Consider the following 57,671-nt stretch of genomic DNA (forward strand, 5'->3'; position numbering starts at 1 on the left):
TGTTACCCGGCTTTTACATGCGATTCCATCTGCTACGGTTTGGTATTTTCCAGAAACGAAGTCTCAACTGAAGGGAAGCTTTTTGAGTGGACTAAATAAGGCATAACATTAATTTCAAGAAGGAGTTCCTCACCTATTGTTTATATTGAAAAAGACTCTCGTTAAAGGCACGACGGAGCGCAGCTAACCTGGATCCAAATACTCCATTTTCAACCAAGGGTTTGCAGATACGCACACTTTCTATAAAATTTGAAAAAATGTGCTACATGATCAATAAAATTTTCCTGCGCAACATTTCTTATGTGTGGCAATACACGTACTTACTGATCTTCGAACGTATATTTAGTGTGTGTTTCAAGCAACCGCTTTGCATGTCGTAAGTAACTGATAAATAAAGTCCCATGAATGAACTGCTATCAGCCCGTACTGAAAAATTCTGGAGCAATTTTCTGCAGTTTTATAGAACTGTTATTGTTCAAAAGGGTATGGATGTTTCTGCTGGTTACCTTTGCTTAAGCAAGACAAACTAAAAAATTGAAACATATTGTCTACCATTGATAACGCGTTGGCATTAGTGGCAAAGCGGCTGTATTCTGTAACTCGTTTTCTGGTAACACACCCCTCTGGCTTTTCTACAAAGCGGAATTTTGCAAACGGATCTTTGCCCAAACAGCCATCAGGCAAATAGTGGGGGTCGTTTTTTCCGGACATTGCGGGGATATTTGATGACGATACTGCGATCATATTTTTGAATATAGGTTACCAAACACGAAGCAGTAAAATAATTGGTATGTTTTATTGACCGGTGTTAAGTAATACAATTTTATTGTTCTACATTTATCTCAACTATTTCTTGCTGCGGCTGCCTTTTCAACAATCACGAATTGTATGGTTTTTGATAAATTTCAACAATCGAATTACAACCTGTTTGATTTCAGCAAACGTAACGTTTGGCAAAAATCAGTTATTACTCTCTTGCTCGTATGTGTGGCAAATTTCATCAAATATTTGCTGCGGAATTATATTGGCCATGGCACTCCGTTTTTACTTTATTTTGGTTTCATCATGCTATGTGGCCGTTTTGTTGGTTTCTGGTATGCCATAGCCTGCACACTTATTTTCGGTATCATCGCTACAATATACTTTCTCATACCATTGGAAGGGTTTACCGCAGTAGCTTTTTTTAAAATGGCGGTCTATCTGATGGAGGGGTATTTCATCGCTGCCCTGGCAAGCGGTTTGCGGAAAAGAGTGGAAGCATTGGAGATCAGTGAATTAAATTTCAGCACACTCATCTCCAAAAGTAAAGATGGGCTGGCCAAATTTTCTGCCGATGGGAAAATCCTCTACATCAGCCCTTCCATTGAAGCTATTACCGGGCTCAACAGAGAAGCACTTGCCGCGAGTCTGTTTAATATTTTTCCTTCCGAAAATGACCGAAAAGCAGTTGCCGAACACTTCTTAAGTGTCGTCAGCCATCCTGGAAAAAGTGCTGTTATAATTCACCCCTATCTTAACCGGGAGAAAAAAAAACGTTGGATGGAAACCATATTTACCAACTGTCTCGAAGTGGATGGTGTAAATGCGGTTGTTGCCAATTTTCGGGATGTCACGGAAAGAGTAGAAGCTGATATAAAGAAAAATGATTTTATCGGCATTATCTCTCACGAGATAAAGAATCCGTTAACAGTAATACAGTTTGCTGCCGAAATGCAAAATGAGGCTTTGGAACAAAATGATATGGAACAATTGCGGCAATTGAATGCAATTCTGAAGAACAGCTCCCAAAGAATGGCTGTTTTATTAAATGATTTGCTGAACTACTCAGGATTCGAAGCTTCTTTACTTAATCTAAAAATTAGCCCGGTGGCAATTGGCGACGTTATCAGCCGGGTACTGGTAAATTTTTCAACCAGCTATAATAACCCAGTTCTTATATGCGGCGACGTCTCAGTTGTTGTGCACATGGATGCCGCAAGGGTCGAACAGGTCCTTCTTAACCTTCTTTTTAATGCAGCGAAATACTCTCCTCCCAATGCAGACATTCGCTTGCATTGTACCTTATCCGACGATATGCTGATAATTGAAGTTATAGATCAGGGCAACGGAATTCCTCCACACGAGCAGGCCAATTTATTCAACAAATTCTACCGCATACCTGGCGGAGATCCGGGTATTAAAGGTTTTGGATTGGGTTTGTATATCTGTACTGAAATTGTAAAAGCTCACCATGGAAAAATCGGCGTTCATAGTACACCGGGTAACGGATCAACATTTTGGTTTGCAATACCAGTTCATACCCCTTTAAATCACCAACAGTCAAAGTCGTGAAGGAGTGGTTGCCTGCCGGGTATTGTTTTCCCTACTGAGAAGATTATGGCCAAAGAGTACCTGATTTTCGTTGAAGCCCTTGGAGATGAGGATGACTGAATTACAACCAGGTATAATACTCAAAATAGTTGGTAAAATATGCTATACTGCTTTACAGGATTATTTAGATAAAAATTTGGTGAAACCGGTTACGCCAGGCTTTTGTTGTTTATGAAAAAGTAGTTTATCGGTAATATGCGGGGCCGGTTCCAAACCAAGCAGCGCTTCAGATGTAAAAACTTCGGAATTTTATTTCCGCACAATGACAGGGAGTACCTACTCAACAATAGATTTGTCTAAAGTGTAATTTTATCAACGTTAAATGGCCGACATTCGGGAGAAATTACAGCACAAGATGGTATTATCCTGGCCAAAGCCCGGCTAATCGTCATGCAACGTTAAGAAAGAAGCCTTCGGTGAAATAGAACCGGACATCCGTGTTATCTCGGTTCACAAAATATTTATCAGTCAATCAAGGCTTCGGCTTGTTATTAGCCCTTCATTATAAATTAGCCAGACTTGTCTATTTTCGGATAAGTCCACTCTCGCACGCAAAAGTTTTTTTAAATTCAACCAGCTGGTAGCGGATTTGTTTTTAAGATATTTTATCTGGTATGCCATTTGAAATAACTACGACGCTGGTTATTGTATTCTTAAAATGAAACTACTTTGGATAATAAAGATAAAAAACCTGTAAGTGTGCTTGAAATCATAGGTACGGCAACGATAGGTGGAATGGAAAATCAAATACTTAATTTCTTCCGCAATGTTTCACTTGTGGATTTTAAAATAACCTGTATTTGTCCTTGCGAAAGCTTGTTCACTAACGAACTCCGAAATTTAGGATTCGAGGTTTTTATTACAGCATTGGCAGACGATCCTGAATGGCGATCTGTACAAACTGCTATTGAAGTTTGCCGGCTTCACAATGTTGATGTGATACACGCACATATGCCAAAATCACATGTACTGGCGGCCATCACAGGCAGTTTCGTACGAAAACCTGTAGTGGCTACGGTTCACGGTATGCATCTTACGTCTTTTGAACTCGGAGTGGCCCTTATATCCAAATCCCACTTAATTACCAATTGCCAGGAAAGTTATATACAAGCACTGGCGTTAGGGATACCTAAGGAACGTGTCTCTGTTTTTTCAAATGCTGTGGATATTCAAATGTACCATCCTACGAAGTGCGGGAAGCAATTGCGGGATGATTTAAATGTGCCATTAGGAACACCGCTAATCGGCTTTGTGGGAAGATTAGAATTTGAAAAAGGTCCGGATCTTTTTCTGTTAGCAGCAGCTTACATACACGAACACAGACCGGATGCACACTTTGCAATAGCAGGAACCGGATCTATGATGCCTGAGTTGATGCAAAGCGCCGCTAAACAACAACTTGATCAACACATACATTTTTTGGAATGGTCAACAAATCTTTCAGAAATTTACCCTGCCTTTGACGTGGTGGCTCATACTTCAAGGAGTGATGGCACTTCTTTAGTGGTACTGGAAGCAATGAGCAGCGGCAAACCAGTCGTAGCTATGGCTGTTGGCGGGGTGAAGGACATGATTGAAAATGAGCATACAGGAATATTGGTTAAACCCGGGGATTGGCAGCAACTTGGAGCCGAAATAATAAAATTATTGAACCACCCGGGCCTTTTGGATGATATGGGCAAGGCAGCACGGATTAGAGTTGAAAATCATTTCAATGTAATTAACAATGCTTCTAAAATCGCTGGCGTTTTAAAATCGGTAGCAATGACGAGTACCCGGCAGAGCACTATTGAATAAAAAGGATAACCAAGACGCAAGCTGTTTTGAACATGCACCAAAATAAACAGAATGAAAACATCTGCAGAAACTGCTCTTTATATCATTGCACATTCGGATGATTGGCAGTTATTTATGATGCCCAACATTTTAAATGAGTTGCTTGATCCAGCTTGCAAAATAGTTTTAATAATTACAACGGCCGGAGATGCCGGCCTGTCTGATAGCTTTTGGAAGGCCCGGGAAGAAGGTTCAAATAGTTCCATTCGTTTCTGTCATGCGGCGTTTTCTATTATTGAAGAAAGCACCGGCTTTAAATTGTATAACGGTCGTACCATTAATTATTCAGTGATAAATAATACAACTTCCTATTTTTTACGATTGCCTGATGGCGGCCTGAATGGCGATGGGTTTGCTTATTCAAACTATAAAAGTATTTCTAAACTGGAACAAGGATCCATCCATGAGATTGAGGCGATAGACGGGTCTGCCATTTATTATGGTTGGACAGACCTGGTAAATACCATCGCAACTATAATCAATACTGAATCTGAAAAAAATGCTAACTGTACATTGAATTATTTGAACCCCTCTAATATTGAAAACCCCAATGATCATCCCGATCATGGGTCAACGGGGCGGGCTGTACAGGCTGGAAAAATCTCATCCTTTTTAAAACAGCGGCTCTACGTTGGCTACAGCTTAACCAATTCGGCTGAACTATTGACAAATGAAGACCTGTTTTGGAAGAGTGGTATGATGGCAGCATATGATAAAGCGATTTTTGACAAATGCGGTTACAGCACACTAAAAGAAAATGTCAGTTTGTATATCAACTGGTGTAAACGCCCGGCGAAATATGTAAACATCTTTCCATTCAATAAATGAAAGTATAACCCTGCCACCCCGTTGTTAGGTATTCACGCCTGGCCAGCGCTCGGCACAAAATTATGCAAAGCCAGTTTAGCAGGCGATGTAGCACAGTTTGTAATGGTTCATTTAATTAAAATTTATTGCGGTGTATTTAAAGGAAGTTTATAAGGTACGGATTGCTACAAGGATACTGGCTTCACAGGGGAGCCCTTTTTATTATAAGACAATTACTTCGACAGGTGCTATTGCTTATTAAAATGATAGTTAAAAAATTGGCCTTTTTTCAATCAATGGAATTATTGATGTCGTCAGGGTTCATCCAAATTGTGCGTGTTATATTTGATTTGGTTTTTCGCCGCATATAGGATCAAGACAGGGCTGCCGGGTTTTCAGTAAGCCCCTTTTTGGATAAAATTAGTTATCAATTTTGGGCACAGTTTTAGTTTATTTTTTAATGGTTTTCATAGGATATTGGACAAAAGTCGGGGCAACTGTTTTCACGGTAAGCCCCCTTTTTTATATCGCAAACGATTCTTAGGTGTAATACCCAAAGGAACTAATTTCAACTGATGATTATGTAGAGCCCTTCTGAAAATTGAAAAGAAAAGGTATAATTCCAGGGAATACATTCACCCTGTTTGCACTCAATTGATGCACTATTCACTTGCACACATAAAAAATAAAAAAGGTGACTATTAGTTAGCCACCTTCATCCTTCAGGTGGAGAATACCAGATTCGAACCGGTGACTTCCTGCATGTCATGCAAGAACAAAATTTTGGAAATGTTTTTGATTAGAATGGGCAGTACCTATAACTGCCTGTAAAAAATGTCTGTCCGGTAAATTAAGCAGCCGCCACTAACTATATGACGGCTGATTAATTTTAGTTCGCGTGACTTTTATTTCCTTTTGTACTTAAATAGTTCATCACGGCCTGCCGCGAAGGGCCTTTTTCTTTGATGGCCTGAATAATCTGTTCATGTGACAAATTGGGGAACTGTTGATGTACATATTCAGCCTCAGCTGCATCATTTACATCAATCCAGCTCCTGTCCCGACCATCCTGTATTTTTTTATTATCCATAGTTTTTTAATTTATGGTTCAATAATTACACAAAAAAAACCGTGCCTGATTTGAGGGATGTGTATTAGGTATGGGTGAAGAAAAGGTGTCGCCTCAGATGCAGATAGCCAGCAGTATGCATCAGCTTGAACGCTGTGCAGGAAGCTACTAGCAGTAATATAGTTATTGAGGGGTAATCCGCTCATTTGTAAGACTGGTATTAGTTCGGCTATTAGGAGCGCACAACTAAACCGTCAAATTTTCTGTTCAGTGACTTAGAATCCGTGATAACGTAACACCAGCGTCCAGACAAACAATTTTATTCGTTTTACAGCGGTAACTGTAAATTATTTATAGCTGCAGCCCTATTGTATACGTAAGTTTGAAAGTATCGAATTTACATAAGCTTCTTTCAAACATCATGGCATGCTTCACCTCGTATTACGGCTGCTCCCTTCCAAAGCTTGTACTTCACAAACCGGTCTTTGCATTTGCAAACACTTCGGTTCGATGACGGGAACGATGTGCGGGAAGTTGAATTTGAGCTCTCTCTTTTTGCTGTTTTGTTTTTATAAAGTAGAGAAGGGCGGCGATAATTCCAGTAGCTGAAGCAATAATTGCAAGTTTCTTATTCATATCCGTTTTTGTTGTTCAGAGTCATATAATGTGCCAATATATTGTCAGAGAGAGGATGGAACAATATCCTGTTTGCTGCGGCGTAAGGTCCTAACTTTGCGTATTTTTTTTATCGGTTAATAATTTCCACAGCAGTGTTTCTTTATCCACCAATCGCTTTCAACAATTTTATCTTATTGATAGATTTAAACCGGGCTAGTACACATCTTTTGCTCCAGTTTTGTTTTGAATCATGTGCAACGGGTAAATAAACCATTTTCGATAGAGGCCTCTCCGCGGTATAGTAAAGCCGGAGCGTTGCAAACTGATTGAATTACTCATTGCCCGGATTAAAGTTTTCTTTTCACAACAAAGGCCTCAAAACCGCTTTTTAATATTTTTCCCGGACTGTAAATCTATTCAATCAGGTCGGCTGCTACATTCCATTCACTCTGCTCTGGCCGTGTGAGAACAAGGTAACGGTAAGGAGCACTATAATGTTTTAAGTCACATAACGTCATTTACGATTTCCATGTCACCGTTGTTTAATAATTTAAATATTAGCATTGAGTTCCGGCAGGGTGCTGGCTTGGTAAACCGGGTTTAAAATTCTTTCGGCCTTAACGAGTGCGCTGGCGACAACCTGGTGCATGTCATAGTACCGGTACTCTGCAAGTCTTCCACCAAACAACATATTGTTTTCCTCCTTCGAAAGCTGCTGGTATTGTTTAAAACGCTTTTCATTGCAGGCGTCATTGACCGGGTAATATTGTTCCATCCCTCGTTTCCATTCTGCAGGATATTCCCTGGTAATTATGGTGGTTGGTTGTGTACCGAATTCAAAATGTTTATGCTCTATGATGCGGGTAAAAGGCACCCCAGCATCCGTGTAGTTGACTACTGCGTTTCCCTGGTAATTTGCCATGTCAAGATGTTCATGTTCGAAACGCAAACTCCTGTATTCCAGCGCTCCGAACCGGTAATCAAAATATTCGTCAATGGCCCCCGTGTAAACTACTTTGTCGGCGAGGGTTTGAAAATAATCTCTTTCTTTAAAGAAGTCCGTGTTCAGCTTAACTTCAATTCCATTCAGGAGACCGGCTGTTATAGCATTGTAGCCACCTATGGGAATGCCCTGGTAAGTGTCATTAAAGTAGTTGTTGTCATAGGTAAATCTTACGGGAAGTCGTTTAATGATAAAGGCAGGTAATTCAGTTGCTTTCCTCCCCCACTGTTTTTCAGTATACCCTTTTATCAATTTCTCATAAATATCCTTACCTACAAGCTTCAGTGCCTGCTCTTCAAGGTTGGCGGGCTCAGTGATGTGAAGGCTGCTTATTTGCTCATTGATTTTATCCTGGGCCTGTTTAGGCGTGGTCACGTTCCATAATTTATAAAACGTGTTCATGTTAAACGGTAAATTATACAACTCACCCCTGTAACTGGCCAAAGGCGAATTGGTATACCGGTTGAAAGTTGCGAATTTATTTACAAAATCCCAGACCTTTTTGTCGTTGGTGTGAAAAATATGTGCACCATAAAAATGGACATTAATTCCTTCTTTATTTAAGCAGTAAATATTTCCACCTGCATGACCGCGCCTGTCAATTACAAGGCATCGTTTACCCATTTTTTTTGCCTGGTGAGCAAAGGTAGCCCCAAACAAACCTGAACCTACTATTACGAAATCATATTCCTTCATATCCTTGTTTTTTAATGGTGGAAAAAATTTTTGTCTCCTTGTTAATTCGTAAATACTCATTCATTGCGTGCTCCAGAGGAGGCATCAGAAAATATTTTTCACTTTCAAGAACTGAATATCGTGGACGGTACCAGTTCTTTTTAGTTCCAGGGCCTGCGACAACCAACTGCTCATTGAGGCCGGCATTTACAGCAATTGATTTTGCCCATTCATACAAAGTGGTTGCTCCTTTATTGGAAAGATGCCATATTCCTTTTTCTTTATCAATCAACAAATCAAGTGTGGCGTTGACCAGGTGAGGAATATACGAGGGAGAAACAGTAATGTCATCTTCGGCCACAAACCTATTGCCAGCGGAGATGGTTGAAATGAGCCTGGTAATAAAATCTGAGGTGTGCCCTTCACCAAAAAAAGGGCCGGCACGCACTATCAGGGCAGAGGGATGAGCCCTGGTAACAGCATCTTCCATCAGTTCCTTACTGCATCCTAAAATATTCACCGCACAGGCTTCGTCAGATTCTTTGTAAGGCGTATCCTTAGTTCCGTCAAAAACCTGGTCACTGGAAAAACAAACCAATGGTATGTGTAACCGCTGACAGATAATCGCAAGCTTTTTAGGTCCCAGATAATTTTCGCGGAAACATAAATTTCTCTCTTCTTCTGCATTATCTATGTCGGTAAATCCAGCAGCATTAATAACAGCCCAGGGCTTATGGGCAGCAATCACGTTTCCCAGTTCCTGGGAATTGGTGATATCGGCTTCTTCCCTGCCAAGTAAAACGTTAGGTAAGTTTCTTTGCAGGCAAATCCTGGCAAACGCTTTACCCAGGTTACCATGCCTTCCGATAATAACAACGGGCCGGTTTAACATGCTTTGCCTGAAAGGCGTGGGCTCACACGGAGCAAAATACCTTTCATTCCTTTTCCACCAGCCCGGAAGACCAACTATATGATGCAAGCCCGGACTATTATTGATAAGGCAATGAATCATTTCTTTTAAAGCAGTCGGTCTTATCTTGCCACCGCTGGTGTCAAAAACACCTGTTTCATAAGTACCAGGCAAAGAGGTGAGCAGTCTATCCCATCCGTAAGATCCCAGCAATGCCCAAACCGTTATAGCCGCAATGTTGATCCCTTCGTTTTTAAGTGAAACGGCAGTATCATACACCTCTTTAAGCCACCTCAATTGTTCCTCCCTTGTACAATGCAAATGCACTTCTGTAATTGCTATGGGCAACTGATACCTAACCCAGGCCTCCCTTAATAAGACTGCCAGCCCTGCTGGTTCCTTTAGCTGCACCCTTACAGCTTCCACATCTGCATAATGGTGTAACGCATTTTCCCCAACTGCATCTGGTGAATAATGAGCTACATTCTCATCCAGGTATCTTTCTGAGGTTATATAGTGATTTAATCCCAATATATCCGGAATACATGGATTGTCAATAAAAAACTGCAATTGCGTTGCTTCAATTCCCAGTCTCATAAAGTAACCCCATAACGGATGGTCTGTGTTAAATTTACCACTGAGTATATCATAGGTAAGCCATCTCCGTTGGTTTTCAAAATCTGCCTGGTAAGATAAAAGCGGTGTGCTGTAAGTTTTTGCCAGGTCCTCTGTTTGAACAAGTTTTGCAGCAGGATTCACTTTTCGGATTTCAGCCATGGCGAGATTAACCCCTTTTAATTCATTTAACAGCATGCGGATAAAACTGACATCGTTACTTTTATGCGGGTACCAAATTCCGTACAGGCCGGAAAATCTTGCTGTTGTCAGCGGTTCATTAATTGGATTGTATAAAGTAAGCCACGGAAATTTTTTTGCCACCCTTGCAGCATATCCGGCAAATAATATTGGAAAATTGTCATCTAAAAGATTGGTGAAGGAAGGCCCGCTACCGTGATGCAGCAGCCCTACCAATGGTTCAATATTCTTATTTTTTAACTTTTTCAGTTGGTCTTCTGCCCATCGCCAGTCCGGCTCAGTATCTGCTAACCGCATATGTTTTTCCCATAAAATGGGAAAGCGAAGTGTTTTAAGACCTAAAGAGAGAATAGCCTCTGTTTTACTTTCACATCCATAATACTCCCCAAACTCAAGCTGGTCGTAAAACACATCCTTAATTCTGTTGACACTGCATTCAATGCCTCCCCATATTTCAACAGGTGAAAGTTTTTTCATATCAAGCAGTTAACTATCTTATGCCACAGATTTAAGTGTCCTATTGGTATGCCTTGCTTTATCCAGGGCCAGGTTAATATGTATCATCATTTCATCCACGCAGTTATCCCAGGAAACATGCTCAAGAAAACGGTCCACTTTCTGGAGCCAGGTTTTATATTGGGAGGGTGTTTTGGAAAACTCCTGCTCTGCACACTTAATGAACTCCGGTGCTGTATCTGCAATAGATACCAATTGCATGTCTGCGTAAGGTGTGACCACATCAGTTATGGAAGCAGAAATCACTGGTTTTCCTCCGGCGAGATATTCAGGTGTTTTAGTAGGACTTATAAATTTGGTAGATTCATTTTTTTCAAAAGGTATTATTGCGATATCCCAACCCGCAAGATAAGAAGGTAATTCAGCGTAAGATTTTCCGCCGAGGTAATGAATATTATTTCTGCGGGGCAGGTCGTCAGGATTAATTTTTACTATAGGACCGACTAAAACAAATTGCCAATCCGGCCGAAGGGAAGCAACTTCGTCAATAAGGGCAATGTTAAAACGTTCGTCTATCACGCCGTAAAATCCAAATCGCTTACCGGTAATGCCGGATTGGTCGGCCGGCTGCGGCAATCCCTGCCTTGCCTGCTGAAAATGATTTTTGTCGATACTGCTGGGAAAGGCGAAAATATTGTCGTGCAGCAGTTTTTTAGCCTTGTATAAGCTTTGGCCACCAGTAAATACTACCGCGGCTTTGCCCAACAATTCGGCTTCTATTAATTTTAATTCTGCCGGTGCAAATTTAAAAGCCGATAGCTCATCCATGCAGTCATAGACAATCAATTCCGGTTTTAGATGACTGCTGATTTTAAGCGCCATTGGAGTGTAATACCAGGCGATAAATTTTTCGATTCTCTTTTGAGCTAACAAATTGCTTACGACCAGCTTTTGCCTGAATACTACCGATGAAATTTCAGTGTCCTTATCATTTAGCAGAGGTGTCACCACTATTACTCCTTCCTCAGTATTTTTAACCACATAACTATCTTTCCCCGCATGAAATATCGGTTCTTCCACATAATATACCTGGAACGTTTTATTCAATCGGCTCATAAGATGCTGCGGACGCTGGTAAACAAAATCCCAGCGTAAATGAGAAAAACAAATTAAGGTGTTGGTGCGAACTTGAGTGATTTCCATATCTTTTTGATTCCTTTCCATGAGTGTCGTTTTTAATTTTATCAGGTTTCTATACCTTAAAAGGAATAAAAAATATGCCAAGGCCTTAACAGGTAGTATCTGCTTATTCTATTCTTTTTTGTTGCGAATTGTATTGCACAATTCTTTTCAAATGGGGAAATATTTTCAGTGCAGGCGCCTGATTATTTTTTTCCGGGTGAGATAATAAGGGCAACTGAACAGGCGTTTATTATAACATAAAGTCGATCCTATGCACACCAGTTATCCGCATCAACCCAACGATACCCATACGTTCCTTCCCTGGAGCAAAGAAAGAATCAATTCATGGTTTTTAAAAACTCCTTGGCCGGTGGGATGCAATTACATTCCCCAATACGCCATCAATCAATTGGAAATGTGGCAGGCAGACAGTTTTGACATCAACATTATAGATAAAGAATTGAGCTGGGCTGCTGGCGTGGGCTTTAATACAATAAGGGTATTCCTCCACCATTTAGTTTGGCAACAGGATAAAGCAAGTTTTTTACAACGGCTCGATCAGTTTCTTTCAACAGCAAATAAGTACGACATTAAAACGATGTTTGTTTTTTTTGATAGCGTGTGGAACCCATACCCGCGGGCCGGGGTGCAACCTGCACCCAGGCATCATGTACACAATTCCGGGTGGGTGCAGTGCCCGGGATATGAGGTGTTAAATGATGTTAATAAATACGACGATCTGCAGAATTATGTTAAAGGTGTTGTACAACATTTTAAGGATGATGAGCGTATTTTCGTATGGGATATTTTTAATGAGCCTGATAATATGAATTTGGGGAGCTACAGGGATGACAATTACGCTGTGCACAAGGCGGAGTTGTCTATGAATCTGTTACAAAAAGCAATCGGATGGGTTAGAAGCATTGACCCTGTTCAGCCCATTACTATGGCTCCCTGGCAATTTGACTGGAGTTGCCCTTCTTTAATGAATCCTTTGAACAATTACATGTTTACCAATTCCGATATCATTTCCTTTCACTGCTACGAGGACAAAACAGGCATCTTAAAAAGAATCAATGATCTTAAACGATATGGCCGTCCAATGCTGTGTACAGAATATATGGCCCGCCCCTTTAACAGTACCTTCAGCGAAATATTACCCGTATTAAAAGAAAATGGAGTTGGTGGTTACAACTGGGGGTTTGTCGCGGGAAAATCACAAACCCACTGTCCATGGGACTCCTGGGAAAAAGTTTACAAAGACGAACCTGAAGTTTGGTTTCATGATGTGTACCGGCAAAACGGAGAACCATATGACAAAAAGGAAGTTGAATATTTAATGCAATTCAATAATAAGATTTCTGCTTAATATTTTCATATCAACTTTTTTAAGAAAGCCGTAATAATAAGGAGGCATCTTTCTCTCAACGTATTGTCTGTTTTGTAAAAAATACACCGGCTTGTGATAGCGAATGATTAAAAGCATTTGCAATTAATAAGACGCACCTTAATCCGGCTTTGCCTTCAATAAAAATACCTTGCTTCACGAGAGACTTCGTAAAAGCATGGTTCGTGCGAAGCATAGATATTAGTGTGATGATCGCTTCATTCTTTGCTATCACCTAGCTCTGTTGATTAGTCACAAAATTTTCTTGTTCAGCATTTGCCCAGTTATTTAACTTCTTAATATTTGGTATAACTTATGAATAGTATAATTTGTACAGCCTGACTAATTTCATTCAATTTGTTTTATATTTTGTGTAACAGCTATTTTCTGGCAGTATACGTTCTGTGATATTTTTTAACACCCCCCAACCAGCGACATAACAATGACCCAGACTGAAATGCTGCTTAACGTCCATTCAAATTCCCCAAAAATACAATTGGGTTGCAATGATAACGATACACAGAACTCCAATAACACGGTTAATCCATTCAAGACTTTCTGGATGGCTGGGTTTGAATGTGCCGATCACCTGAATGCATTTGGCCACCGGGTGGATCTTATTAATGAAACAGGACATCTTAGGTTTGTTGGTGACGATTATAAACGGTTATCGCTCTTTGGAATAAAGACGGTAAGAGAAGGTATCCGATGGAGCTTTGCAGAACAGTCGCCTTACCGGTATAATTTTACTGAAGTTGAACAGCTGATCATCGCAGCAAAGGAAAATAACATTCAGCAAATATGGGACCTCTGCCATTTTGGTTTCCCGGATGATTTAACTCCGCTTCATCCTATGTTTGCACGGCGCTTTGCAGCATTGTGCAGCGCATTTGTCCTTTTTTTCCGGCGCATCAATCCAAGCGGTGTTTTAATTATTACCCCCATCAACGAAGTGAGCTTCTTATCCTGGCTGGGAGGAGATGTCAGAGGGACTGCTCCTTATTGCATCAGGCAGGGCTGGGAAGTGAAATACCACCTAATGAAAGCATACATTGAAGGCATCGAAGCTATCAGACAAATTGATTCCGCAGTTCGTATTTTAACCACCGAACCACTTGTAAATATTGTGCCTCCCCTGAATGCCGATCCTAATCAGTTTGCTGAAGCAGTTCGTTTAAACGAGGATCAGTTTCAGGTAACGGATATGCTTTCGGGGCGTATATGCCCTGAATTAAAAGGCAAGCCTGAATACCTGGATATTTTGGGCTATAATTATTATTACAATAACCAATGGATCATTGGAACCGGTGATGTGTTGCCCTGGCGGAATGAGACGAATGACGAAAGATTTTTGCCCCTCAGTAAACTTTTAAGCGTTGTTTATCAGAGGTACAAGCGTCCAATAGTACTCTCAGAGACGAGCCATCCCAGGGAGGACCGTCCATTATGGATAAAAATGCTTGCGGATGAATGCGCTGCAGTCCTTTCATCAGGTTTGCCTTTTTTCGGTGTTTGCTGGTATCCCATGATAGATCGCCCAGACTGGGACAATACGAATATATGGCATGAATCGGGTCTCTGGGATGGAGCATCGACACCAGATGAGATCCGGAGAATATTACACAAGCCCTCCGCTGCAGCATTTATGAATGCGCAGGCCAGGCTAAAGGCTGCATTCAGTTTGATTTGAGGTAGGTACGACCTTCGGATTGCAGTCGTTCGAATACCGTCCAAAGCGACGGGCCTAAAAAATAAAAACCAATACGGTGAAGCGATGAAATCCAACTGATTGGCTGGTGAATTTGGATGCAATTCAATTAATTCTACTTTTACCTATAATTGGATTTTTGAACTGATATAAGGAAAGAGATTTGGATTAATGCTCTTAACTGTAGCTGGGCACAACTGTATTGCTCTACCGGTGTGCAGGGCTTTTAGACGGTTATTAATCCAGCATCTGTCAGGTAGTCTGCTCTCCGTCATTATGCTCTTCACATAGTTCACTTTTCCCGGGGCCTTCTCCTGTTCGGTGTTGTACCTCCGGCAAGAAACTGTCATCATTCATGGCATCTCTCCAGTTGTTCAGCAGTTCATCTTTATCTTCTTCAGATGGTTCGATTGCATTGTCACCTGCTTCACTTTCGGGATGGGAATGCTTCTCGATCTCCGGCAGACCCCCATTGTTTTGAAGAGGTTTTCTATCAAAGTCCTGCATAAAAAAAATTTAGTGATAATTTTAGTTTGCTTTTACTAAAAAACTTTCATTCGAATCTTCAACAAAAAATAATCAGTTACTTGCCGGAGTACAATAAATTGCCTCAGGATTACTTAAAGACCCGGGCTAAAACTCCATATTCGCCGCCCCATTAGTTGCCAGGAGACAGTAATGATTGATATTTTTCCGTTTGTAGTCTTCGTTTAAAAGTGATACAAAGCATGTGCAAATTTTATAGTCAGTTAAATGGCTGTTCCTGCAATTCTTTCAGCAAAATAACTGTGTGTTTATTTCCTCATCCATCAAAAAATTGAGTATTTATCGACCAGTCCTGTATGTTTGGCTGCTACAGTATTGATGAAGAAACAAAACCAGATAAAAGCCTTGGCTTTAAGTTGTAACTTAAGACCGGTTAAGGCAATTTTTACACCTGTTCACTAACTCTTGAAGATAACATTGACAAGATCTGCTTTTGGTCTACCGATGTTATAAATGCTAAACGGGATGTATTTTAAGCTATAAAAGCAACTGCTGATGAATGGAGAAGCCGTGATTGCGACAAATTATTTAACCAAAACATTTCAGTGATGTAGGAAATTTTACCAGGAATGAGCTGCTGGACAGGCCAAAATTAAACCCTGAAAGCGTTATTGGTATGATTCCAAATTAACATTAAAAAGAGATGTGCTAAAAAAGACAAAATATTGTTTTCGATTTTGCAATGAAAAAAGCTTTGAATGTAAAAAACATTGAAAAGTACACCCCAAATAAATATGTGCAAAATGAAGCATCCAGTTAAAAAACACCTGGCCCAGGTATAAACAAAGGACATTTTCCTGCAACAGTCGCCAAAGATTTTTTGTGAAGAAGGTCAACACATGCCCAAAAGATAATGATAGTTGGTATGGCACAATTTTTATTTTGTTTACTTTAAAATTTTACCATGGAACGAGATGGCGCAAATAAAAGTTTATGGCAGGGCATTGAAAACTATAGACCTGTTGCGGGTCTTAATATTGAAAAGCTTTATGATATCGTAATCGTAGGTGGCGGAATCACTGGTATTACTTCCGCTTTGTTGCTACAATCGGCGGGAAAAAAATGTTTACTTCTCGAAGCTCAGACATTGGGCTTTGGTACTACTGGCGGCACTACGGCACATTTGAATACTTTTTTCGATACGCCCTATTATAAAGTCAGTAAAAATTTTGGAATTGAAAATGCACAGCTCCTTGCCCATGCGGCAGAAGAAGCAATGGCAACCATAAAAAAAAACATCAGTGATTATAATATCGACTGTGAATACGACACAAAGGATGGATATCTTTTTTCTATAAACGAGTCACAGGACAAAGAGCTGGACGATATAGTTGAATCCGCACAGTCTTTCGGTGTACAAGTAAATTTTACCAATCATTCTCCTTTCCCAATTCCTTACTTAAAACTTGCTGTTTTTAATAACCAGGCACAATTCAATCCAATACAATATATTTTTTCCATGGCAAGGGCTTTTGAAGAATTGGGTGGCGTGATACTTCAGCATCACAGGGTATCTGATATAGTACAAGAAGACGACGATCAGCTATCAATCAGCGCCAACAATAAAGTATTTACTGCTACAAAAGTCATCTACGCTACCCATATTCCGCCCGGCGTAAATCTTTTACATTTCCGCTGTGCACCGTACAGAAGTTATGCCATTGCGTTTAAATTACGCGGAGAATATCCCGATGCGCTCGGCTACGACATGAATGATCCGTACCACTATTACCGCACACAAAAAGTAGAAGACCAACTTTATTTAATAGCTGGCGGTGAAGATCATAAAACGGGCCATGAAGAAAATACTGATAATTGTTTCAGAAGACTGGAGAGTCATGTCCGCAGTTATTTTGACGTTGAAAGCATTGACTTCAAATGGTCTTCACAATATTATGAACCTGCTGACGGATTACCTTATATCGGCAAGCTGCCGGGAAGCGAGGGAAATATTTATGTAGCAACTGGCTTTGGCGGAAACGGAATGATATATGGAACACTTGCAGCCACAATTTTATCAGATATCATTAACAATGGTAAAAGTATTTACCAGGATCTGTTTGATCCCAACCGCATCAAACCAATTGCTGGTTTTGCAAATTTTGTAAAGGAAGGTGCAGATGCTGTGGCCAGTTTTGTAAAAGGAAAATTCAACACAGAAAAAATAAAAACACTGACGGAAATTGCTGCAGGCGAAGCTAAAATACTAAAGCAGGATGGGCACATATTAGCAATCTATAAAGACGATGCCCGGCAGCTTCATGTATTAAATGCTGCCTGTACGCATACCAAATGTACTGTCGGATGGAATAACAGTGAAAAAACCTGGGATTGCCCCTGCCATGGCGCAAGATATTCCCCCGAGGGAGAAGTTCTCAATGGCCCTGCCCAGGTGAATTTAGAAAATGTTGATTGGGAAGAAAAAACATCAAAAAGTTCTCCATCATAACCCGGCCATATTGACTTCGCATTCTATAATGCCACAAGGATTTTAAAGAATCTTCCCAGGTATACGGCGGTGAGCGGGGCGGTAATTATATCCGGTTTTTTAAACAAAAGCATAATGCTACGGACCTGCATTATTATTTCAAACTTGAGATGAAAAGCTGTGTAAATGTTGAATTTAGTTTTGTAATAACTAATTCCTGGCATCTTTATATATCTGCTATAATTGCTTGGATGAAACAGTGTGCAGCCTTAGTCGATATGCACGTTACCTTCCTTTACTCATTCGCAAACATAAACATGTTTATTGATTGCTGAAAAACGAAATCCCTGAAATAGGATGGTGTAGTAGCCTTTTCTACATGAGCGCAATTTACACTACCCGCTAATTTTTTCAATTCTCTGCCCACCCACGCTTTCAGAAAAGATTGCGCCAAGGGGGTTCACTCCTGCCCTGCTCAGCGGAATATTAATGTTGTCGTATAAAAAATATCCGGGCTAAGCCCGGATATTTTCGCAACAAAAAGCTATACAATATGTTAAACCTCTGTACTTGTGGACCAAGAGTATTCCGCCTCGGCTTCTGCCTCCATATTAATTGAGTTTTCGGCAATATCTGTCAGCAACTGATCCGTATCTTCTTCCTCCATCAAAGTTGTATCCAATATATCCGATACTTCGTCAAGATTCATTGTAAGCGCCAATTGCACAAGACCTCCGTAACTTGCTATTTCGTAGTGTTCAACTTTTTGGGCAGCAATAATTAAAGCGGCGTCTCTCGTAGCAGAACCCGCCTTGGTTTCACTGATAATGGTATTGGCCTCTTTAACCAGACCCTCAATCGCTTCACATTTTTTTCCTTCCGCTTCTTTCCCAAGTAGTTTAAATACTTTTTCAAGTCTTTTTACATGCTTTTGAGTCTGGTGTAAATGATCGTTGAATGCTTCTTTTAGCTCCTCTGAAGTAGAAGCCTCTTCCATTTTGGGAATCGCCTTAGTCAATTGCTGTTCGGCATAATACATATCCTTCAATTGATCTGTAAAAAATTTTTCGAGTAGGGGCGTCTCTTTTTGTGCCTCTTCCCGCCTGCCGGCGGATTTGGACGAATCACCCTTTGTACTTTTACCATTTCCATTGCTATGGCCGTTTTTACCATGCTGATCACCTGTTGTGGTAAGCGGTGACGGGGAACTGTCGTCACTGTTGCTTAAATTTGAGGCGCCTGTCGCCGTGTTTTTATCCTGATCCTTTTCCCCTGTTTCCATTGCTTCTTGATTTTCAGGGTTATCTTTTACTAACTCAGCTTGTTTCATATATGGTTTATTTTTAGGAATGAAATATTATTTTGCCCATGTCTTATAAGCCCATCCGGCATATCCTCACGCATGATTATCTTCTGCCACCACTCCTCTGTCCAGAACGTCTGCCGCCGGAACGGTCGCCACTGTTGCCCCCGTGTGAGGCCTTGCCTCCCATGGATGCGATTCTTCTTTGCTGTTCAGGATCCATGGATGCAAAGCCTCTTCCACTACCACCACTCCGTCCATTCGAGTCCGAACGGTTTCTCTGTGAAGTCCGGCCATCGCTCTGAGAGCCGCGTCTGGAAGAATTTCCATCACCTGAATGGGAAGCACGACCGCCCATGGCTGCAATTCTTCTTTGCTGTTCAGGGTCCATGGATGCAAACCCCCTGTTACCAGAACTGTTTCTTCTCTGCGCTCCTGAACTGTTTCCCCCTGAAGAACGCCTTCCATTCTGTGATCGGCTTCTTTCCTCATTTCGATTTTGGCTGCCCTCATTTCCCCGGTGTGATGCCCGCCCCCCCATAGAAGCTATTCTTCTTTGTTGTTGCGGATCCATGGATGCGAAACCCCTTCCTGTGCGTCGTCCCGCCTGATCATTGCTATTCTCGTAGCCTCCGCCACGCTGCCTGTTACCCGGATTTCCATTGCGGTTGTCCCCATTTCCCTGGCTCATGGAAGCCGGCCTGTTTTGACTGTTGCGGCTGCCACCGCCAAAGCCACGTCGTCCGCTTCTTGAAGATCTGCCGTAATCTTCCTGCCGGTTGTACTGCTCGTCATCATAGTCGTCTTCGTAATCATCATCGTCTTCGTATTCATCATAATCGTCATCATACTCAGCGCTTGTGTTATAATCATCATCTTCATCATCCTCATAATCGTAATTATCATCCAGGTCATAATCATCTTCATCGTAATCGTCTTCTTCAAAATTCTGGCGGTTGTATCCCTGTGACCCCCGATATTGTGTTCCCTGATCATACTGATTTCGGCCTTGTCCTGCAGATGCCTGCCTGCCACTATATCTATTAGTCATGATTTAAAAATTTAAGTGTAGTTAATAAAATAAGTGTATTTAAAAAGTTGTTCTGCTGCGCATCAGATACTTTTTAGAAAATAAAAAGTATGCCATCATCGCAAAGTTTTTGGATTATTAAGAAGCCCAAAATATACAACTGGTTTCGGTGCTTTTTTTCCACGAAAAATCTTACACATGTCCATTACAATAGACATCACGCGCAATTAAATTTTGTGCCGGTTTAACACATACAATGAACTTTTTTTTATTGTTAGTAAACGATTCCATCGATCAAATTTTATTGGCGGACATTCGCATTTTTATTCAACTTTTCTTAATTAAAAAGGATGTAGGGTCATACGCTATGCATGCCGGTCAATCTAAAACCATTCCTGTAGATACACTGAATTTTATTTAAGATCAATATGCAATTGCATTGTCTGGCCCGGACACCGCCTACAAGTTTTTGATTACATTCCGGGTTAGATCACTAAGATGCATGATGGTGACTGACCAGCAGTCTAAGGCAAACGAATCCGAATTGCAGCGGCACACTGTTTGATTTAATCGCCGTATGTTACGAAGATTTATGTTTGCAACGGGCATTGAAAACAGTGCCCCACTGATCAATAATGGACGCCGGCGGATAGATGAACTTGAAAAATGCGGGCATTATACCTGGTGGCAAAAAGATATTGACCTTGTAAAGGAAATGGACATCCAGGTATTACGCTATGGGCCGCCCTTACATACTACTTTTTGCGGCGCTGGTAAATTTGACTGGGAATTTGCAGACACTGTTCTTCGCTACATCAGGCAACAGCAAATTATACCTATCATAGACCTTTGTCATTTTGGAGTACCCGACTTTATCGGCGATTTTCAAAACCCGGATTTTCCAATGCTTTTCGCTCAATATGCAACCGCATTCGCCAAAAGATATCCATGGGTACAATTGTATACACCGGTGAACGAAATGTACATCTGTGCATTATTTTCCGCTTACTATGGATGGTGGAACGAGCAGCTTACAACCGACAAATCATTTGTTACCGCTTTAAAACACATTGTGAAGGCCAATGTGCTTGCCATGGAGGCTATACTTGCTATACGACCGGATGCTATTTTCATACAGAGTGAGTCATCTGAATATTTTCATGCAGAAAACCCCAGGGCTATTAAGCCCGCGGAGTTAATGAACGCAAGGCGATTTTTATCGCTCGATCTTAATTATGGCAAACGTCTTGAATCAGAAATGTATGAATACCTGATGGACAATGGTATGACAAAAGAGGAATATCATTTTTTTCTGGACAACCAGTTAAAGCGGCATTGTATTATGGGCAACGATTATTATGTAACCAACGAACACCGGGTTTCAGAAGACGGTGCCACCCGTGCTTCAGGTGAAATTTTTGGCTATCATGTGATCACTTCGCAATATTACGAACGATATAAACTGCCGGTGATGCATACGGAAACAAACTTAAGAGAAGGACCCTGTGGGGACGAAGCGGTAAAATGGCTATGGAAAGAATGGGCGAATGTAATGAGGGTAAGAAATGATGGTCTTCCCATTCTGGGCTTTACCTGGTATTCTCTTACTGACCAGGTGGATTGGGATACTGCCTTACGGGAAGAAAACAATCGCGTCAATCCGCTGGGTTTATATGATCTCAACAGGAATATCAGGGCCGTGGGTACAGCATACAAAGAACTGATAAAAGAATGGACAGAGGTATTGCCAACCCAAAGTGTTTGCCTGAATGTACCCGTGGTATCACCCGGTAATAACAGGATAACATGTGAATCTAACAAAAGAGCAAGAAAAGATGAAGACAATCAACAGGATACAAAGACGCTGCTACAGGCAGGAAAAAAAGACATATGAAATTCAATAACAAAACAGTCATTGTAACTGGCGCAGCAGGCGGCATCGGGCTGGCTATTGCGAAAAAATTTGCCGCGGAAGGCGCAAACCTGGTACTGGCCGACATTAACATGGATCAATTGCAAACAGCCGGCAGGCAAATAGCGTCTCCCAATGGTGTAATACCACTTTTGTCACAATGCGACGTAAGTGAAGAAGAACAGGCAGTGGCAACGGTCACCAATGCGATGCAGCATTTTGGTTCGCTGGATGTGATCATAAACAACGCTGGTTTAATGATTTTTAAAAAGCTTGAAGAGCATACTACGGAAGACTGGATGCGGATTTTAAGTGTTGATTTAATGGGTGCATTTTATTTCATAAAAGGCGCTTTTCTGCACATGAAAAACGGAGGCGCAATTATAAATATATCAAGTATTCATGCACTGGAAACAACCCCGATGGTGGCTACTTATGCCGCCGCTAAAGCCGCTTTGCTTTCGCTTACCAGGTCCGCCGCCATTGAAGGTAAAGAAAAAGGCATACGGGTAAACGCGATATTACCAGGGGCCATTGATACACCTATGCTGTGGCAAAATCCCAACATCAAGGCTGGCCTGGAACAGGTAAGCAAAGACAGTGTAGGTAAGCCGGAAGATATTGCAGACGTAGCCGCCTTTCTAGCTTCCGACGAAGCGGCATTTGTGCAGGGCGCCATGGCGGAAGTAGATGGCGGAAGACTGAACCGTTTATAAATGCTGCGAGCGTTGAAGTTTATTTCAGACGAGCAATCATTGATTCTATTGGAGCTATCTCTTTTTACTGAGATGCAATGATACTGTCAGCTGATTCCCGCTTCTCAGGTCTTTAATCGCTGGATGTTTACTAGTCATTACTGCTGAGAAATGATGTGGTATCATGGCCGGCATATATTAACAACCCCTGCCGGAGTTTATGTACGCAAAGCCGGTGTTGTAATAACGAATACAAATGAGACTGCAATAATCATTCGCTGATTTTTTTTTGTTGGGATCCATTCTTCCAATTATAATCGTCATAACAATTGCCATAGGTACCATCACGCTTATCATCAGATAAACCCCCTTTTATACTTGAGTGATAATCGAAATCATAGTCCATTTTTTTTGACAACAATGAAGGAGATGATCAGTTCCCGCCCCGCCACCTTTCGCCAGTTTCCGCAGTAGTGTGCAAGCTCTGTTGGCCATTGTTTAATATAACTGTATTAATTGCCATCATATATTTTAAAAGCAGCCTTTTAAAAATTACTACTGTTTTATTAGGGCATTTTTTTCGTTAAAGCAAGCTTTAAAATTCTGTGGGTAAAAGAACTTTTGGCACAGTTTACGTACTGGTAATTAAAACAAATTTTGAAAAAGATAACTAAATATACAACTACCAAACAAGGCAGTGCATATGCGGTAAAGACACTGGAACAGCCCCCAGCATATAGACAAATTGCAGCAGCAAGCAGACCAGGATCGGAAGAAAAACCAGGCAGTCAGTCTAACGGATCCGCGTCACACCGAAAGGGAAACAGAGGGCAACCGAAGTAAACCACTGTAGATTCAATTCTACTGTGCGGAATATTTTAAACGATACAACACTTAGTACCAGTTTAGCGGCAGCAACCCAAAACGCCAAAGGCGAAAATTGAAAAGAAAGATACGTAACCGAACAATTGAAAGCAGTACTCCTATAACCCGGTATATTTTTAAACGGAGCCATAGAAGGCAATTGCACTTTTTAGGTTTCAAATTAACGGGTAAAATTGAGCGGATGTTTATTTGTTGGACAATGGGGCAGCTTCGCTACCGGCCAAAATAATGCAGCGGTATTCATTACAATGGAAAAAATACTACACGAACATTATGAATTCAGGAAGGAATTAAGGGCGATTACCCTGGATCCTGACAAATAAAAATTGATACAGTTTGCAACATATAAAATGGAACCACTTACTATTATTATAGAAACGGCAAAAAACAGCCACTTAAAATTTGACTACGATAAAAAACTACAATGCTTTAAGCTGAATAAAGCATTACCCGCAGGTATGGTATTTCCTTTCGATTTTGGATTCATCCCCAATACTAGCGGTGATGATGGCGACCCGTTGGATATTATAGCAATTTCCGAGTTTGTTACAATTACAGGCTGTGCAATGGACTGCCGGATCGTTGGCGCTATACTGGCTGAGCAAACAGAAAAACATCATCGCACGATAAGAAACGATAGGTTTATAGGCATACCGTTAGAATCGGAACAGTTCAAATCCGTACGTGAAGTCAGCCAGTTACCAAAGCAGATCATTACCCAAGTACAGGACTTCTTCATTAATTATAACAAAGAGGCTGGCAAGAAATTTAAGATATTGGATATCGTCGGAAGCCAAGCGTCTTTCAAGCTTATTAAAAAGGCGAGCATTAAGAAAAAGACTCATCAGATAATTTAAAAGCAGGGTATGTTTGACAAGGTCATATTGCAGGAAACCGCTGATAGTTTGTTTCGTAAACATCAAACATTAGCCGTGGCCGAAAGTGTTACAGCGGGATTACTGCAGGCGGCATTCGCTGCTGCAGAAAATGCAACTGCCTTTTTCCAGGGAGGTATAACTGCCTACAACGCCAAACAGAAATATACGCATCTGCATATAGATATATTACATGCCATAAGCTGCAATTGTGTTTCAGAGTCAACCGCATCTGAAATGGCATTGGGCGTTAGTAATTCTTTTCTGAGTGACTGGGGAATAGGTATTACAGGATATGCCTCCCCCTTACCGGGGCATGATATGAATCCGTTGTACGCCCATTTTGCCATTAGCTTTAAAAATGATGTTGTAAAATCAGGTAAGATAACCACCAATATTAAAGAGCCTTTACAAGTTCAATTAGTATATGTAAATAGGATTCTGAAAGAATTGCTGGATGTATTAAATACAATTGACCGCATTGATTGAAGTTTCTTAGTTTCAGTTTGTATTTGAATGCGGAGATCGCCCACAATCAATTAAAAGAAAAAGAATTTTAAATAATAATGATCAAGTCTGGATCAAACCATGCATTAAGAAACCCATAGCCAACGCCTCACAAATAAAATGAGCCACATCCACAAAGCAACATTTTCGGCTTTTTTTATAGCTTTCTTCAACCGTGGAGTAAGAGATGCGCCTGCGCAGGCACGGTGCGCTGATAAGGGTGCAGATGGATAGCGGCATTAAGATATCACTGTCTTTTTTACAATGCTGATTTCTCCATTTCTTTCTATTAAAATTTCGTCGACATGTTTCGTGTCATGTTCATTCAGTTCAAGGCGTACCCCCTGTTTTAAATCTTCTTCACTCACCAGCACTTTTTTCATATTGGATTCAATGATTTTATTATTGCTGTACAAAACTCTCTTTTTCCCTTTAATAATATCCCCTATCGTATGATTGTATATACATATCCGGGCAAGTAACCGGTGGAGAATGATAATGGTAAAGGTGGATGCCATTACAGGTACAAAAGGCGAAGCCCCGGTAATAACCCGGCTTAAAATTCCTCCAAGAATGATCATGACTACATGATCTATGGCAGATTCTTTTCCGAATGTCCGCACGCTGCCTATCCGCATAATGATCAGGGCAGTTAAAAATACAAGGACCCCTCTGGCACACATTTGTAATGTGGTAAGCTGATCTTCCTTTCCAAAAAGATGGTTTATTAATTCCATGTATTAAAGTCTTTTCTGTGAAACACTAAGCCCCGGATTTATTTGTTATTATCCAACGGTATGCCTATTCGAACAGGAAGGTACAATCTGCCAAAATCAGGGAATTGTGGCAGGAACAGGATACCATTTTATTAATTGAGTAAAGAATACCACAGGGTTGTTATCCTGAACGGCCCGCTTAATACGGCTCGATATTTTGCATAAAGTTTGTATTCATTTCAATATCCCGGGATTTCGGGTGTATGATTCCAATTAAATTATTAACAATGGCTAAGGACTCTAAAAAAGCCGGCGACAAAGTGGAACGGGCTATGCATGAAAAAAAAGCCGGCACACTTAAAAGCGCCGTTCAGGAAAAAAAGTAACCAGTAAGAAAGAGGCAATCGCCATCGGTTTGTCGGAAGCCGGACAAGCAGGTGCCGGGGCTCCTGAAAAGTCATCTTCCGGCACTAAAAAGGCTACTAAAAAATCTGCAACAAAAAAATCAGCTACAAAGAGTTCTACGCCGAAAAGTTCATAAAAAATTTTCTGCTTAGAATTACGGAATCTAAGTAGTTGTAGGGGGAAGGGCCAACCTTAATTTTATCTCAACGTTGCCTTAACCGAAACGTAGTTTTTTTGTTTTTACAAGTTTCTTAATGATCCAATTATGTCACACGATGATAAATTAACCAACACAAACCCTGTAATTGCGGACTATATTTTTAAACCAAACAAAGATTTTCCCAACAGTAAATTGCCATTACTCATTTATAAACAGGTATTCCTGTTGGGCAAGCAAAAAAACAAAGCTGCCCGGTCACTTCAAAAGATCTTTCATAAAAACAATTGGAAAAATTCCTGGAGCAATGGAATCTATAGCCTTCATCATTACCACAGCAATACCCATGAATGTATGGGAATCGCTTGCGGCAAAGCCTGGGTAATTTTTGGCGGACCAGGTGGCCGTAAACTGGTTTTGGCGAAAGGGGATGTTGTCATTATTCCTGCAGGCCTTGCACATAAATGCAGTAAAACTTCCAACAATTTTTTTTGCGTAGGTGCATATCCCGGTGGCAGTGAATATGATATCAATTTAGGTACAAAAGCAGAACTTGAAAAAGTTAAACCAAAATTACAAAAACTTTCGAAGCCTTCGCTTGACCCCGTTTTTGGAAAGGAAGGATTTCTCAAAAGTTTTTGGAAGTGATGTCCGCTGAACCAATCTTCCAGACAAAAAAACAGGTACTACAGTTATTAAGAATGATAACCAGCCAGCAGGGATTAACGGGCCAATTTTTTTGCATCCGGACTTCCTTCCCTGGATTTGCTTTTGGTTATCTGTTCTTGCTCAAATCTGAATTTTTTTATTCTTTGCAGGGAAATATAATGGGAACTTTTTCTTCTTCTAACCGATTTCAAGATTGCGTAAATAAAAATGCCAACTATTGTAAGGCTACCAAGAATTACACTGATACTGTTCGCAGGCAGAATCATGCAACACCTGCAGGTTACTGGAATGTAAAAAGAAAGCGTCACCATATGAATCGTTTAAAATCCTAAAAAAAAGATTATGCCAGAGATTGCGTCTATGGGAAAAATGCTGAATCCATCTGATTCTTAAACTACAGATAACATAAAGTCAGCAAATATCAGACAATAGTAATAACGTTCACTATCTAATAATATGCCCGTAAGAATGTCCCACTTAAATACCACCTGCCATGGTTTGAGTGCAGTTTGTACGCACGCAATATTCCCTGAACATTTTTAGGTTAATGCACTGATAGCACTGTTTGCTTTGCATCCATACGTTTATACAAACACCCACGGGCGGGTGCAATACAATATTTTCTGTCGCGTGCCATACCCGTGCATTTTCACATCATTCCTTCGCTCTGATAATAACGTTCAGGTTTGCCGTCGTTTTGCTTTCTTACTGTTTCATTTTGTGGGTTGAATCCTTTTTCCTGTATGTGGCATCATGATTACTGCTTTTCTTGCTGCCTGTACTTCCGGTATCTGTACCGCCGTTGAGTGCGTTGGAAGTGCCAGCTCCGGTATTGCCTCCTGACGCACTACCGGAGGCATTACTACTGCTGCCGCTGGAAGATCCCGGCAAGCTGCCCGCCTTACCCGTAGAACCCGAACCTGCTGCATTACCTGCAGAACCCGAAGAGCCCGTACCATTGCCAGTAGTATCACTCGCCCTGATGTTTCCACCTGCGGTACCCGATAAGCTGCCACCATTGTTGCCAACGCCCGAGGCGCCGGGTTCCTTGCGCATGGTATCCGTAGCACCTGCTGAAGTACTTTCACTGCTATCCCGTCCATTTGGACCGGAAGAACTGTTGCTGCTGCAAGCAGAGAAAATTACCATAGCTGATAATGCCAGTAAACCGTTTCGTTTCATGTGTAAGATTTTTTAGTTCATAGTTACCTTTGCAAATTCGCTGCCATCACACAACAAAGCATATTCAGGAAGATATTTCCACGCCGGTAGATAAGCGCAATACCCGGCGTGGATTTCATTGTATGTTTTGTGGTATTTTTTATCCGGTAAAATTTACTGATTTTTTAAATAGGTTTAATAATACATGAATGCCAGGTATGCCCCAAAACAGCTGACCGCCATGCCGAAAATAAGCCACGCTTTTTTATTAAAACTGTCCGGGAATTGATGCCTCATGCGTTTTGTAAGACCTCACTGATTTTTTGGTATAACTGATCTGAAGTGAATGGCTTTTGGATATATTTTTTAAAGCTGTCATGCGGCGCCAGCGGATACCTGTTGTGGCCTGTCATCAGCAGTATGGGAATGTGAAACGGACTAGCCTGACTTTGTATTTTTTCAATAACTGCCGTCTGGGTTATATCCAGCAACAACAAATCAGGTAAAAACTCCTTAATTAAAGCAGGCACTGCATCTTTTTCACTTGTCACACTCACCTTAAACCCCTTTAACTGCAATAGTTCTTTCAGCAGGTCCATTGTTTCAGGGTCGTTATTGATTACCAAAATTCTTTTCATTGATACATATTTTCAACTAACAAATCTTGCCACTGGTATAGAAAAATAAAATACAGAGCCCTGGCCTTCCTCACTTTCGGCCCAAACCCGGCCGTTGTGCGCTTCTATAATACGACGGCAAAGAAAAAGCCCAAGCCCTATGCCTTCTAGGTCTTTTGTTTTTTCCGTTCTGAAAAAACGGTCAAAAATATAAGGGAGCTGTGTGGCGGGTATGCCCAATCCCCTGTCTGTAACGGCTACCGTTATTATACCCCCGGTTACAGAAACGTTCAGCAGGATCGTTGTACTGCCATTTGAATATTTAATTCCGTTACTCAGGTAATTGGTTACAACCTGTATCAACCGGTGCCTGTCTCCTGCAGCCTGACCGGCTGTGCCATTTACCATAATTTTAAATGCCGGCTGTAATACCTGCACCGTATCAATTGCCTCCTTAATCATTTCATCAAAATCAAATTCATTTATTTCAAGAACAAAATTTCCAGAGTGGATTTTGGTTGCATCATAGAGATCGGTAATCATCTTGTTCAACCTGAAAATGTTGTTCTGACTGCGTTGTACAATTTCTGCAGACCTCACCAGGTCGTTACTGCTGATGGCCTCCTTTATTACTTCATTACACAGTATTACGTTTGAAAGCGGGTTACGAAGTTCATGCGCCACAAATCCTATAATGTCCTCTCTTTCCCGTTCCGCCTGCTTCTGAATTGTTATCTCATGAATTACCAGTAAAATTCCATCTGGCAGTTGTGTGTCTTTTAAAGGACGTCCTGTGATATTAAATACCCGGTCACCGCTCTGGGCTGCAACTTCCAGTTCCAGGTTTGTAAAAGGCTTCCTTGTCGCCAGGGTGTTTTTCAAATTGCTTATCAGCTCACCTTTCCTGTCGTAGGGTGCAATAAATGCGGTAAAATCTGCAATTAGTGCGGAAGAACCGGGATTACTAAAAAGCGAATAAAAGGCAGTATTTGCTTTAACCACATTGAGCTGATTATTCAACAAAATAACAATGTCGTCAATTGTTGTCAGCATGCTTTCATTCAGATCGTGCGCCTGCCTTGCCGCCAGCTCGGCTTTTTTTTGCCCGCTGATATCCTGTAATAGTTTTAATATCCTGCGCTCATTATGGGCGCTGGTTATCAAAACCGATTCACCACTTACCCAGAGAAAACTGTCATCTTTTTTTACAAAATAATTTTTATCATCTGCATGCCCCGCTTCTGCTACTTGTTGCAATTCTTTTTGAGGCAATTGATCCATCTGATCCTTGGGCGTAAAAAATATCCTGAAATTCTTACCCTTCAAGTCGAACTGGGTATACCCAAATGTATTTGTAAATGCCTTATTTACAAACAGCACGTTGCCTTCCACATCCATTATAAGCATCGCATTTACGTGACTGTTATTATAAAGGTTAATGAAGAAGTCGCTATAATTTAGTGATGGTGTTTCATCTTTCATAAAGTTTACAGCCGAAGCGTTAATCACTTCCAGCTGATTGACGAAAACAAATTACATGCCTTTTAGTGCTGAGTGAGCATATCTGGTAATGACTATGGGATAACCGTCCCTCATTTAATTAAGGTTTATAAAAAATGACTTTTTTAAAAGTGGAAAAGGATAGCTTGTCATCACCTTTTTATACCGCTATTCCTGCGGATATTGAGTTAACAATTTCGGGTAACAAAATACACGCCTCGTTAGGGTGTAGAGCCCCGGCACCAATTCAATAAAAAGGACTTCCATCTGCTCAAGGCCGTGATCGCTTTTTCGTTAACCATTCTTTTTCTTAGCGCTATGATTTTCTTTTTTATTATGCGTTGTACTTCGTCCGCGGTCATCTTGTTCTTCCCTTTCCCAGCTATCGAGATTGTCTTTATTTTCCGGCCTTTTTACAGCGTTATTTTGCGGCGCCGGGAATTGCTTCTTTTGTTGAGCTGATACTTTGATTGTTTTGATAAATGATTATTTTTTAGTGATTTGTTTGAAATACATAATATTCAACTACTGGCCAATTAGGAAACTAGAATTGATACACCGGAAGGCCCTTGGTAACCCGCCGGTATTCTTAACAGTCGCTTTTACGCAACTGTTTACCATTTGTTATTTGATAAGATATCCGATAAACTACGATGCTTTTGAAGTAGTCGACGACACACTTTCAACCCATCCAACTACTTGCTCATGACTGCGGCCGAGTTTTTCCATAAGGCGATTTATTAAGTCCTCATCCTGCCCTTCTGCAAAGTCTACATCGTCATTCGAAAGTTGTGGCTCCGCTTCCAATAGCATTTGTTTCATTTTTTCCCAGTCGCATGCTAATTGTAATTTATCCATAGATTTATATTTTAAAAAGTAATTGCATCATTTTTTAATTATGATGATACAAAGCGTGTGCAAATTTTGTGTTTCGCCTTATCTAAATTGAAAAGCCGTGGTCGTGCCGGAGCAATGGTTGGGTACACCCTGCTGAAAAGAAAATAGAATTGGCGCAGGAATTAATATCTAATATTGAGACATTAAAGCAACCTTATTTTAGCCAAAAAATTAAATTCAAATTAGGTGTGGTGGCGGGGAGGGATTGTAAATTTATATGTTTTAATAACCGCAGCAAATATCGACCAGCGAGGGTTGGTGAAGTAATTACTGATGATTTCAAAATAGTTTTAATTGAACATTGCCGGGCTTTTGTTTCCCTGGCTTTGCGTCACCGAAAACCGTTTTACCCCCGTACTGCCAGGATTCAGTATTTTCTTTTTGTAGCAGCTTCTCAAAATGTGCTTCTTCGGCAATAAAATCTTTTTCAGCTTTTATTGCTATTTCATGCAGCTTTTTCACCGCTTCCGTTTTGTCGTTAAAACCCAGTTTAGATTTTTCAATGCCGGTTCGCAAAATATGAAGGGTTTCATCATACACTTTAGTTGGAACCGGAAAGGGATGACCGTCTTTACCGCCATGTGCAAATGAAAAACGTGCCGGGTCTTTAAACCGTGACGGTGTGCCGTGTATCACTTCACTTACCAACGCCAGGGATTGCAATGTGCGGCCACCAACCCCCTTCAGCGATAGCAAGGATTCAAAATTTTCAACCTGCTGTTCATGAGCTATCCACAGTGCGGCACCGAGTCTTTTTAAATTTACATCTTTGGATGTCACGTCATGATGGTTTGGCATAATTAATTTGCTGAATTCCTTCAACACGAGGTCCGGCTTTTCCATCGTCAGTTGAACGATGGCTTCCCTGGCTGGCCCGGCATCTGATGATACCAGGTTCAAAATTTCGCCCTGGTTTTTGCCACAGATACCGGTATGCGGTGCATCAACAAACGAATCAAGGCCTGCTGAATGCCAGTGATAACGTCGTGCAGTTTTATCTTCTGTATTCATTCCCTGCTGTACAACGGTCCACTGCCCGGTATTGCTTACTATAAAATTGTGCGTATACAATTGAAAGCCGTCCTGGATGGCCGAACTATCAACCTTTGCAGTAAGTTTGCTGGCCTGTATCAGTTCATCCCCATTCATTCCTGTAGTATCGGCCAGCCTGAACAATTCATCCGGTGTTCGCTTGGAATATTTTCCTTTACCGCCGCAAATAAAAATGCCCAGTTCCTTTGAAAGCGGATTGATCGCCTTTTTTAATGCGCCCATCACAGAAGTGGTAATCCCTGAGGAGTGCCAGTCCATGCCCATCACTGCGCCAAGGCTTTGAAACCAAAACGGGTCGGATAGTCTCCGGAGCATTTCCTGGTTGCCATATTCCAGTATGACAGATTCTGTAATGCCAAGGCCCAGCTTAGCCATTCGTTCCGCAAGCCATTGAGGAACGTAACCGTAATGAAGGGGAAGATCAGCTGTGCCAGATCGTTTCATGGAATAAAGTTACAGCTTTTTAATTGGGCTCCGGAGCCATGGCTGGGACTATAAACCAGGATAGTTTTCGCAAACGTTTGCTGCTGCTGTCACGGTATACTATTTGTTCAGATACAAATTATTATCATTCTCAGCTCCCATCGCAACGCTACCTATTGCCGACACGTTGCAACATCTTTTGGAGAAGATACAGGGAAACTTATTTTTTAAAACTCTCCAGATTTCCTCTGTAGGTATGATTACGAAAAAAACGCAGATACTATTCTTTAATCAAAGCAATTGAGATTGTCTCAGACCTTCCGGTAATAGTCACCTGGTATTTTCCACCCGGCAAATCGGTATCGGTTAAAAAATCATGCGTTGCATTGCCGCCGGCATGGCTGATATCAACCTGTTTCAGTAGTCGTGCATCCATACTAAACAACTGCATGCGGTAGTTTCCTTTTGGAACATTATTAAATTGCAGCACCACTTTATTATTGCTGATGCTGTTGCCATTTAAAACGATAATACCGGCTGCAGCAGATTTATCAATGCTCACTTTTACAACCGGGCTGTAATTTTCATTCCCATCTATTCCCAACAATCTGATGCGGTAATAATGCCATCCCTGCGCAGCATTTTCATCAAGCCAGTTATATGCATCACCGGATTGATTTTTGTTTACAACTGCCACTGTGGTAAAATTAGATCCGGTCATGGATGATTGTACTTCGTATCCCTTGGCATCTAGTTCGTTGGTGGTATTCCACTCAACCAAAATGTTTTTTTGTGTGCGGCTGGCTTTAATGCCGGTGAAAGTTACAGGCAGTGCTATCTGTTTCTTAAGTACAATGCTAAACCTGTTGGAAGCATAAGAAGCCGGGTCTGAGTTGACGGTAAAAGTAATATTTGTAACACCGCCCATATTTACCATTGTATTGTTGGTAGTTGCGGCATAGTTATCTTTAACCACTGCATACTGGCCACTGTTCTGCATAGCTTCAACCGTTATCTGAAGCAGGTAGTTTTGCTTTTTGAGGCTGTAGAGATTTAGAAAAGTAGTATCATTTCCATCAATTGTTTTTCTTCTTTCTATAGCCAGGTTTTTATTGTTCCTGTTTATGCAGAGATTTTCACTCTGGTTAAGGATTTTAGCCGCATCGTTCCTGTCTACATTATTGCTGTTATTGTCATTATACGTAGTCAGTACTCCGTCCGCAAAAGAGGCTGATCCATCTGTGTTTATCCCCAACAAATTAACCCGTATTTTTTCGTTGCCATACACCGGTCTGAAAAGTTGGTCGCTGCCCCCGGCATTTTTATCTGTTTCCTTAAAGGTTATTGTTCCCGGGTTAACCCCATCGAGCGATTCAACAAAGAAGGCTTCCCCACTGGGAATGTACCTGCTCACCGGACTAACAGATGTGGTTGCATCATAACCGTTATATCCATTCCATATCAGCACCACGTACCCGCCTGTTACACCCATCTTCGGATCCCACAAATAGATTTTATCATTCACATTGTTTTTGCTTATTGTATGAAAATCAATGGCAGCCGGGTAAGGATTGCCAACCAGCGTATAGCCAGTCGCATTCACATTCGCTGCTATGCTGCCTGTTACCACCTGACCTTTTGCCCTCAGGATAGTTGGCGTAAGTGCGGCATTTACACCAAGGGATAAATTCGTACTTCTGTCGCCGCGAATAAATAAAAAATAAGCGGGATAAGTTGTGATAGGCATATTAGTGCCAGGAAGGGTGGAAAAAGTGTTGGTTGTGCTGTTGTAATATTTAATGGCGGCATTGTTGTTTACTCCCTGGTCAAATCCGTTAGCTGCCATGCCACCGGTAATATGGGTACCAAAACCCGGGTTTGGATTTCCTGAAGTAACGCCTTCCTGCCATGCTGCATTGATAGTGGGCGCAGTACAGGAACAAACAGGTGCAGTCAATAAGCGCCACTGCCGTCCTGCAGATATGTATCGTTCGATGGTTACGTTGCCGGCAATACTGTTGCCGCTGATTGTTCCGCCTTTGGTAATATCAGCGAACTGTGCGGTACCGGCAGGGCCAGACTTTAAAGTCAGATAACCACCCGTTGTAAGCATATTGTTGTTAGAACTGAATGACAGGGATCCGGTGACATTTTGTTGCCCGGCAAGGGTAACATTGTTACCAATGATAAGATTTAATAGATTGTTATTGACAAAGCTGCCTGCAGGAATTGTTTGTGCAGTGCTACCATTCATTTGTACGGTGCCAGCCGACACGTCGAACGTACCGGCGTTATTGATGGCACCTCCCACCTGCAATGTACCACCGGTTACTGTAAGCGAGGCTCCGTTACTGATGTTGAGATCATGTACCGGAATAGTACTGGTAATGACAGGATATACAGATAATCCGGATGGAATAGTGATGTCGGCTGTAGCAACCGGTATTCCTCCGCACGACCAGTTACCTGTATTGTTCCAGTTGTTATTGACTGCACCAGTCCAGGTGTTCGCAGTGCCAACCGTTACAGAAGTGCTGGTAACAAACTGGCTGCAATCGCCGCCTGCTGGTATTGTATAGGTAACGGTATAGGTGCCGGGTGTACTGGAAATTAAATCGATAGCCCCGGTAGCCGCATTGATTGATAAATTGGTATCAGCAGAATAAATGCCGCCGGATGTTCCGGTAAGTGTAACGTTTGCTGTGCCTGCAGTGGTACAGTAAGGCGAAGCGGTATATGAAATGGTCGTACTCCGGTTACAAATCTCGCCAATAGCAAAATCCCCGAATGTGGTAACAGCCGTAGCTTGTATGCTGGTAGCATTGCGGGCTGCAGCTACCGGCCACGACCAACTGGTTCCGTTATAGGCAGCTATATCAAACAGGGTTGTATTGGCACCTGCATCTACGTCAGATGCTTTAAAATTAAATGTTGCTGTATAATCTGTGAAGGCAATTCCATTGTTGGTTAATGTAAAATAACGGTTTACGCTTTTTGACGCATTGATATTTGATGTACCAATGTTGGGGTGATCTGTAGCAGTAGCAGATGCGGTAAGACTACCCGCAGTTGTAATAGTTGAAAAGGCGATTGTCGCAGGTGTATAGCTTGACAGATCTCCAATTTCAAATGTTTTACTGGTTGTACCAACCGGCATATATTTTTGTAAGTTTCCATTCACCCAGCCTGTATTTTGGGCTGCGCCGGTAAGTATCCCTGTTGATGACTGGCTAAGGATGTTGGTACCGGTTTGAATATTGCCTGCAATAAAATTCAATGTTCCGTTTACAGCCAGGTTGGAAGACAAGGTTACAAAACCACCTGTGTTATTGATGGTTAAGTTGTTGAAAGCCGAACCAGAATAAATATCCTGTGCAGCAGTACCATTCATTGTAAAGGCAGACGTACTGCTATTGATAGTTCCGTTGTTGAGTATGTTTCCACCAACGGTATAGCTATGGTTGCCCGCATTTAAAACAGACCCGCTTACAACCCGTAGTTCGTTTGTAACAAGCCAGTCGGATGACGGCGTTATACCTAATGCATTGGTGTTATTGATGTTTACGTTTTTGAATGAAACAGGAGTACCCGCCAACGTAAGTGCACCTGAACCGGCAAAATAAACGCGACCTGTACTGGTAAAGTTAGTACCCAGGTTTACAGTCGCAGCAGACGAGGGCGAAAAAGTAAGTGTACCGCTGCTGGTTATAGTTCCATTGTTTGTTACATTACCCAGTATGGTGTGTGATGATGAACCTCCATTGAAAATTCCACCACTACCAACCGTCAGGCCATAGGCTACTACCCATCCCACACTTGGATTTACCCCACCGGTATTGTTGATGTTAAGATAACCGTATTGAGGAACCGACGTTGAATTCAACACCGGCGAAACGGAACCGTTGAAATTTACGGTGATGGCCACAGTTTGAACTGCATTGATCAAATTCAATGTTTGCAGTACATTTCCTGTAAAAGTAGTGCTGCCCAGGTTGTATAAAATGCCGCTGTTGATTAAATCACCATTCATGGTAACCGCAATACTACTGCCGCCACTTAGCGATCCCGTGTTGGTGATATTCAACAGACCATTGATCGTCATGTTACTCAAAAAAGTATAGCTTCCTGAAACAGTTATCTGATTAAAAGTAGTGGTGCCTGTAATGTTTTTTGCAGCACCCGTACATAAAATGGTACTGGTTGATGGCGTAAAATTGCCGCTGTTCGTCCAGTTGCCATTTAAAGAAATTGTATTGGAGCCGGCATCAAACGTAGCGCCGCTTTCGATAGTTAAATTGCCGGTTACGGTTGTACCCGTATACAATATTTTGGTGCCGCTATTCCTGAATATAATATTTCCATACACCAACCCCGGCAGCAAGAGGTGCTGCGTACCAGTACCATTAAAAATAATGGTACTGCCCGTCGATAAATAATAATTGGCGAATTTGGTTGGTGCATTATCAGCGCCAATAATTAATGTAGCTGCATCTGCCATTGTAGCTGATCCTCCGGCAATATCCCTGTTAAAAAAGTAGGATCCGATATCCAGTGTTCCCGAAGTGCCTACAAGATTCCCTTTTAGTATAACGTCTCCTGTAAGGAGGGCAACAGAACCAACCGGTTTATTAAATTCCAGATTATTAAACGTAGTGGCAGATATTGTTTGCGTTCCGCTGCCATCAAATATTACGTTAATTCCCGTACCATTATAAGTGCCGTTGTTGTTCCAGTTGCCACCAACATGTAAAATATTGTAGTTGCTCATTATTGCTGCGGAAGCGATGGTAACATTTCCTGTTATGGATGTGGTGGTAAGATTGTCAAATTCACCTGCTGTAACCGTCAGGTCACCGCCAACGGCAACGGCATTGCTAACGGAGGCAATAGACGACGACTTATTAATGGTAAGGTTATTATAAGCAACAGCCCCGATTGATTGGTTAGTGGCCCCGCTGTAAGTGACCGTTCCCGTGCCGGGTGTAAATGTTCCGCTAACATAATTATAATCTGCAGCTATATTTAAATTGCCCGTGCCGGTAAAAGCGATATTTGCGCCGCCAGATTCTGTCAGCGTGCCCCCAACGATTACGGTTCCTGTGCCGATGGTAAGATTTATTGCATGGCCAGTTGTTCCATCGCTGAGCAATAAGTCTCCGTTTACTGTTATGTTTTGGTTGTTGGCATTGATGGTATGGGTAATATTACCCGTCCAGCTGCCATGAATATCACCGGAGATCAGTGAGCCTCCGCTGGCCATTGATAAGGTAAGCGCCTGCACACTTCCAAAGTTGATATTCTTTACAGTAACTGCAGTGCTGATAGTCGGGTGATTAGTAAAGGTCGCTGTTCCTAAATCTACAATATCAGTGGCTGAAGGCGGTGCTGACGCAGAACCCTGTAATACGGTCCAGTTGGCCGCCGTATTCCAATCCGTACTAACACTGCCATTCCATTGTACCACGTTTGAATTAGCTGAACAAGTCCAGCGGTTGGTTATATTGGACAAACCGCTTTGCTCAACATAGTTGGCCGTGGTACTGTTTGCTGATTTACCAGAAGCCGTCCACGCAACGCCATTGTAACGCCATAACGCCATAGAAGATTCATTACTGCCATTCAATTCATCATCTTCATAATGCAGGCGCAAAGTTGCATTATAGCTACCGGCAGGTACGGTAATGTTATATACCCTGCTGATGGAGCCACCAAAAGGAAAGTCACTGATGGTACCTTTTGTTACTGATACTGTAACGCTGCTTACAGAAGCAACTGACGAAAATGTAATGCTGTTATCCGGCCCTTCAAAAGCATAAGCTGCCCCGGTAGTAAAAGCATGCGTTCTTTCAATTGTGCCCAGTATTATTCCATTACCTGTCCTGGTATTTGTGATAGTGAGCGTGTTGGACCCGGTTAGTATTGTTCCAAGGGTCATGTTGACCGTTGCTGCTGATACATTGTTTTGTAAAACAACAGCCGTGGTAGCAATGGCATTATTAACGGTTAAAATATTAAAGGTTGTTGCACCGAAAATATTTGTATTCTGACTGCCGGAAAATTGAATGGTACCGGAACCCGCGGTAAATGTGCCATAATTATACCAGTCATTATAAACAGTATGCGTATATGATCCGGAAACAAATGTAGTACCAGTAGCAATGGTAATATTGTCATTGATGGTAATGTTGCCAGCTGCTGTCTTACTATTTCCATTTGACAAGGTTAAATTATCATACGTGATGGCGTTGATATTTTGTGCACCTGTGCCATTAAAATTGATCGTGTTGGGAGTAGAAGAAATTACATTCAGCGTACCGGCCGTCATCGTTAAAACGCCTGCAACGCCGGCAATAGAATTAGCAGACAACTGTAGTGACGTTCCATTAACAGTTATATTAAAAAGATTGGCGGTGCCGCTAAGCGTGGATGCACCGGTAAAAGTTGCAGTGCCCGCAGTGGCAGTTAAACTTCCGGCCACTATCAGGCTGGATGAAACTGAGAAACTGGCATCGGTTGTAATAGTACCGGTAACAGATAGTACAGCAAAGCCGGTTATTCCGGCACCGGAAATACTTTTAGCCGCACCGCTCATTGTAATGGTTCCGGTACTTGCAGCGAAGCTTCCTGTTACCGACAGGTTGCCGGTAACAGAGAAAGATGCGGCAGTGCTTACAGACCCGCTTACCGTTAAATTATCTACTGAAATTCCGGTTCCGCTGATGGTTGTTCCAGCTCCGCTCATTGATAGCAGACCGCCGGAAGCCTGGTTAAAGGAACCAGAACCGGTGGTGGCAAGATTACCTGTTAATGCAATACTGCCATTGGAAAAACCAACGAGTGCAGCAGCAACAGTAAGGTTATTAAAATTCTGTATCCCGGACCCACTTACAATGGTTCCCGTACCAGTAAAAATAATGGTGCCGGTATTGCCATTGAAGGTACCGGTGTTCACCCAGTTGCCGCCAATACTGCATGAAAAGCTGCTGCCATTAAAAACAGTTGATGCACCGATCGAAACATTGCCGTTGATGGTTATGTTGGAAGCTGCAGTATAGGCGACAGATGTACCACTGCCCGCCAGGCTGCTCAGGTTACCTACAATCGTTAGCGCACTTGACGGAAAAGTTTTTATCACCGCACCTGATGAACTGGTAAGCTTAAGATTTCCATACAATTGATTGGCTACCGTTTGATTGGTTCCCCCATATTCAACTGTACTTGCTACTACCAATGTGTTGGTGGCGTAATTGGACGGGTAAGTATTGGTGCCGCCTATTTTTAAAGTAGCGTTATTCGATACTGTGAGCGTACCGCCGGAGCTGGTTCGGTTGGCGGTAAAGGTAGCAAGGTCAAGCGTTCCACTGCTTACAGTAAGATCCCCACTTATATTTACGGTGGCACTCAACGTAACTGCGCTGGTATTGGAAGCAGTCAGACTATTAAAGGTGGTAGCATAGGTACCACCTATAGTTTGGGCGGCAGTTCCGTTGAAACTAACGGTAGAAGTGCCTGCAGTAAAAGCGGTTGCTGAAACATTGTTTGTCCAGTTTCCTTTCACCGCCAGGTTAAAATTATTCGCACTCAATGTACCGGCTGTTAGTAACAGATTATTGTTTACTGTAGCAGCAGCTCCCAACAGCAAACTGCTTGTATTATTAACGGTCAGGTTATTAAAGACCGTTACTCCTGAAAAGGTTTGTTGCCCGGAAGTACCGTTAAACACTGTAGTTCCATTGTCTGTAAAAGTACCGTTGTTGGTAAGGGTACCTGCAATATTTAAAATGCCGGAACTGGTATTTGTTACCGTTGCCCCGGAATTTATTGTAAGCCAGTTGCACGAAACACTGCCTGTAATGGAAGGCATTCTGACAGCAGTTGATGGAATGGCCACATTTGTCAATGAACCAGGCACTGCGCCATTATCCCAGTTACCTGCGGTGGCCCAGTCGGTGCTTACATTACCTGTCCATTGAGCCGAGTTGTCCATTGCAGTGAAATCACCAAAAGCCGTTAAGGAAGGCGAAGTAAAAGTATTGGTGGATGTGTTAAGGGCAGCCGTAGTAAATGTAACCCAGGGACTGGAACCGGTCCACTCGCTCATCAGCAAATTTGCTTCTGCACCTGTTACATCAGCATCTGTGTAAGTAACAGCTACGGTAGCATTGGTAACTGTATATCCTGTTGTACTAACAGGCCAGTACCTGCTTATATAGTTGGTGGTGTTGGCATTATTGGGATGCTTGGCGTTTACAACCCTTATACTTGCTGAACCGGTTGTATAAGTACCAGCAGTGAATGTAACTGTAAGGGGAGAATATTCCGTTGTACCCGTATTATCCCCAACCGGAAAAGTATAAGAAGCCGAAGCCGCTGAAGTGCCATTTTTTATCACAGATCCTGCTCCGGAAGCAACAATCATATTGGTTACCGAAAAAGGACTACCGCCAACTGCCGGTACTGTTGCGGCTAAAGTTAAACTGTTACTTCCCAATACCAGGTTACCGGAAGTTAATGTTAGTAAATTACTAATTGTTACGGGCCTGGACAACAATACGCCACCGGTACCGTCATTGATCTCCAGCTGATACAGTGTTAAGGAACTTGTAGCGCCATTGATATTTTGTGTTACACTGTTGCCTGTAAACATTAGCAACCCGTTATTGTGGTTCAGGGTGCCGTTGACTGTCAGGTCGCCATCAAAATCAGTTTCGGTAGCAGACAGCGTGAGCGTTTTTGTTGAATTAATGATCGCCGTATTAAAGTCCGTTACCGATGCCCCGCTTATAGTTGTAGTTCCGTTAAATATAATATCACTGCTGTTGTGATCAAAGTCGCCATCGTTGGCCCAGTTGCCGGAAACAACTACTTTGCCGGTTGCACTGTTGGAAATAAGGAAGCCCGAAGAGGTTATTGCGATAGCGCTGAAATTGGAAACAGCGCTGCCCGATATCGTGTCGGTGCCATTAAAATTTACTGTGCCTGACGATATAAAAGGCGTTGCATTGGTACTGTTGTTAACCCAGTTACCGCTGATTGTAATGTTATTTGCTGCTGCGTTTAGTTGTGCCCCGGTGGATAGTTGAATATCGTTGTTGACAATAGTTGCACCAGCCAGCGATTTTACACCTGCTGAGGAGCTTGCCAGGTATAAATTATAATAAGCAGAAGACGGTATTTTGACGGTCTGATTACCCGAGCCATTATAGTTAACCGTATTGGGAACAGCCGATGCATCCAATGATCCGGTAGCCATCAGCGCCGCTGTTGATCCCGCCATATTGAGTACTGAATTGGCAGCATTGACCCATGCGGCATTAACACCACCCCCCGTTATGCTGTTTTGCATATTCACCGTTCCGCTGTTGGTAACGGTAACCGAATTGCCGATATTGATTACCGGAGCTACCGTAAGGGCTGATCCTAAAGGAATTGTTTTATTTACGCCCAGGGTAATAATGCCCGATCCTGTTACACTTCCTGTACCTGTTATGATTGTTCCTGCGGCGTTAGAATTGGTAAGATTGGAAGTACCCAGCGCAAGGGTACCATCAACGGTCACATTACCATTTACCGTCAATGCTGCGCCTCCGGTCATCTGGTAAGAAGAGCCTGCACCCACATTCAGCGAACCTGTTAAAGTAAGTGCACTGGAAGATGCGGAAGTACCTGTACCGGTGGTGGTCAGGTTATTTAATATCCAGGCCGCTGAGGCTGAAAAAAGCCCTGTACCTGATGTGTTCAGCGTATTGTTTACCGTCAATATTTTTCCGGCCGCATTGGTAAGGTTGCCATTGTTTTGAACAGCTACGTTGTCTACCGTATAATTGTTATCAACCGCCACGGCGTGATTGACGTATACAAAACCTGTTCCGCCGGTTGGTGCACAACCACAGGATACTCCGCCTGAAGTGCGACTCCAGATGGCGGTATTACTCCAGTTGCCCGTTGCAATGGAATAAAAATTATTGGTACTGATGGTACGGCTGCCACTGGGATTGCCGGATGTTGCAGTAAAAGTAGAACCTGAAACTACGGACGATACAAACTGGGCATCTACAACATTACCACTGACAGCACCCGGAGCGATTGCATAGGTTAACCAAAAATAATAAGTGCCTGCACCCAGGTTGAGTAGCTGGCTTCCATTGATAGTATAACTTCCGCTGGGATTACTGCTACTTCCAAAAAGTGTGGCTGTAGAAAATAAATTGGTGTTGCCTGTGTAATATAACCTGGCACTTGTTATATCGGTAGCCGGAGCTGTCGATCCGGTAGTATTTAAATTAAATGCGGTGGCAGTTAAATTGGAACAGGTACCGGTAATTACCACCTGTATTCCGATAACCTGGTTGTCGGCAGTTCCTGAGAACACAGCAGCCGTTACTGTTTGTGTTGCCGAAGCAGATGAGTAAGCCATTGGTGTACCCGCTGTTAAATCAGCGAAAGAAGCATTATATGGATTGCTGACCTTATTATCGATTTTGAGGGTGCCACCGGTTCTTTTGATATACCCTGTTGCCGCACTGGTGGCCTTCACTTCTATGTTATTGAAGTTAATCGTATTTAGTTCCGTATTAGATGGACCTGTGTTAATTGTAACGGTAATGGAAGTGGAGGTAATGCTATAGGAAACGATGGTGACATCTGTTCCGGTGGCGGTAACGGTACCAACACCGGGATTGAATTGAAATGCGGCGTTACTGAAACCCAGGATGAATGTAGCATTGGTTTGACCAGGTTTAAATCCCTGTGTGCCACTTCTGCTGGCTTCACTTATTGCAAAGCTGATACTGTTATAACCGGAAGGATAAGTAGTGCAAAAATTGGGATTGGCTGCTTTGGTAATTCTGTATTTTGCTTGTAGCGAAGACGCACCCATCAATAAGGACAGCAATAGTAAGATGGCGGTTCTCATAAGTTGAATTTGGAAGAAAAAGAATTTAATGTTGCCTGTTATTATTTTCGGCCAATATATTCGTGGCAACCAGATTCAAATTTCAAACATCTATTTAACCTTATGAATTCAACCAATGGTGGTGCCCACTTTCACGTAACGTCGCAGATTAGCAGAAAGTGCACTGTTAACGTTTTATACGCAAACAACTACATCTTACCCGAAAAGCAGCTATATAGCAATAGTAATTATTGGAACAAATTGAAATTCTCAGTATGTGACTTATGCGAACTGAAAAAATAATTTTAGATGTAAAATAACTACAACTGGTAAAAAAAATTTAGACTGAAACGCATAAATCGGGTTTCTAAATTATATACTGCGTGTGACCAATCGTCTGGTTGAAGAAGTGAAATTACAATTTGGCAAAATAGATGACTGAAATGGAACTATCAGTTAAATATCGGAGCATTCAACAGATAATCGTTTAATATCGAAATCATCGTTGGGTAACAAATCGATCTTTTTTGCAGGAGGAAGCAAACTATGGCCAGCGGATATAGTTGTTCTCCACTTGCCCGATGAAATAATATCAAATAATCTCATTACAAATTTAATAAAATTCCACCCAAATTCAAACTGAATCGAAACCGTTTACAGTAAATTGATCGCCCGTCTATTCTTGTCAATCGAAGTGATTTAAGTATAACATCTGGCAATGAAATCCTTCAAGATTGTCATCAATTTTTAAAACAGACTGACCGGGTTTGGTTTAAGGAAATCTTGCAAGTGCAGTCCTGCATTTCCAATAAGTAAAACTTTATGAGGGTTAAATTTATTTTTAAAAGCATTCATTCCTGAAGTGGCACTGGTGGCACCGCTCTTTACTTCCAGGCCAATCACTTTCCCCTTTCGTTCAATAACAAAATCTACCTCCTCATTTCGCTCTCTCCAATAATGTAAAGTGAATTTTTCGGTAAGTGAATGATCGACCAAATGTGCACCAATGGCAGATTCAACCACGCAGCCCCATTCATCAGGTTTGGCAATTGCATCCTTAAACAGATCATTTTTCTGGGCGCTTATTAAAGCGGTATTGTGCACTTGAAATTTTGGGCTGGATGGTCGTTGGCGGATTACATAGGTTTATCACCTGCTGCGAAAAACCCGTAAAACCAAAGCAAAGAATTGAAATAAACATACTAAAATATTTATTTGCATTTGTTTTTATTTTCTGATGAGAAATTAGCAATTATAGCAGCTTGAATTTTTATCATGTTTCTTTTTTCAACCAAAAAACAACATTTGCAATGTCCCTGATGGACTCACAGCATCTGTGCTGCAAAGTGGTACACAAAGAATGTAAACAGCAAACTTTCGTTTTAAATTGTTCTTTAATATTTTAGAATGTAATGGTTAATCCGCCATCCACTGTAACAACTGACCCTGTCATATAAGATGCATCCGGGCCGGAAAGGAACCAGGCCACTCCTGCTATCTCCTCTGGTTGCGCCGCCCTTTTTAAAGGAAGGTGGTCATATTGTATGTAATTATGTTTAAACCACTCTGTATCCACTTCGTTTTGCCCGTCTGCTTTTATGGACATGGGAGTATTTACAAATCCTGGAGCAATGGTGTTGGCGAGGATGTTTCGAGGCGCTAATTCAACTGCAAGAGAGCGGGTAAACTGCGTTATCGCAGCCTTCGCCATTCCGTAAGCGGAACTTCCATTTGCTACTCTCTGATAGTGAATGGAAGTAACATGAATAATGCGTCCTCCATCTTTAATAAACGGAAGCAATACACGACAAGATTTGACTGAACCGTACAGCATAACCTGAAGGGCGTTATCCCATTCAGAAAAATCTGAATCGAGTGCAGCCAAGCTTTGAGATATTCCTATTGTATTCACGAGCGTGTCGAAATTGAAGCATTTTTCTTCAACCAATCGTTGCAGATCAACCAAGTCCTCATCGTTCCGTACATCTAGCTGGCAGGCAATGTGACCTTCGCCTTCCAATAGATTTATTGTTGCAATGCATTCTGACAAACTATGTGCAGCTACAAGCACCTGCCAGCCTTCCTTTGCAAATCGTTGTGCGGTGGCTTTTCCTATTCCTGAAGAACCACCTAATATTATAACTTTTTTTTTCATGGCAAACAATAATCGTTAATCAGTATGTAGCTCTCCCCCCGGAAACATCAAATACAAAACCTGTATTGAAGCTTGCCTCTTTCGAAACAATCCATGATGCGATTGAAGCAACTTCATCTACAGTTCCCAATCTACCCATAGGTATTTTCGCCGTCATATATGCCAATTGTTCAGAAGCAGTATTTTCGTTCATGGCAGTTTTAATAACAGCAGGTGCAAGACCGTTAACTGTAATTCCGGTTTGTGCGTATTCTTTCCCAATACCTTTAACAAGGCCAATTACTCCTGCTTTCATCGAAGAATACCCTGCCATGAAAGGATTGCCTTCCTTGCCCGCAATGGATGCGAGCAACAGTATTCGTCCATAGTTATTCGGCTCCATTTCTTTGATAGCATACTTCGTCATGAGAAAGGCTCCCCTAAGATTTATTGCATAGATCATATCATATTCTTCCACCGGATAATCAGTAATTTTTGTACTGGTAGGACCAACAATACCAGCAGAATTAACCATGATATCAATTTTACCAATAGTTGTTTTCACAAAACCAATTGCTCGTGCAACCTCGTGTTCTGAAGATATATCTACCTTGTAACCCTCTGCAGTATAACCTTTCTCTTTTAATGTTATCAATGCTTTTGTCAAGAGTGTTTCATTGATGTCAAACAAAGCAACGCTTCCTCCTTCTGATGCTATGCGCTCTGCAATACCAAATCCTAGTCCATCAGCACCGCCTGAAATTACAGCAACCTGGTCTTCAAATCTTTTCATTTGTATCCGTTAAAGTGTTTAGGAAAGTTTTTATCGATTCGTCTGTAACACGGCTTCATTTTTGATGCTTTGACTTTTTTTTAAATTAGTGAAGTCAAACCTTGGTACCAATTCTTATTGAACTGCTATGCATTTTGCAGGTTTGTTGACTGCCCAGCCCTTCAATTGCTAATTCAACAACATTCCCTTCGTTTAAACCTTGTGGCGGTTTCATTCCAAGCCCAACACCCGGCGGCGTTCCGGTACTTATTAAATCCCCTGCTTCCAACGTCATAACCTGCGAGAGATAATGCACCAGGAAATAAGAATTAAAAACCATCGTGTTGGTATTCCCTTTTTGCATCTGCTTCCCTTTCACATGTAGTGACATAGCCAAATTGTGAACATCATTTATTTCGTTAGCAGTAGCAAGGAAGGGGCCTAATGGATTGAAATTATCGCAGGACTTTCCTTTTGTCCATTGACCGCCTCTCTCTAATTGAAACGCTCTTTCGGAAACATCATGAGACACACAATAACCACCTATATAATCTTTTGCTTCTTCAATAGAGTTGAGGTAACGGGCATCTTTTCCAATAACAATTCCTAATTCAACTTCCCAATCTGTTTTTTCACTGCCTCTGGGAATAAGAACATTATCGTAAGGACCTATTACTGTATTAGCTCCTTTTTGGAATATGATAGGCTCTGCGGGTACGGCCATTCCAGACTCTGCCGCGTGGTCCGAATAATTCAGGCCAATACAAATAACCTTTCCCGGTCGCGCTATACATGAACCCCAACGAGTATGTTCAGAAACATCTGGCAGGTTTGTATTGTTTGCCAATATGGCTTCCAGTTTCTTTAAACCATCTTCTCGAAAGAACGGCCGGTTCCAATCCTCAAAATACTGTGAGAGGTCTTTGCGTTTTCCATCTCTAAGCAACCCCGGTTTTTCACTTTCCTGGTTTCCAAAACGTATTAATTTCATACGGACATTTGTTTTGGTTCATAATCAAAAGCAACCGTTTGCATTCCTTGATAACCACTATTTTTGATAACGAATAGAGATCCGGCTAAGGGCTGTTCTTTATGTTCTTTTTCGGTTAATCCAATGCTTGCAGAGGTCACATACAGGTCCTGCAGGTCCTCTCCACCAAACGTACACGACGTAATACGGGCTACAGGTAGTGCAATACTCAACAACTTCTTACCTGAACTAGGATTCCAACGCGTCACTTGCCATCCTTTCCAGTGAGCAATCCAAAGCATACCTTCTCGATCTATGGTCATTCCATCAGGAAAACCTTCTTTCTTTGGAATTGTAAAAGCTACCCTTTTATTTGTGATGTTTCCCGTTTTTATGTCATAGTCGTAAGCCACAACCTCAAAAGTCGGAGTATCAATATAGTAAAACGTGTTATTATCTGGACTCCACGCCATACCGTTTGAAATGGTCACTCCTTTGATCCTAAGTGAATAACAAAGGTCTTTTTCGATCATATAAACGCTTCCCGCCTCCTTCTTTTCTGAAAGCGCCATTGTACCTATCCAAAATCGACCGGCAGGGTCGCATTTACCGTCGTTGTAACGGTTTTTAGTTAAACTAACTTCAGGGTGGCACAATAAATTAATTTTTCCATTTCCCCGGTTAATTGAAGACAATCCATTTTTCAAGGCGGCGAGAAAGTCACCATTCTTACACAGGGCAATTGCACCTATCAAATCTTTTACTTTAAACTTCCGATGTTCGTTTTTTGTAAGCAGAAATTCATGAATATTTCCATTAGCAATATCTACCCAGCATATAGATTTGTTTGCTGCATCCCATACTGGCCCCTCACCTAAACGGCAACAGTGTGGCGTGACGACTTCATATTTTAGAGGAGGGGATGTTAACATGGACGTAATAGTGTAATTTGTTTTAACATAGGTGTATTTCGAATTAATTTACTACTAATGTGAGTCTTTCGTCACTTTACTACCCGAACTACCGCAAAGAAAATCCATATCTGCACCTAAGTGTGCAGCTTGCCTGCATATAGATCAAATAGCCACTTAAAAAAAGAATACAGAGGGCTTGCTAAAGGACATAGGGGCAATCCTCCGTTATAATTCTTACCAAAGTTTTCCATGGTATCAAGCGCAATAGCCCCACCTACGGAGCCGCCCACCATAAATGTTGTATCCGGCTTGCTATACTTCTGATAAAAAAATTTCGCAACACTTCCGTTTCATTCACACCTTCCACATAAGCAAAACTCTGTGTGGAATAATCGAAGGCTGCAACGCCAAAACCTCTCTCTAAAAGGGTGTAACGCTGCTTTGAAAGAAGGGACCTTTACTGAAATTTTGAACAATTCCTTTCACCTCGTACCCATGGGCATACATAAAGAGTTTGCCCTTCCAATTGGCAGGAAAAAGAATTCGATAATCCGCACCGTTTATGTTATCAGAATCTGTTTTAACGATAAGATTTTGTGCCACCAGGTTCTGAACATAAAAAAAGGCCATAAAATTAAGGAGCAGGCAAAAATATTTTTTTATTGTACTACTTACTTTTAGTTTTAATTGCCCCTGATTATGTTCGTGTTTGATTTGTTCCATCTGGTACTCACGGCATTCAACACAATCAAGATATTTTAATTTCACCGACCATGATAAAAGAGAAGAAACAGCAACAGTTGCTGTTTCTTCTCACCGAATCAGTACCCGGAATTTTGTATAATCTGACCGTTTGATAAATCGATTTCAGATTGAGGGATGGGTAACAAAGTGTATTTTTCATCAAACGCTGCAATGCCTTTTGCTGCTGCCATTCTTACAGCTAAACGTCCTGTTCGGGTAAGATAATCACGGCGATGTCCTTCCATACTTAGTTCCACACGTTGCTCATGCCAAATAGCATTACCCAAGTTTAATTTATCCATAGTCGTCAAATCAGGCAATAGTGTGCCAGTATAACTTAAGTCATAGACCGTGGAGATACGTTGCGGATCGCTTGGGGGTGTTGTTCGGGCTCTCTGACGCACTTTGTTTAACCAAGCAAGGGCTTCGGCAGGTTTCCCGTTTTCATTCAGTGCTTCCGCATATAAAAGGATTACTTCAGCGTAGCGGATGATGTGATAACTTTTTGCTTCATCAATTGAACCAAAATTTGCAACTTTCTCGCTGGGCGGAATATAGAATTTCCGGTTAAGTCTTCCACCAGCAGTTCCGATATTAACTACAGTATAAGGCGTAGCGCCATTGGGGAATACATCTCCCTTGAACAAAATTGTATAAATAGCGCGGGGATCTCCTTTTTCAAATTCATTTTGCAAGTCTTCGGTTGGTTCATCTTGTCCGAAGCCCCCGATAGGAGCATCGCCCGGTTGAAAGAAAGCTAAGTTAAAGGAACCTTCACCTGGAAAAACGCCAGTGTTGGACTTGTGTTTAATATCGAAAACAGATTCCGGATTATTATTGTCACCAGTTTTCCTAAAAATAGCGCCATAGTCGCTCAATAATGAATAGGTACCTTCATCAACCACTTTTTTCAAAGCAGCTTCCGCTTCGATATATTTTTTCTGAGACATGTAAACCTTTCCCAACAAAGCGTTAGCAGCACCCGACGTTGCCCTGCCATCGTTGGCAGCGCCCCACTGTGTTTTTGTTGGCAAGGCAGAAGCCTCGGTCAGATCCTTTTCTATTTGTGCGTAAACCTGCGCTTTCGGCGTTTTTACCATCGCAACTGTCGCAGGATCCAAATACGTCAATGGCATGGGGACATCACCGAAGTATTTCACCAGCTCGTTATAACCATATGCACGGAGGAACCTGGCCTCATTTGCAATATTCGTTATCGTGGTGGCATCTCCCGTTACTACCGATTGTTTATCAAGAACAAGGTTGCAAACTGCAATCATGTTGTACATACTCGACCAATAAACGTTGATGATAGTATTGGTAGTTGTCTGCTGATTTGTAGAAAACTCGGATATACCCGGAATCGGAAAACTTGAGGCGCCTGCGCCTTTCAATGCATCATCAGAGCCTACATCTCCAAAGACCCATCTGGCGGTTTCGTAAGCTGGAAAAGTTGGCTGTTGTAAGTAATTATAGGCGGCTGTAAGTGTGTTATTCAGATCGGCTGCTGTTTTAAAATAGCTCACATCCGTCTGCACGCCAAGTGGTGGTTGATTCAACAAATCCTTTTTACAGGAAGCAGTGGACAGGACGAACGCCGCTAAGGCCACTTTTGTAAGGAAATTCTTTTTCATATCGCTGTTTATTTTTTTGTTAGTTTTTAGAAAGTAAGATTCACCCCTAAACTGTATCTTTTTACTTTTGGATAAATTGAGAACTCGCGACCTCCTTGAATAGGACTGGCGGTTAAACCGGTTTCAGGGTCAACTCCGGTATATTTTGTAATTGTGAAAAGGTCTGTTCCACCCACAAAAATCCGGCTGCTGGTAATACCCGCTTTTTTCAACCAGGAAGCAGAAATATTGTAGCCAATCTGAAGGTTTTTTAAACGCAGGTAAGAACCATCTTCAACGTACCAGTCAGACACCCGAAAATTTCGATTTCTATCTACGGTAGAAATAGCAGGTTGTGTGTTTGAGGTGCCTTCACCTCGCCAGGCTGCCTCGTAATTCGTCAAATCACCATTATAAGTTCCAGTGAGGGTGCCCCTGTAAAATTTGTTAAGATTAAACAACTTGTTGCCATATGATCCCTGAAATAAAACGGCAACATCGAAATTTTTATAACCCAGGTTTAGATTGAAACCATACAGAAGCTTCGGCAAGGGATTCCCAATATACGTTTGGTCTGCGGCATTTATAACGCCATCTTCGTTTAAGTCTTTGAATCTAAAATCACCCGCCAATGCGTTCGGTTGAATCTTGGTGCCATTTTTACTGTATGCATTCAACTCTGCAGCGTTTTGGAAAATACCATCGGTTACATAACCGTAAAATTCGCCTACCGATCTTCCTGCTTCAGTTTTGTTAATGGTTAAAGCGCTTGTAAAGTCACTAGATACAATTGGATTATTACGCGGTCCAAGGCTGGATACTTTGTTGATAAAGGTGGAAACATTTGCAGAAATTCCGTAAGTGAATTTGCCGGCACTTCCCTGGTAAGCAGCCGTTATTTCAAATCCTTTGTTCTGGATCTCGCCTGCATTGGTATATGGAATACTGGGGAAACCAGTATAAGATGGTAATGCTACCTGCAGCAACATATCCCTGGTACGTTTTACGAAATAATCTGCAGAGATGGTTAGCTTATTTTTCAGGAAACCAAGGTCCAATCCAATATTGGTTTGTTCTGATGTTTCCCAGGTAATACTCGGTGTACCCAAAGAGCTTAAATAGTACCCGGTAGTCACAGCGTCACCAAAAACATAGCGATAGCCATTGCCCCCTTCTACTAAAGAAAGATAAGGATTATTGGTTCCTCCGGGCATGCTTTGATTACCAATCTGTCCCCAGCCTGCTCTCAGTTTTATCATGCTTACAGCAGTAGAAAGCCCTGAATTCTGAAAGAATTTCTCACTGCTTATTTTCCACCCACCTGACACAGAAGGGAACACGCCCCACTGCTTACCTGCTGCAAATTTGGAAGAACCATCCCGGCGCACCGTAGCTGTTAAGAGGTACTTATCAGCATACGAGTAGTTAACCCTGGCAAAATAAGATCTGAGTGAATAGTTGGCCCTGTTGCCAAATAGTGAAATTGGCCCTGTTGCCGCATTTATTACCTGTAATCCGGGATCATTGTTGGCAGTACCCTGGCGGGCGCTGTTCAGAAATTTTGACTTATACAATTCTTCGGTATACCCTACAAGACCAGTGACAGAATGATTACCAAATTTTTGGTTATAGGTTAATGTATTCTCCCATACCTGGCCAAAAAAATCGCCACGTTGTTCTGTTACGGTGCTTACATCATTTCTTTCAATGGGAGCAATAAAATATTTGGGGTCATAGGCAGAACGGCTGGTCGTGTTATAATCATAACCCATGCTTGACCTTAATTTTAATCCTTTTACAATTTCAAATTCACCGTACACATTGCCTACCAGTTGCACAAGGTTCGTCCGGTCGTTCATCCTGGCAATTAGTCCTGCCGGGTTGGATTGACCTGCCGTAGCTGACACTACTGAGTTATAAAATTTGTTGTAACGATAATCCGGATCGCTCATATCAGGGTTAGACTTTAGTACAGGCGAGAGTGGGTCTGAGTTTAATAGCAGGTTAACAATGCCACCAAAAGTGTTTTCACCATACCGGCCAGAAGTGAGAGAATTAGTAATGTTCAAATTCTGACCTATGGTTAAACGTTTACCAATGGTATAATCAGTATTCAAACGAAATGTGTACCTTCTATAAGCACTATTATCTATAACGCCTTTTTGATCAAAGTATCCGGCACTTGCTGCATAGCGCACATTATTTGCTCCACCACGAACAGCCAGGTCATAGTTTTGAATAACCGCAGTCTTTAGAAGTTCCTTTGCCCAATCGGTGCTGTTACCCTTGTCATACTCTGCCTTCACGACTTTGACATAGTTGAAAAAGGGGTCGGCAGTTGTGAACGGATCGATGTTGGGATCAGCGTTTGCAACCGAACGCAGATAACCATTTAAATAAGCGGTTTTCTTGTAATCAAGGTATTGGTCACGATTTAATGTCTTTTGCAAATTGCTTACTTTACTAATAGAGGTGTTTGCATTAAGGGTTATGGTGGGTTTACCGCTAGTACCTCTCTGTGTGGTAATTAACACTACCCCATTAGCCCCCCTGGAACCATAAATAGCTGTCGCAGATGCATCTTTTAACACCTCGATTCGTGCAATATCAGAAGGATTTAAAAAGTTGATACTACTAACAAACATGCCATCAACTACATACAAGGGATCATTATTATTAACTGTACCTATCCCCCTTATCCGTATAGAGCCTTCACTTCCCGGTGCACCGGAATTAGTACTAACCATCACACCCGAAGCCCTACCCTGCAACGCATCTGTTACATTAATTGGGGTGGCTTTAGCCAGGTCTTTAACACTAACCGAAGAAATTGCCCCGGTCAAATCGGTTCTTCTTTGCGAACCATAACCAACCACTACCACTTCGCCCATATTTGCGTCAAACCGCCCTAGTGACACGTTTATGCTCACTTTGCTACCAACAACAATTTCTTTTGGTTCAAAGCCAACGAACGTAACCACTAAACGGGAAGAAGTAGAAGGAACACTAAGGGTAAAGTTTCCTTGTTGATCTGTACTTACACTTTTGCTGGTGCCCTTAACCTGCACAGTTGCACCAGATAATGGATTCCCTTTTTCATCAGAAATTTTTCCAATAATAGATTGTTGTGCAAAGGAAGAGTAGCTAAAAAGAAGGAGGACAAGAGTCTGTAGTAGTAACAGTTTTGAGATAGCTCTTCCCCTAGGCATAGAAGCCCGAAGATTTTTTTTCATGATGGAAGCAATTTTTGTTGTTTTGAAAAGGTTGATTTGTTTGTTATAAAGCGTGTTAAGTTTGTTGTTAATAATTCTGAGCCTTTCGAAAAAGGAAAAACCTGTATTTGTATTAATGCACCACTTCTATTTATAAAGTCCCTTAGTATATATTGTCCTTATACGTCTATCGATAGAAAATTCCTAACGCTTGACCCAGCTTTTGCTGGGGATCTTATAAATGTTATTTTTACCAACCTAACCACGACTAAGAGCTTGTTACTCTCCTATGGTGAAATTGTAAAAAGCAACTTGATATCACTACTTCTTAAGCTGTATGAAGATCACATCAAACTAAAATTCAAACAAATACGCCCTTTGCCATTTCTGATACACTATTTACATACATTTGCCTAAGAAAGAACTATTGGCTGCCCATACGAATCATTTTGTTCTATTTTAAATGAAAAAAATATTCAAAGAACTTCCCCCGCCAATTGACTCCTCCTTTCTTGTAAAACAGGAGATCACTACACAATTTGCCAATCCCTTTCATTATCATGATGGCTATGAGCTTACATTTATTCTCCAGGGACGGGGCAAATTTTATGGCGGCAACCAGGTAATGAATTTTGCCGAAGGGGATGTCTATTTTCTTGGCCCGATGTTTCCTCACTATTTCGTCAATGAAAAACCTTCCAGCCTGGATGAACCCATGGCACATTCTATTTCCGTACAATTCCAACACAACTTCCTGGGCAAAGAATTGCTGGAGAAACCGGAATTTTGTGACATAGGAAAGCTGTTGAGGCTTGTTCAATCATCAGGACTTAAGATCACTACACCGAACAAAGTATCGGAAAGATTATATTATGAGCTAACCGAACCAGGGATAACAAAAGTTTTACTGTTGCTAAGAATGCTCGACCGTTTAGCCATATTACCTGACAAAAACCTACAGGTGATTGCGCTTCATTATTATGATAATACCGACAGCTATAAAGATTTTTCCAAGCTGGACCCCGTTTACCACTATGTGTTGGAAAACTTTAAAGAAGATGTAAATTCCAGGAAAGCAGCCAGTCTTGCCTTTTTGAATGAAGCTGCTTTTTGCCGTTATTTCAAAAGACAAACAAAAAAAACATTTTCACAGTTTGTCAACCAGGTACGGACCACACATGCCACCTCATTGCTGCAGGATAAAAACAAAAGCATTGCGGATGTCTGTTATGAATGTGGCTTCAACAATCTTTCTTACTTCAACCGGCAGTTCAAAAATCTTACCAACAGGTCGCCTTTAGAATACAGAAAACAATATGAGCAATCATAACGGTATAACCTGGCTGACCCATTGGAAAATTCACTTTTCATATATCAACGCTGCCGGATGGCAGGAAGTTTACGACATCTTACACGAGAATCTTGCATTACTCCGTTACCTTAAGCCGTATGCTATCCGTTTTGTGGGATGATGTTCCTACCATGATGGTAAAATCTCCCGGCTCTACCACCCACTTCATATCCTTGTCATAAAAGGCCAGTAGTTCGGGACTAATTCGAAATGTCACGGTTTGTGATTGGCCCGGTTCCAACCCTATTTTCTTAAAACCTTTGAGTTCTTTTACTGGTCTTGGAACCGAGGAAAATTCATCCCGGATATATAGCTGCACTACTTCTGCACCGCTTCTATTGCCTGTATTTTTTACATCAACACGCACCGTTGCTGTACCGTTCTTCTTCATGGTTGGAGCACTTATGGTCAAATTTGAATACTGAAAGGTGGTATAGCTTAAACCATAGCCAAACGGAAACAAAGGACTTACATCAAGACCTACATTATAGCCACGACGAGAGGAAGGTTTGTAACTGTAATAGGCAGGAATGTGACCGGCACTCCTGGGAAAAGAGATTGGCAACTTTCCGCTTGGATTCACATCACCAAACAAGGCATCTATCATCGCATAGCCACCCTCCTGTCCTAAGAACCAACCTTGCACCACCGCTGGTACAGCCTCCACCAAATGACCGATGCTTAGTGGCGGACCACTGTTCACAAAAGCACAAGTTGGTTTGCCAAGCGCCACAATTTGGTCAATCAAATCATTCTGTCCGCTTAATAATTCCAGGGTGGATAAATCTCCCGGTGAGGAAGGATCCCAACCCTCCCGACTGGTAGCGGCATTGCTGCCAACAAATAATACAATCACGTCTGCTTGTTTGGCCACTGCAACAGCGTCTGCCATTCGCTTCTGGTTTTCTTCCATGGAAGCCAACTTGATTTGCGGAGCCGACCAGGTATCTGTATCCGTGATCTTTACGCCTTCTGCATATAAAACTTTCATTTGCGAGCCATACTTTTCTTTCAACGCTTGCAATGGCGAAATGCAAACACGGGGAACACTCGAATATCCCCCCAATATGCATTTGTCAGCGTTGGGGCCAATGAATGCGATAGTCTTGACTATGTTTTTATCAAGGGGCAAAATGTTATTGTCGTTTTTCAACAACACCATTGATTCAGTAGCAGCTTTATAAGCAATCGCTCTTTTTTGAGGACTTCCTACTATCTGTTCGGCTTTATCCGCATCAACATACGGATCATCAAACAAGCTTACCCTAAATTTATTGACCAGGATCCTGGTTACTGCATCATCCAACTCTTTCATGGATATTTTACCATTGAGAACATATTGCTTTAAATTTTTGAAACTTTCCGGGTCCGGGTTTTCAGTGTCAATTCCTGCCTTAAATGCCAGATATCCTGCTTCATCAGTTGAAGGTGTGATTTTGTCGATATTTTTCAAGTTGCTTACGCCACCATAATCGGAAACAATTACTCCTTTAAATCCCCATTCTTTTTTAAGTATGTCAGTCAGTAATTTTTTGTTGGCATGTGCCGGCATGCCCCAGAGTTCGTTATAAGATGACATCACATTCATGGCGCCCGCTTCCTGGATGCAGGCTTTAAATGGCGGGAAGAAAACTTCCCTCGCCGATAGTTCATCCACATTGCTGGGTGCGGTGTTGTTACCGCCTTCGCTTTGCCCGTGCACACCAAAATGTTTCAGTGTTGCTGCCACATGACTATCATCCAAATACACACTGTTACCCTGGTAAGCCTTTACTTGCGCCACTGCCAAACGTGAAATCAAAAATGGGTCTTCACCCATTGTTTCTTCGGTTCTTCCCCAACGTGGGTCACGCACCACATCCACCACTGGTGCTAAAACCTGCTGGCCACCTCTGGCTCTTATTTCTTCGGCTACATGGGTATAAATCTCCGTCACCAGATTTTCATTCCAGGAGCTGGCCAATCCCATTGGTGTAGGAAAGCTGGTAGCATCTTTGGCTTGTTGACCGTGCAGGCCTTCTTCGTGAATCATTACGGGGATCCCGAGCCTTGTTTTTTCAACAAAAAATTTTTGAACCATGTTGTATAACAATGCTGCTTCTTTTGGAGCTAACCCGGGATTAGCCGGTCCTCTATCATCGTTGATTCGGGCAATTTCTCCCAACCCGTTTTTCAACGATTTTTCTGCCTTCGTTTCATCAAAATGACCATTGGTCATGATTGCTGATTTCTGTCCCCAAATGCATTGCAATTGCATCAGCTTTTCCTCCAACGTCATTCGGGAAAGCAAGTCTTTGGTTCTTACTTCGGGAGAAAGCTTTTTGTTTTTGTAAGGTGGCCGTTGGGAGAATGCAACAGGCTGTAAAGTGAAAGCAGCAAAAAGTAGAATGACAATTTTTTTCATGATGATTTTATTTAAATTCCTGAATCGTAAGACAAAGCGGTGTGTCC

The 57,671-nt window shown here is 41.8% G+C and carries 41 protein-coding genes; 15 read left to right on the forward strand and 26 right to left on the reverse strand.

The genetic code is table 11. The features are described 5' to 3' along the window. Positions 1–468: 468 nt before the first annotated feature. Positions 469–744, reverse strand: a complete 276-nt coding sequence (locus JWR61_RS21745) for a hypothetical protein (RefSeq protein ID WP_301929807.1) — start codon at positions 742–744, stop codon at positions 469–471. Between the two features lie 144 nt (positions 745–888). Between JWR61_RS21745 and JWR61_RS21750 the strand changes: the two genes are divergently transcribed. The 3 genes from JWR61_RS21750 (at position 889) to JWR61_RS21760 (ending at position 5,034) form a co-directional block, all read left to right on the forward strand. Continuing rightward, positions 889–2,331, forward strand: coding sequence for an ATP-binding protein (locus tag JWR61_RS21750; RefSeq protein ID WP_301929808.1), 1,443 nt, complete (start codon positions 889–891; stop codon positions 2,329–2,331). A gap of 708 nt (positions 2,332–3,039) precedes the next feature. After that, a complete protein-coding gene (locus JWR61_RS21755; RefSeq protein WP_301929809.1) occupies positions 3,040–4,167 on the forward strand; it encodes a glycosyltransferase family 4 protein in 1,128 nt (375 codons plus the stop codon). Between the two features lie 51 nt (positions 4,168–4,218). Continuing rightward, complete coding sequence (locus JWR61_RS21760; RefSeq protein ID WP_301929810.1) at positions 4,219–5,034, forward strand: PIG-L family deacetylase; 816 nt, start codon at positions 4,219–4,221, stop codon at positions 5,032–5,034. An 868-nt stretch (positions 5,035–5,902) separates the two neighbouring features. Here the strand turns inward: JWR61_RS21760 and JWR61_RS21765 are convergent. The 5 genes from JWR61_RS21765 to JWR61_RS21785 form a co-directional block, all read right to left on the reverse strand. Beyond that, positions 5,903–6,103, reverse strand: coding sequence for a DUF3606 domain-containing protein (locus tag JWR61_RS21765; protein WP_301929811.1), 201 nt, complete (start codon positions 6,101–6,103; stop codon positions 5,903–5,905). Positions 6,104–6,553: 450 nt separating this feature from the next. Next, the gene (locus tag JWR61_RS21770) at positions 6,554–6,718 is read right to left on the reverse strand and encodes a hypothetical protein (RefSeq protein ID WP_301929812.1); all 165 of its coding nucleotides are present in this window, start codon (positions 6,716–6,718) and stop codon (positions 6,554–6,556) included. 532 nt (positions 6,719–7,250) lie between these two features. Next, positions 7,251–8,399 (reverse strand): UDP-galactopyranose mutase, encoded by a 1,149-nt coding sequence (gene glf, locus JWR61_RS21775; RefSeq protein ID WP_301929813.1) that lies wholly within the window; start codon positions 8,397–8,399, stop codon positions 7,251–7,253. Then, positions 8,386–10,581 carry a family 1 glycosylhydrolase gene (locus JWR61_RS21780; protein ID WP_301929814.1) on the reverse strand — a complete coding sequence of 732 codons (2,196 nt, stop codon included), beginning with the start codon at positions 10,579–10,581 and terminating at the stop codon, positions 8,386–8,388. The genes glf and JWR61_RS21780 overlap by 14 nt, the downstream gene beginning before the upstream one ends. A gap of 18 nt (positions 10,582–10,599) precedes the next feature. Beyond that, positions 10,600–11,784, reverse strand: a complete 1,185-nt coding sequence (locus tag JWR61_RS21785) for a glycosyltransferase (protein ID WP_301929815.1) — start codon at positions 11,782–11,784, stop codon at positions 10,600–10,602. Positions 11,785–12,013: 229 nt separating this feature from the next. On the opposite strand from JWR61_RS21785, the gene JWR61_RS21790 reads away from it, so the two are divergent. Together JWR61_RS21790 and JWR61_RS21795 are read left to right on the forward strand one after the other, a co-directional pair. After that, the gene (locus tag JWR61_RS21790; protein WP_301929816.1) at positions 12,014–13,111 is read left to right on the forward strand and encodes a cellulase family glycosylhydrolase; all 1,098 of its coding nucleotides are present in this window, start codon (positions 12,014–12,016) and stop codon (positions 13,109–13,111) included. Positions 13,112–13,571: 460 nt separating this feature from the next. Continuing rightward, positions 13,572–14,819, forward strand: coding sequence for an amine oxidase (locus JWR61_RS21795; protein WP_301929817.1), 1,248 nt, complete (start codon positions 13,572–13,574; stop codon positions 14,817–14,819). A gap of 270 nt (positions 14,820–15,089) precedes the next feature. On the opposite strand, the gene JWR61_RS21800 is transcribed toward JWR61_RS21795, so the two are convergent. Next, complete coding sequence (locus JWR61_RS21800) at positions 15,090–15,344, reverse strand: hypothetical protein (RefSeq protein WP_301929818.1); 255 nt, start codon at positions 15,342–15,344, stop codon at positions 15,090–15,092. A 943-nt stretch (positions 15,345–16,287) separates the two neighbouring features. On the opposite strand from JWR61_RS21800, the gene JWR61_RS21805 reads away from it, so the two are divergent. After that, positions 16,288–17,832, forward strand: a complete 1,545-nt coding sequence (locus JWR61_RS21805) for an FAD-dependent oxidoreductase (RefSeq protein ID WP_301929819.1) — start codon at positions 16,288–16,290, stop codon at positions 17,830–17,832. A 535-nt stretch (positions 17,833–18,367) separates the two neighbouring features. Here the strand turns inward: JWR61_RS21805 and JWR61_RS21810 are convergent. Both JWR61_RS21810 and JWR61_RS21815 read right to left on the reverse strand, forming a co-directional pair. Continuing rightward, complete coding sequence (locus JWR61_RS21810; RefSeq protein ID WP_301929820.1) at positions 18,368–19,141, reverse strand: ferritin-like domain-containing protein; 774 nt, start codon at positions 19,139–19,141, stop codon at positions 18,368–18,370. 76 nt (positions 19,142–19,217) lie between these two features. Next, entirely contained in the window at positions 19,218–20,165 is a 948-nt protein-coding gene (locus tag JWR61_RS21815; RefSeq protein WP_301929821.1) for a KGG domain-containing protein, read from the reverse strand. Positions 20,166–20,721: 556 nt separating this feature from the next. Here JWR61_RS21815 and JWR61_RS21820 point away from each other — a divergent pair. The 5 genes from JWR61_RS21820 to JWR61_RS21840 all read left to right on the forward strand — a co-directional run bounded on the left by JWR61_RS21820 (position 20,722) and on the right by JWR61_RS21840 (position 25,000). Next, a complete protein-coding gene (locus JWR61_RS21820) occupies positions 20,722–22,038 on the forward strand; it encodes a family 1 glycosylhydrolase (protein ID WP_301929822.1) in 1,317 nt (438 codons plus the stop codon). After that, on the forward strand, positions 22,035–22,772 hold the full coding sequence (locus JWR61_RS21825) for an SDR family NAD(P)-dependent oxidoreductase (RefSeq protein WP_301929823.1): 738 nt from the start codon (positions 22,035–22,037) through the stop codon (positions 22,770–22,772). Before JWR61_RS21820 ends, JWR61_RS21825 begins: the two co-directional genes overlap by 4 nt. Before the next feature lie 1,037 nt (positions 22,773–23,809). After that, positions 23,810–23,959, forward strand: coding sequence for a hypothetical protein (locus tag JWR61_RS21830; RefSeq protein ID WP_301929824.1), 150 nt, complete (start codon positions 23,810–23,812; stop codon positions 23,957–23,959). Between the two features lie 27 nt (positions 23,960–23,986). Continuing rightward, entirely contained in the window at positions 23,987–24,493 is a 507-nt protein-coding gene (locus tag JWR61_RS21835; RefSeq protein WP_301929825.1) for an inorganic diphosphatase, read from the forward strand. A 9-nt stretch (positions 24,494–24,502) separates the two neighbouring features. Further along, complete coding sequence (locus JWR61_RS21840) at positions 24,503–25,000, forward strand: CinA family protein (RefSeq protein ID WP_301929826.1); 498 nt, start codon at positions 24,503–24,505, stop codon at positions 24,998–25,000. Between the two features lie 257 nt (positions 25,001–25,257). Here JWR61_RS21840 and JWR61_RS21845 read toward each other — a convergent pair whose 3' ends face one another. Further along, positions 25,258–25,755 (reverse strand): DUF421 domain-containing protein, encoded by a 498-nt coding sequence (locus JWR61_RS21845; RefSeq protein ID WP_301929827.1) that lies wholly within the window; start codon positions 25,753–25,755, stop codon positions 25,258–25,260. Between the two features lie 266 nt (positions 25,756–26,021). Here JWR61_RS21845 and JWR61_RS21850 point away from each other — a divergent pair, with 266 nt between their 5' ends. The 3 genes from JWR61_RS21850 to JWR61_RS21860 all read left to right on the forward strand — a co-directional run bounded on the left by JWR61_RS21850 (position 26,022) and on the right by JWR61_RS21860 (position 26,944). Next, the gene (locus JWR61_RS21850) at positions 26,022–26,120 is read left to right on the forward strand and encodes a DUF6496 domain-containing protein (RefSeq protein ID WP_301929828.1); all 99 of its coding nucleotides are present in this window, start codon (positions 26,022–26,024) and stop codon (positions 26,118–26,120) included. Positions 26,121–26,143: 23 nt separating this feature from the next. After that, positions 26,144–26,275 (forward strand): hypothetical protein, encoded by a 132-nt coding sequence (locus JWR61_RS21855; RefSeq protein WP_301929888.1) that lies wholly within the window; start codon positions 26,144–26,146, stop codon positions 26,273–26,275. A gap of 129 nt (positions 26,276–26,404) precedes the next feature. Then, positions 26,405–26,944 carry a cupin domain-containing protein gene (locus JWR61_RS21860; RefSeq protein ID WP_301929829.1) on the forward strand — a complete coding sequence of 180 codons (540 nt, stop codon included), beginning with the start codon at positions 26,405–26,407 and terminating at the stop codon, positions 26,942–26,944. 726 nt (positions 26,945–27,670) lie between these two features. Here JWR61_RS21860 and JWR61_RS21865 read toward each other — a convergent pair. The 15 genes from JWR61_RS21865 to JWR61_RS21935 form a co-directional block, all read right to left on the reverse strand. Further along, positions 27,671–28,147, reverse strand: coding sequence for a hypothetical protein (locus tag JWR61_RS21865; protein WP_301929830.1), 477 nt, complete (start codon positions 28,145–28,147; stop codon positions 27,671–27,673). Between the two features lie 272 nt (positions 28,148–28,419). Further along, entirely contained in the window at positions 28,420–28,764 is a 345-nt protein-coding gene (locus tag JWR61_RS21870; protein ID WP_301929831.1) for a response regulator, read from the reverse strand. A gap of 12 nt (positions 28,765–28,776) precedes the next feature. Further along, the gene (locus JWR61_RS21875; RefSeq protein ID WP_301929832.1) at positions 28,777–30,225 is read right to left on the reverse strand and encodes a PAS domain-containing sensor histidine kinase; all 1,449 of its coding nucleotides are present in this window, start codon (positions 30,223–30,225) and stop codon (positions 28,777–28,779) included. A gap of 666 nt (positions 30,226–30,891) precedes the next feature. Further along, positions 30,892–31,101, reverse strand: coding sequence for a hypothetical protein (locus tag JWR61_RS21880; RefSeq protein WP_301929833.1), 210 nt, complete (start codon positions 31,099–31,101; stop codon positions 30,892–30,894). Positions 31,102–31,419: 318 nt separating this feature from the next. Further along, positions 31,420–32,637 (reverse strand): DUF763 domain-containing protein, encoded by a 1,218-nt coding sequence (locus tag JWR61_RS21885; RefSeq protein ID WP_301929834.1) that lies wholly within the window; start codon positions 32,635–32,637, stop codon positions 31,420–31,422. Between the two features lie 259 nt (positions 32,638–32,896). Continuing rightward, on the reverse strand, positions 32,897–43,531 hold the full coding sequence (locus JWR61_RS21890; RefSeq protein ID WP_301929835.1) for a BNR-repeat neuraminidase N-terminal domain-containing protein: 10,635 nt from the start codon (positions 43,529–43,531) through the stop codon (positions 32,897–32,899). 435 nt (positions 43,532–43,966) lie between these two features. Next, positions 43,967–44,116, reverse strand: a complete 150-nt coding sequence (locus JWR61_RS21895) for a hypothetical protein (protein WP_301929836.1) — start codon at positions 44,114–44,116, stop codon at positions 43,967–43,969. Between the two features lie 141 nt (positions 44,117–44,257). Next, the gene (locus JWR61_RS21900; RefSeq protein WP_301929889.1) at positions 44,258–44,647 is read right to left on the reverse strand and encodes a DUF4143 domain-containing protein; all 390 of its coding nucleotides are present in this window, start codon (positions 44,645–44,647) and stop codon (positions 44,258–44,260) included. A 265-nt stretch (positions 44,648–44,912) separates the two neighbouring features. Then, positions 44,913–45,665: an SDR family NAD(P)-dependent oxidoreductase gene (locus JWR61_RS21905; protein WP_301929837.1), complete on the reverse strand. Its 753-nt coding sequence runs from the start codon at positions 45,663–45,665 to the stop codon at positions 44,913–44,915. A 19-nt stretch (positions 45,666–45,684) separates the two neighbouring features. Then, positions 45,685–46,437, reverse strand: a complete 753-nt coding sequence (locus tag JWR61_RS21910) for an SDR family NAD(P)-dependent oxidoreductase (protein ID WP_301929838.1) — start codon at positions 46,435–46,437, stop codon at positions 45,685–45,687. A 94-nt stretch (positions 46,438–46,531) separates the two neighbouring features. Further along, entirely contained in the window at positions 46,532–47,407 is an 876-nt protein-coding gene (locus JWR61_RS21915) for a fumarylacetoacetate hydrolase family protein (protein WP_301929839.1), read from the reverse strand. Further along, positions 47,404–48,318: an SMP-30/gluconolactonase/LRE family protein gene (locus tag JWR61_RS21920; RefSeq protein ID WP_301929840.1), complete on the reverse strand. Its 915-nt coding sequence runs from the start codon at positions 48,316–48,318 to the stop codon at positions 47,404–47,406. The genes JWR61_RS21915 and JWR61_RS21920 overlap by 4 nt, the downstream gene beginning before the upstream one ends. A 402-nt stretch (positions 48,319–48,720) precedes the next feature. Continuing rightward, positions 48,721–49,023 carry a hypothetical protein gene (locus JWR61_RS21925; RefSeq protein ID WP_301929841.1) on the reverse strand — a complete coding sequence of 101 codons (303 nt, stop codon included), beginning with the start codon at positions 49,021–49,023 and terminating at the stop codon, positions 48,721–48,723. Between the two features lie 98 nt (positions 49,024–49,121). Further along, the gene (locus JWR61_RS21930) at positions 49,122–50,678 is read right to left on the reverse strand and encodes a RagB/SusD family nutrient uptake outer membrane protein (RefSeq protein WP_301929842.1); all 1,557 of its coding nucleotides are present in this window, start codon (positions 50,676–50,678) and stop codon (positions 49,122–49,124) included. Positions 50,679–50,704: 26 nt separating this feature from the next. Then, positions 50,705–53,890, reverse strand: a complete 3,186-nt coding sequence (locus JWR61_RS21935) for a TonB-dependent receptor (protein ID WP_301929843.1) — start codon at positions 53,888–53,890, stop codon at positions 50,705–50,707. Positions 53,891–54,332: 442 nt separating this feature from the next. On the opposite strand from JWR61_RS21935, the gene JWR61_RS21940 reads away from it, so the two are divergent. Next, positions 54,333–55,199, forward strand: coding sequence for an AraC family transcriptional regulator (locus JWR61_RS21940; RefSeq protein WP_301929844.1), 867 nt, complete (start codon positions 54,333–54,335; stop codon positions 55,197–55,199). Between the two features lie 97 nt (positions 55,200–55,296). Here the strand turns inward: JWR61_RS21940 and JWR61_RS21945 are convergent, their stop codons facing one another. Next, positions 55,297–57,624, reverse strand: coding sequence for a glycoside hydrolase family 3 N-terminal domain-containing protein (locus JWR61_RS21945; protein ID WP_301929845.1), 2,328 nt, complete (start codon positions 57,622–57,624; stop codon positions 55,297–55,299). Positions 57,625–57,671: the final 47 nt, after the last annotated feature.

The organism is Ferruginibacter sp., from assembly GCF_028288465.1.
Taxonomy (GTDB): domain Bacteria; phylum Bacteroidota; class Bacteroidia; order Chitinophagales; family Chitinophagaceae; genus Ferruginibacter.

Bases quoted from the DNA above. Each gene is read 5' to 3' on its own strand.
- JWR61_RS21915 (WP_301929839.1), bottom strand. From the start codon at position 47,407: ATGAAATTAATACGTTTTGGAAACCAGGAAAGTGAAAAACCGGGGTTG.
- JWR61_RS21850 (WP_301929828.1), top strand. From the start codon at position 26,022: ATGGCTAAGGACTCTAAAAAAGCCGGCGACAAAGTGGAACGGGCTATG.
- JWR61_RS21760 (WP_301929810.1), top strand. From the start codon at position 4,219: ATGAAAACATCTGCAGAAACTGCTCTTTATATCATTGCACATTCGGAT.
- JWR61_RS21860 (WP_301929829.1), top strand. From the start codon at position 26,405: ATGTCACACGATGATAAATTAACCAACACAAACCCTGTAATTGCGGAC.
- JWR61_RS21880 (WP_301929833.1), bottom strand. From the start codon at position 31,101: ATGGATAAATTACAATTAGCATGCGACTGGGAAAAAATGAAACAAATG.
- JWR61_RS21940 (WP_301929844.1), top strand. From the start codon at position 54,333: ATGAAAAAAATATTCAAAGAACTTCCCCCGCCAATTGACTCCTCCTTT.
- JWR61_RS21945 (WP_301929845.1), bottom strand. From the start codon at position 57,624: ATGAAAAAAATTGTCATTCTACTTTTTGCTGCTTTCACTTTACAGCCT.
- JWR61_RS21910 (WP_301929838.1), bottom strand. From the start codon at position 46,437: ATGAAAAGATTTGAAGACCAGGTTGCTGTAATTTCAGGCGGTGCTGAT.
- JWR61_RS21905 (WP_301929837.1), bottom strand. From the start codon at position 45,665: ATGAAAAAAAAAGTTATAATATTAGGTGGTTCTTCAGGAATAGGAAAA.
- glf (WP_301929813.1), bottom strand. From the start codon at position 8,399: ATGAAGGAATATGATTTCGTAATAGTAGGTTCAGGTTTGTTTGGGGCT.
- JWR61_RS21870 (WP_301929831.1), bottom strand. From the start codon at position 28,764: ATGAAAAGAATTTTGGTAATCAATAACGACCCTGAAACAATGGACCTG.
- JWR61_RS21890 (WP_301929835.1), bottom strand. From the start codon at position 43,531: ATGAGAACCGCCATCTTACTATTGCTGTCCTTATTGATGGGTGCGTCT.
- JWR61_RS21770 (WP_301929812.1), bottom strand. From the start codon at position 6,718: ATGAATAAGAAACTTGCAATTATTGCTTCAGCTACTGGAATTATCGCC.
- JWR61_RS21750 (WP_301929808.1), top strand. From the start codon at position 889: ATGGTTTTTGATAAATTTCAACAATCGAATTACAACCTGTTTGATTTC.
- JWR61_RS21785 (WP_301929815.1), bottom strand. From the start codon at position 11,784: ATGGAAAGGAATCAAAAAGATATGGAAATCACTCAAGTTCGCACCAAC.
- JWR61_RS21780 (WP_301929814.1), bottom strand. From the start codon at position 10,581: ATGAAAAAACTTTCACCTGTTGAAATATGGGGAGGCATTGAATGCAGT.
- JWR61_RS21845 (WP_301929827.1), bottom strand. From the start codon at position 25,755: ATGGAATTAATAAACCATCTTTTTGGAAAGGAAGATCAGCTTACCACA.
- JWR61_RS21810 (WP_301929820.1), bottom strand. From the start codon at position 19,141: ATGAAACAAGCTGAGTTAGTAAAAGATAACCCTGAAAATCAAGAAGCA.
- JWR61_RS21745 (WP_301929807.1), bottom strand. From the start codon at position 744: ATGATCGCAGTATCGTCATCAAATATCCCCGCAATGTCCGGAAAAAAC.
- JWR61_RS21935 (WP_301929843.1), bottom strand. From the start codon at position 53,890: ATGAAAAAAAATCTTCGGGCTTCTATGCCTAGGGGAAGAGCTATCTCA.
- JWR61_RS21865 (WP_301929830.1), bottom strand. From the start codon at position 28,147: ATGAAACGAAACGGTTTACTGGCATTATCAGCTATGGTAATTTTCTCT.
- JWR61_RS21820 (WP_301929822.1), top strand. From the start codon at position 20,722: ATGTTACGAAGATTTATGTTTGCAACGGGCATTGAAAACAGTGCCCCA.
- JWR61_RS21925 (WP_301929841.1), bottom strand. From the start codon at position 49,023: ATGGAACAAATCAAACACGAACATAATCAGGGGCAATTAAAACTAAAA.
- JWR61_RS21895 (WP_301929836.1), bottom strand. From the start codon at position 44,116: ATGAGATTATTTGATATTATTTCATCGGGCAAGTGGAGAACAACTATA.
- JWR61_RS21815 (WP_301929821.1), bottom strand. From the start codon at position 20,165: ATGACTAATAGATATAGTGGCAGGCAGGCATCTGCAGGACAAGGCCGA.
- JWR61_RS21930 (WP_301929842.1), bottom strand. From the start codon at position 50,678: ATGAAAAAGAATTTCCTTACAAAAGTGGCCTTAGCGGCGTTCGTCCTG.
- JWR61_RS21920 (WP_301929840.1), bottom strand. From the start codon at position 48,318: ATGTTAACATCCCCTCCTCTAAAATATGAAGTCGTCACGCCACACTGT.
- JWR61_RS21885 (WP_301929834.1), bottom strand. From the start codon at position 32,637: ATGAAACGATCTGGCACAGCTGATCTTCCCCTTCATTACGGTTACGTT.
- JWR61_RS21765 (WP_301929811.1), bottom strand. From the start codon at position 6,103: ATGGATAATAAAAAAATACAGGATGGTCGGGACAGGAGCTGGATTGAT.
- JWR61_RS21875 (WP_301929832.1), bottom strand. From the start codon at position 30,225: ATGAAAGATGAAACACCATCACTAAATTATAGCGACTTCTTCATTAAC.
- JWR61_RS21800 (WP_301929818.1), bottom strand. From the start codon at position 15,344: ATGCAGGACTTTGATAGAAAACCTCTTCAAAACAATGGGGGTCTGCCG.
- JWR61_RS21795 (WP_301929817.1), top strand. From the start codon at position 13,572: ATGACCCAGACTGAAATGCTGCTTAACGTCCATTCAAATTCCCCAAAA.
- JWR61_RS21790 (WP_301929816.1), top strand. From the start codon at position 12,014: ATGCACACCAGTTATCCGCATCAACCCAACGATACCCATACGTTCCTT.
- JWR61_RS21840 (WP_301929826.1), top strand. From the start codon at position 24,503: ATGTTTGACAAGGTCATATTGCAGGAAACCGCTGATAGTTTGTTTCGT.
- JWR61_RS21835 (WP_301929825.1), top strand. From the start codon at position 23,987: ATGGAACCACTTACTATTATTATAGAAACGGCAAAAAACAGCCACTTA.
- JWR61_RS21805 (WP_301929819.1), top strand. From the start codon at position 16,288: ATGGAACGAGATGGCGCAAATAAAAGTTTATGGCAGGGCATTGAAAAC.
- JWR61_RS21825 (WP_301929823.1), top strand. From the start codon at position 22,035: ATGAAATTCAATAACAAAACAGTCATTGTAACTGGCGCAGCAGGCGGC.